The sequence below is a fragment of the Sinorhizobium sp. FG01 genome (assembly GCF_002531875.1).
Lineage (GTDB): Bacteria > Pseudomonadota > Alphaproteobacteria > Rhizobiales > Rhizobiaceae > Sinorhizobium > Sinorhizobium fredii_C.
Window position 1 is genome coordinate 1 of record NZ_NWTB01000005.1, and the last position, 56,262, is coordinate 56,262.

At 64.4% G+C, this 56,262-nt stretch carries 48 protein-coding genes and 1 pseudogene (1 of these 49 only partly in view); 24 read left to right on the plus strand and 25 right to left on the minus strand.

What is annotated here, in order from left to right; translation table 11 throughout:
* A pseudogene (locus CO656_RS08110) lies at positions 1-359 on the minus strand (ABC transporter substrate-binding protein); the annotation flags it as partial.
* 204 nt (positions 360-563) lie between these two features.
* On the opposite strand from CO656_RS08110, the gene mepA reads away from it, so the two are divergent.
* The 6 genes from mepA (at position 564) to CO656_RS08140 (ending at position 6,616) form a co-directional block, all read left to right on the plus strand.
* On the plus strand, positions 564-1,631 hold the full coding sequence (gene mepA, locus CO656_RS08115; RefSeq protein WP_097525410.1) for a penicillin-insensitive murein endopeptidase: 1,068 nt from the start codon (positions 564-566) through the stop codon (positions 1,629-1,631).
* A 132-nt stretch (positions 1,632-1,763) separates the two neighbouring features.
* The gene (locus CO656_RS08120; RefSeq protein WP_037422647.1) at positions 1,764-2,144 is read left to right on the plus strand and encodes a methylglyoxal synthase; all 381 of its coding nucleotides are present in this window, start codon (positions 1,764-1,766) and stop codon (positions 2,142-2,144) included.
* A 43-nt stretch (positions 2,145-2,187) separates the two neighbouring features.
* On the plus strand, positions 2,188-3,207 hold the full coding sequence (locus CO656_RS08125) for a glucokinase (RefSeq protein WP_097525411.1): 1,020 nt from the start codon (positions 2,188-2,190) through the stop codon (positions 3,205-3,207).
* Positions 3,208-3,309: 102 nt separating this feature from the next.
* Positions 3,310-5,115: an ABC transporter ATP-binding protein gene (locus CO656_RS08130; RefSeq protein ID WP_097525412.1), complete on the plus strand. Its 1,806-nt coding sequence runs from the start codon at positions 3,310-3,312 to the stop codon at positions 5,113-5,115.
* Between the two features lie 18 nt (positions 5,116-5,133).
* A complete protein-coding gene (gene dapB / locus CO656_RS08135) occupies positions 5,134-5,952 on the plus strand; it encodes a 4-hydroxy-tetrahydrodipicolinate reductase (protein ID WP_037422638.1) in 819 nt (272 codons plus the stop codon).
* A 28-nt stretch (positions 5,953-5,980) separates the two neighbouring features.
* Positions 5,981-6,616: a 2,3-bisphosphoglycerate-dependent phosphoglycerate mutase gene (locus tag CO656_RS08140; RefSeq protein WP_037422635.1), complete on the plus strand. Its 636-nt coding sequence runs from the start codon at positions 5,981-5,983 to the stop codon at positions 6,614-6,616.
* A gap of 53 nt (positions 6,617-6,669) precedes the next feature.
* Here CO656_RS08140 and CO656_RS08145 read toward each other — a convergent pair whose 3' ends face one another.
* Positions 6,670-7,542, minus strand: coding sequence for a bifunctional helix-turn-helix domain-containing protein/methylated-DNA--[protein]-cysteine S-methyltransferase (locus CO656_RS08145; protein ID WP_097525413.1), 873 nt, complete (start codon positions 7,540-7,542; stop codon positions 6,670-6,672).
* A 64-nt stretch (positions 7,543-7,606) separates the two neighbouring features.
* Positions 7,607-8,104, minus strand: coding sequence for a DUF2244 domain-containing protein (locus CO656_RS08150; protein ID WP_037422631.1), 498 nt, complete (start codon positions 8,102-8,104; stop codon positions 7,607-7,609).
* A 22-nt stretch (positions 8,105-8,126) separates the two neighbouring features.
* On the opposite strand from CO656_RS08150, the gene nth reads away from it, so the two are divergent.
* Positions 8,127-8,903 (plus strand): endonuclease III, encoded by a 777-nt coding sequence (gene nth / locus CO656_RS08155; RefSeq protein WP_097525414.1) that lies wholly within the window; start codon positions 8,127-8,129, stop codon positions 8,901-8,903.
* Positions 8,904-8,915: 12 nt separating this feature from the next.
* Here nth and CO656_RS08160 read toward each other — a convergent pair whose 3' ends face one another.
* On the minus strand, positions 8,916-9,509 hold the full coding sequence (locus tag CO656_RS08160; RefSeq protein WP_097525415.1) for a TetR/AcrR family transcriptional regulator: 594 nt from the start codon (positions 9,507-9,509) through the stop codon (positions 8,916-8,918).
* Positions 9,510-9,574: 65 nt separating this feature from the next.
* Between CO656_RS08160 and CO656_RS08165 the strand changes: the two genes are divergently transcribed.
* Together CO656_RS08165 and CO656_RS08170 are read left to right on the plus strand one after the other, a co-directional pair.
* Positions 9,575-10,000 carry a VOC family protein gene (locus tag CO656_RS08165; protein ID WP_097525416.1) on the plus strand — a complete coding sequence of 142 codons (426 nt, stop codon included), beginning with the start codon at positions 9,575-9,577 and terminating at the stop codon, positions 9,998-10,000.
* A 129-nt stretch (positions 10,001-10,129) separates the two neighbouring features.
* On the plus strand, positions 10,130-11,122 hold the full coding sequence (locus tag CO656_RS08170) for an adenosine kinase (RefSeq protein ID WP_037422586.1): 993 nt from the start codon (positions 10,130-10,132) through the stop codon (positions 11,120-11,122).
* A 10-nt stretch (positions 11,123-11,132) separates the two neighbouring features.
* Here the strand turns inward: CO656_RS08170 and CO656_RS08175 are convergent, their stop codons facing one another.
* Positions 11,133-11,672: an SH3 domain-containing protein gene (locus tag CO656_RS08175; RefSeq protein WP_037422623.1), complete on the minus strand. Its 540-nt coding sequence runs from the start codon at positions 11,670-11,672 to the stop codon at positions 11,133-11,135.
* A 300-nt stretch (positions 11,673-11,972) separates the two neighbouring features.
* On the opposite strand from CO656_RS08175, the gene CO656_RS08180 reads away from it, so the two are divergent.
* Complete coding sequence (locus tag CO656_RS08180) at positions 11,973-12,977, plus strand: D-glycerate dehydrogenase (RefSeq protein WP_097525417.1); 1,005 nt, start codon at positions 11,973-11,975, stop codon at positions 12,975-12,977.
* 89 nt (positions 12,978-13,066) lie between these two features.
* Here the strand turns inward: CO656_RS08180 and CO656_RS08185 are convergent, their stop codons facing one another.
* From CO656_RS08185 to recF, 3 genes are all read right to left on the minus strand, one after another.
* Positions 13,067-13,537: a GNAT family N-acetyltransferase gene (locus CO656_RS08185; protein WP_179864730.1), complete on the minus strand. Its 471-nt coding sequence runs from the start codon at positions 13,535-13,537 to the stop codon at positions 13,067-13,069.
* A gap of 8 nt (positions 13,538-13,545) precedes the next feature.
* On the minus strand, positions 13,546-14,307 hold the full coding sequence (gene moeB / locus CO656_RS08190) for a molybdopterin-synthase adenylyltransferase MoeB (protein WP_097525418.1): 762 nt from the start codon (positions 14,305-14,307) through the stop codon (positions 13,546-13,548).
* Positions 14,308-14,368: 61 nt separating this feature from the next.
* Positions 14,369-15,493: a DNA replication/repair protein RecF gene (gene recF, locus CO656_RS08195; protein WP_097525419.1), complete on the minus strand. Its 1,125-nt coding sequence runs from the start codon at positions 15,491-15,493 to the stop codon at positions 14,369-14,371.
* Between the two features lie 215 nt (positions 15,494-15,708).
* Here recF and CO656_RS08200 point away from each other — a divergent pair, with 215 nt between their 5' ends.
* From CO656_RS08200 to CO656_RS08215, 4 genes are all read left to right on the plus strand, one after another.
* On the plus strand, positions 15,709-16,353 hold the full coding sequence (locus tag CO656_RS08200) for a DUF47 domain-containing protein (protein ID WP_037422571.1): 645 nt from the start codon (positions 15,709-15,711) through the stop codon (positions 16,351-16,353).
* On the plus strand, positions 16,353-17,357 hold the full coding sequence (locus tag CO656_RS08205; RefSeq protein WP_037422568.1) for an inorganic phosphate transporter: 1,005 nt from the start codon (positions 16,353-16,355) through the stop codon (positions 17,355-17,357). The genes CO656_RS08200 and CO656_RS08205 overlap by 1 nt, the downstream gene beginning before the upstream one ends.
* A gap of 139 nt (positions 17,358-17,496) precedes the next feature.
* Complete coding sequence (locus CO656_RS08210) at positions 17,497-18,132, plus strand: DUF1326 domain-containing protein (protein ID WP_097525420.1); 636 nt, start codon at positions 17,497-17,499, stop codon at positions 18,130-18,132.
* A gap of 4 nt (positions 18,133-18,136) precedes the next feature.
* The gene (locus tag CO656_RS08215; protein WP_097525421.1) at positions 18,137-19,036 is read left to right on the plus strand and encodes a DUF2182 domain-containing protein; all 900 of its coding nucleotides are present in this window, start codon (positions 18,137-18,139) and stop codon (positions 19,034-19,036) included.
* A 169-nt stretch (positions 19,037-19,205) separates the two neighbouring features.
* Here CO656_RS08215 and dnaJ read toward each other — a convergent pair whose 3' ends face one another.
* The 3 genes from dnaJ to CO656_RS08230 form a co-directional block, all read right to left on the minus strand.
* Complete coding sequence (gene dnaJ, locus CO656_RS08220) at positions 19,206-20,345, minus strand: molecular chaperone DnaJ (RefSeq protein ID WP_037422559.1); 1,140 nt, start codon at positions 20,343-20,345, stop codon at positions 19,206-19,208.
* Between the two features lie 288 nt (positions 20,346-20,633).
* Positions 20,634-22,559, minus strand: coding sequence for a molecular chaperone DnaK (gene dnaK, locus CO656_RS08225; protein WP_064241760.1), 1,926 nt, complete (start codon positions 22,557-22,559; stop codon positions 20,634-20,636).
* Between the two features lie 264 nt (positions 22,560-22,823).
* Complete coding sequence (locus tag CO656_RS08230; RefSeq protein ID WP_097525422.1) at positions 22,824-25,046, minus strand: transglycosylase domain-containing protein; 2,223 nt, start codon at positions 25,044-25,046, stop codon at positions 22,824-22,826.
* 316 nt (positions 25,047-25,362) lie between these two features.
* Between CO656_RS08230 and CO656_RS08235 the strand changes: the two genes are divergently transcribed.
* The 3 genes from CO656_RS08235 (at position 25,363) to CO656_RS08245 (ending at position 27,551) form a co-directional block, all read left to right on the plus strand.
* Positions 25,363-25,839, plus strand: coding sequence for a pyrimidine dimer DNA glycosylase/endonuclease V (locus CO656_RS08235; RefSeq protein WP_097525423.1), 477 nt, complete (start codon positions 25,363-25,365; stop codon positions 25,837-25,839).
* Between the two features lie 224 nt (positions 25,840-26,063).
* Positions 26,064-26,951 (plus strand): DMT family transporter, encoded by an 888-nt coding sequence (locus tag CO656_RS08240; RefSeq protein ID WP_097525424.1) that lies wholly within the window; start codon positions 26,064-26,066, stop codon positions 26,949-26,951.
* 105 nt (positions 26,952-27,056) lie between these two features.
* A complete protein-coding gene (locus CO656_RS08245; RefSeq protein WP_097525425.1) occupies positions 27,057-27,551 on the plus strand; it encodes a hypothetical protein in 495 nt (164 codons plus the stop codon).
* A gap of 134 nt (positions 27,552-27,685) precedes the next feature.
* On the opposite strand, the gene CO656_RS08250 is transcribed toward CO656_RS08245, so the two are convergent.
* The 3 genes from CO656_RS08250 to CO656_RS08260 all read right to left on the minus strand — a co-directional run bounded on the left by CO656_RS08250 (position 27,686) and on the right by CO656_RS08260 (position 30,837).
* A complete protein-coding gene (locus CO656_RS08250; RefSeq protein WP_037422550.1) occupies positions 27,686-28,636 on the minus strand; it encodes a YbhN family protein in 951 nt (316 codons plus the stop codon).
* A 268-nt stretch (positions 28,637-28,904) separates the two neighbouring features.
* Positions 28,905-30,296: a M20/M25/M40 family metallo-hydrolase gene (locus CO656_RS08255; RefSeq protein ID WP_097525426.1), complete on the minus strand. Its 1,392-nt coding sequence runs from the start codon at positions 30,294-30,296 to the stop codon at positions 28,905-28,907.
* A 97-nt stretch (positions 30,297-30,393) separates the two neighbouring features.
* Entirely contained in the window at positions 30,394-30,837 is a 444-nt protein-coding gene (locus tag CO656_RS08260) for a MarR family transcriptional regulator (RefSeq protein WP_097525647.1), read from the minus strand.
* Positions 30,838-31,293: 456 nt separating this feature from the next.
* Between CO656_RS08260 and polA the strand changes: the two genes are divergently transcribed.
* Positions 31,294-34,308, plus strand: coding sequence for a DNA polymerase I (polA, locus tag CO656_RS08265; protein ID WP_097525427.1), 3,015 nt, complete (start codon positions 31,294-31,296; stop codon positions 34,306-34,308).
* A 165-nt stretch (positions 34,309-34,473) separates the two neighbouring features.
* On the opposite strand, the gene CO656_RS08270 is transcribed toward polA, so the two are convergent.
* Positions 34,474-35,484: a chemotaxis protein CheB gene (locus CO656_RS08270; RefSeq protein ID WP_097525648.1), complete on the minus strand. Its 1,011-nt coding sequence runs from the start codon at positions 35,482-35,484 to the stop codon at positions 34,474-34,476.
* A 251-nt stretch (positions 35,485-35,735) separates the two neighbouring features.
* Here CO656_RS08270 and CO656_RS08275 point away from each other — a divergent pair, with 251 nt between their 5' ends.
* Complete coding sequence (locus tag CO656_RS08275) at positions 35,736-39,224, plus strand: chemotaxis protein CheB (RefSeq protein WP_097525428.1); 3,489 nt, start codon at positions 35,736-35,738, stop codon at positions 39,222-39,224.
* Positions 39,208-39,594: a response regulator gene (locus CO656_RS08280; RefSeq protein ID WP_037422544.1), complete on the plus strand. Its 387-nt coding sequence runs from the start codon at positions 39,208-39,210 to the stop codon at positions 39,592-39,594. Before CO656_RS08275 ends, CO656_RS08280 begins: the two co-directional genes overlap by 17 nt.
* Before the next feature lie 14 nt (positions 39,595-39,608).
* On the opposite strand, the gene CO656_RS08285 is transcribed toward CO656_RS08280, so the two are convergent.
* From CO656_RS08285 to CO656_RS08325, 9 genes are all read right to left on the minus strand, one after another.
* Positions 39,609-40,241 carry a TetR family transcriptional regulator gene (locus CO656_RS08285; protein WP_037422541.1) on the minus strand — a complete coding sequence of 211 codons (633 nt, stop codon included), beginning with the start codon at positions 40,239-40,241 and terminating at the stop codon, positions 39,609-39,611.
* 51 nt (positions 40,242-40,292) lie between these two features.
* Positions 40,293-43,439, minus strand: a complete 3,147-nt coding sequence (locus tag CO656_RS08290) for an efflux RND transporter permease subunit (protein WP_097525429.1) — start codon at positions 43,437-43,439, stop codon at positions 40,293-40,295.
* A 10-nt stretch (positions 43,440-43,449) separates the two neighbouring features.
* Positions 43,450-44,655: an efflux RND transporter periplasmic adaptor subunit gene (locus CO656_RS08295; protein ID WP_097525649.1), complete on the minus strand. Its 1,206-nt coding sequence runs from the start codon at positions 44,653-44,655 to the stop codon at positions 43,450-43,452.
* Positions 44,656-45,052: 397 nt separating this feature from the next.
* A complete protein-coding gene (locus CO656_RS08300) occupies positions 45,053-46,063 on the minus strand; it encodes an ATP-binding cassette domain-containing protein (protein WP_037422535.1) in 1,011 nt (336 codons plus the stop codon).
* Positions 46,064-46,080: 17 nt separating this feature from the next.
* Positions 46,081-47,145 (minus strand): Gfo/Idh/MocA family oxidoreductase, encoded by a 1,065-nt coding sequence (locus CO656_RS08305; RefSeq protein WP_097525430.1) that lies wholly within the window; start codon positions 47,143-47,145, stop codon positions 46,081-46,083.
* Positions 47,142-47,981 carry a carbohydrate ABC transporter permease gene (locus tag CO656_RS08310; protein ID WP_097525431.1) on the minus strand — a complete coding sequence of 280 codons (840 nt, stop codon included), beginning with the start codon at positions 47,979-47,981 and terminating at the stop codon, positions 47,142-47,144. Before CO656_RS08310 ends, CO656_RS08305 begins: the two co-directional genes overlap by 4 nt.
* A 12-nt stretch (positions 47,982-47,993) precedes the next feature.
* Positions 47,994-48,941: a sugar ABC transporter permease gene (locus tag CO656_RS08315; RefSeq protein WP_097525432.1), complete on the minus strand. Its 948-nt coding sequence runs from the start codon at positions 48,939-48,941 to the stop codon at positions 47,994-47,996.
* A gap of 239 nt (positions 48,942-49,180) precedes the next feature.
* The gene (locus tag CO656_RS08320) at positions 49,181-50,440 is read right to left on the minus strand and encodes an ABC transporter substrate-binding protein (RefSeq protein ID WP_097525433.1); all 1,260 of its coding nucleotides are present in this window, start codon (positions 50,438-50,440) and stop codon (positions 49,181-49,183) included.
* Between the two features lie 57 nt (positions 50,441-50,497).
* Positions 50,498-51,394: an N-acetylmuramic acid 6-phosphate etherase gene (locus CO656_RS08325; RefSeq protein WP_097525434.1), complete on the minus strand. Its 897-nt coding sequence runs from the start codon at positions 51,392-51,394 to the stop codon at positions 50,498-50,500.
* Between the two features lie 198 nt (positions 51,395-51,592).
* Between CO656_RS08325 and CO656_RS08330 the strand changes: the two genes are divergently transcribed.
* The 4 genes from CO656_RS08330 (at position 51,593) to nagA (ending at position 55,487) form a co-directional block, all read left to right on the plus strand.
* Positions 51,593-52,477: an N-acetylglucosamine kinase gene (locus CO656_RS08330; protein ID WP_037422518.1), complete on the plus strand. Its 885-nt coding sequence runs from the start codon at positions 51,593-51,595 to the stop codon at positions 52,475-52,477.
* Positions 52,474-53,238, plus strand: coding sequence for a GntR family transcriptional regulator (locus CO656_RS08335; RefSeq protein ID WP_037422515.1), 765 nt, complete (start codon positions 52,474-52,476; stop codon positions 53,236-53,238). Before CO656_RS08330 ends, CO656_RS08335 begins: the two co-directional genes overlap by 4 nt.
* A 69-nt stretch (positions 53,239-53,307) precedes the next feature.
* Positions 53,308-54,330, plus strand: coding sequence for an SIS domain-containing protein (locus CO656_RS08340; RefSeq protein WP_097525650.1), 1,023 nt, complete (start codon positions 53,308-53,310; stop codon positions 54,328-54,330).
* Positions 54,327-55,487 (plus strand): N-acetylglucosamine-6-phosphate deacetylase, encoded by a 1,161-nt coding sequence (gene nagA, locus CO656_RS08345; RefSeq protein WP_097525435.1) that lies wholly within the window; start codon positions 54,327-54,329, stop codon positions 55,485-55,487. Before CO656_RS08340 ends, nagA begins: the two co-directional genes overlap by 4 nt.
* A 204-nt stretch (positions 55,488-55,691) precedes the next feature.
* On the opposite strand, the gene CO656_RS08350 is transcribed toward nagA, so the two are convergent.
* Positions 55,692-56,262, minus strand: the 3' portion of a protein-coding gene (locus CO656_RS08350) for a copper homeostasis protein CutC (RefSeq protein WP_097525436.1). The gene runs 167 nt beyond the window's last position; only the last 571 of its 738 coding nucleotides appear in the window; its start codon lies beyond the right edge, outside the window; its stop codon occupies positions 55,692-55,694.

Here is a 56,262-nt window from a genome sequence, read left to right on the forward strand (position 1 = left end):
AAGGAGACGCTCTCGGCGAGTAAGCCATAGGCTGTTGAAATTTCATCATCGGCCGGCTTCAACAGCGTATCGAAGACGAGCGACAGTCCGACGGCCGGCTCCCCCTTTGTCGCCAGGAGCGGATTGAAGCTGTCGAAGGTGCCGGTCTGCGAGAGTCTGATATCTCCCCCCTTCGGGGCATCGGGATTTGCATAGTCGAAATGCTTGAAACCGGGCGGATATTTGAGTTCGCCGATGAGCGATAGACCATGATGCCAAACGGGCTCTTCTTGAGCCTCTGCCAAGGGCACTGTGAACAGGGATATCGCCAGGAAAGCGGCTGCCAGCTTCATTCGTCCAAAACCGCCACAGTCCAGCATCCCGTCGTCTCTCCTCGTATTTTCAGTAATCCTTGAAACCAGAATAGGCCAAATCTGGGCAATTGACAGGACTTGCCCAAAATCAGGCGAAATTATTCAGTCACATCCGGGTGAGTCGCAAGGCTGATGCAACCGCGGCGAATCAGGATAGTATCGGCGGGATCGAGCCCGCCTGTTGCGCGTCGCTGCCGATGGGGGAATGGAATGGGATTTGACACGCGTGCCGCGCTTCGACGCTGCGGCTCCGCACTGCTGGCGCTGATGACGAGCACGGGTCTTCTCGCGACCGATGCCGCCTCGGCCGACGGCACGCCTGCCAAGGAGCTCTTCGGTGCCAGGGCCTTGCCGACCGCGGCGGCGCCGACGTCCTACGGCTTCTATTCCAAGGGCTGCCTTGCCGGCGGCATCGCCATTCCGACCGACGGCCCCACATGGCAGGCCATGCGTCTGTCGCGCAACCGCCGCTGGGGGCACCCCGAGATGATCGCTCTGATCGAGCGCTTCTCCAACGACGCGGCCGAAAAAATCGGCTGGCCAGGGCTGCTGCTCGGCGACATCTCGCAGCCGCGCGGCGGCCCGATGCTGTCCGGCCATGCCTCGCACCAGATCGGCCTCGACGCCGACATCTGGCTGACGCCGATGCCGCAGAAGACGCTCAGCTATGAGGAGCGCGAATCGATTTCCGCGACCTCGATGCTCGACAAGAGCAAGTTCCTGACGATCGACCGCTCCGTCTGGACGCCGTCCCATGCGCGGCTGATCATGCTGGCGGCGAGCTACCCCGAAGTCGAGCGCGTCTTCGTCAATCCGGCGATCAAGAAGAAACTCTGCGACACCTGGCGCGGCGATCGCGCAGCACTCGGCAAGGTGCGACCGATCTACGGCCACGACTACCATTTCCATATCCGCATTAAATGCCCGGCCGGCTCGCAAGGCTGCAAGGACCAGGCCGCAGTGCCCGCCGGCGACGGCTGCGACAAGTCGCTCGCCTGGTGGTTTACCGAGGCACCCTGGGCGAAGCCGAAGAAAAAACCCGGCGAGAAGCCGCCGAAGCCGAGGTTTGCGACGCTTGCCGACCTGCCGAAGGCCTGCGCGCTGGTGCTGAACGGCCCGGCTCCAGCCTCCGAGCAGCAGGCGACCTTCGGCACGGCCTACCATGCTCCGGCCGCCATTCCCGCCGCCGCGACGAGCATCGAAGCCGTCATTGGGGCCGCGGCCGAGACGCCGTTTGCCGAGATCCCCGTGCCGCTGCCGCGTCCGGCGCTGCAATAAGGAAACATGCAGCAGTGTCTTTGCAATTTCACGGCACTCCTGTATAGCCGTTCAAATCGATTTAAATCGGGATCGAAGTGGGATTGCGCCGTGCTCTCCGCTCTGGCCCCGTGAGCTTGCCGGGGACGCCGCATGGCCGATCGCAGATGTCTCGCCCTGATCGCCCACGATCAGAAGAAGGATGATCTCGCCGCCTTCGCTAAGACGCACGAGGCCACGCTTTCTAGTTGGAAGATCGTCGCCACCGGCACGACCGGCGGCCGCGTTCTCGACGCCTGCCCCGGCCTCGACGTGACGCGGCTGAAAAGCGGGCCGCTCGGCGGCGACCAGCAGATCGGTGCCTTGATCGCGACCGGCGACATCGACTGCCTGATCTTCTTCGTCGACCCGCTGACCGCCATGCCGCACGACGTCGACGTCAAGGCGCTGATGCGTCTAGCCATCGTCTACGACATTCCGATGGCGCTCAACCGGGCGACCGCCGAGCAGTTGATCGACTTCAGGCGCAACTGATACATCTTCGGAAATTGTACGCGCGAGCCGGGACGAATCTGCCATGCTGACTGCGAATGACCAGAGCTTCTCCTTTCCGATCTTGATCGGCGATATCGGTGGCACGAACGCCCGCTTCGCACTGCTCGCCGACCCGTTCGCCGAGCCGCTGCAGCTGCCGCCGATCAAGACGGGAGACTTCGAGACGATTGAGGAGGCGCTCAAGAAGAGCATTCTCGATCATGTCTCCGAAAGACCCCGTTCGGCGATCCTCGCCGTGGCGGGGCCGATCAAGAGCGACGAGATCCCGCTGACCAATGCCGGCTGGGTGATCCGGCCGAAGGACATGCTGGCGAAGCTCGGGCTGCAGGACGTGCTGGTCATCAACGACTTCGAGGCGCAGGCGCTCGCGATCGCCGCTCCGGCCGAAGAGGATGTCGTGCAGATCGGCGGCGGCAGCGCCCGGCCGCGGAGTTCCCGCGCGGTGCTCGGCCCCGGCACTGGCCTCGGCGTCGCCGGTCTCGTCTTCGCCCAGGACACCTGGATCCCCGTACCGGGCGAAGGCGGGCATGTGGATATCGGTCCGCGCAGCGAGCGCGATTTCCACATATGGCCGTTCCTCGAGCCGATCGGAGGCCGCATGGCGGGGGAGCAGATCCTTTGCGGACGCGGCATCATGAATCTCTACCGCGCCGTCTGCGCGGCCGATGGCCTGGAGCCGTCGCTCAAGGATCAGGCGGAAGTGACGACCAGCGCGCTTTCCGGGCAGGATCCGGCGGCGGTCGAGACGGTGTCGCTGTTCTGCACCTATCTCGGCCGCGTCGCCGGCGACATGGCGCTGGTCTTCATGGCGCGCGGCGGCGTCTATCTCGCCGGCGGCATTTCGCAGAAGATCTTGCCGGCGCTGATGAAGCCGGAATTCCGCGCCGCCTTCGAGAATAAGGCACCGCATTCGGCGCTGATGCAAACCATACCGACCTTTGCGGTCGTCCATCCGATGGCGGCGCTTTCCGGGCTTGCCGCCTTCGCACGCGCGTCAAGAGACTTCGGTGTTGCAATGGAGGGACGGCGCTGGCGAAGCTGAGCGGCGGACCGATGCAAGGACTCGCCAAAGCAGCTTCAAACCACTATAGACCCCCGACACGTGGCGCCGACGTGCCACAGCAGGCCAGGGAAAACGGGCTTCTTGAACGCCACGAACAGAAAACAGCGCGCGATGGATTCCGAGACGATCACCGGAATTCTGCGGCGCGTCATCGCTGAGAACGGTCGCGACCACATCCGGGGCTATGCCTTCGCCATTTCCTGCCTGATCGTCGTCGCGGCAACGACCGGTTTCACCGCCTGGATCATGGAAACGGTCGTCAACGAGGCCTTCGCCAACAGGCGGGCGGATATCGTCCTGGTGATCTGCGCGGCCATTTTCGCCGCCTTCGTCCTGCGCGGCCTGGCGACCTACGGTCAAGCCGTCGCGCTGTCGAAGATCGGCAACAACATCGTGGCGCGCTATCAGCGCCGGCTTTACTCCCACATCATGGCGCTCAGCGTCGGCTATTTTCACGAGCATCGCTCGGCGCAGCTTGCGGCGAAGATCAGCCAGAACGTCAGTGGCATACGTGACGTGCTCAACATGACGGTCACGTCGATCGCCCGGGACTTCCTGACTCTGATCGGCCTGATCGGCGTCATGTTCAGCAAGGACTGGCTGCTGTCGCTGATCGTCTTCTTCGTCGCGCCGCCGCTGTTTCTCGGCCTGCGCTACATATCCAGACGTCTGCGTCTGGCGACACGCGAGGCCATCGAGGTCAACAGCCGGGTTCTCGGGGCGATGCAGGAAACGATCCAGGGCATCACCATCATCAAGGCCTTCACGATGGAGAACGAGCTCCGCCGCAAGGTCGAGACGATCATCGATCGGGCCGAGAACCGCGCCAACCGCATCGCACGCCTGAGCGAACGCACGGCGCCGATGACCGAAACCTTCGCGGGCCTCGCCATCTCCAGCGTGCTTGCCTATGCCGCCTTCCGGACGATCTACGGCAACGTGCCCCCGGGTGCTTTCTTCGCCTTCGTCACGGCGCTCTTGATGGCCTATGATCCGGCCCGCCGCCTCGCGCGGCTGCAGGTGTCGATGGAGCGCGCCGCCGTAAATGCCCGCATGATCTACGAGATCCTCGACACGATACCGCATCAGCGCGATCGCCCCGATGCGACCGAGCTCAAGCTCGGTGGGGCGACCGTCGAACTGCGCGATGTCCGCTTTTCCTATGCCAATGGCGACGAGATCCTTAAGGGTGTGAGCTTCCGCGCCGAGGGCGGTAAGACGACGGCGCTCGTCGGACCCTCCGGTGCCGGCAAGTCGACCATCATCAGCCTCATTCCGCGCTTCTACGATCCGCAGTCGGGCGAGATCCTGATCGACCGCCAGAACATCGCCGGCGTTACCAAGCAGTCGCTGCGCAACGGCCTCGCCTATGTCTCGCAGCAGCCATATCTTTTCGAAGGCTCGATCCGCGACAATATCCGTTACGGCCGTCCCGATGCCACGGATCAGGAAGTCGAGGAGGCCGCACGGCTTGCCTACGCGCACGATTTCATTCTGGCGCAGCCGCAGGGCTACGACACGCCGGTCGGCGAGCATGGCGTGACGCTCTCCGGCGGCCAGCGGCAGCGCCTGTCGATCGCCCGGGCGCTGGTGCGCAACGCGCCCATCCTGCTTCTCGACGAGGCCACCTCGGCGCTCGACACCGAGTCCGAGGCCGCCGTGCAGAAGGCGCTCGATCAGGCGATGAGCGGGCGTACCGTGATCGTCATCGCCCACCGGCTCTCGACCGTCGTCAATGCCGACAAGATCGTCGTGATGAAGGACGGCAAGGTCGTCGAGGAGGGATCGCATGAGGAGCTTGCGCGGCGGCCGGACGGTCTCTACGCTCGCCTCCACAACCTCCAGGGCAACGGCGCGGACCTGCCTGACGAAGCGAAAATCCTGTAGATACGAGGAAATCTGGCGATGAGCGAAACGGACATGAAGCTCGTGGTGGTCGGCGCGGCCGGTCGAATGGGCCAGACGCTGATCCGGATCGTTCACGAGACGGCCGGCGTGCGGCTGCATGCCGCGATCGAGCGCTCGAATTCGCCTTTCATCGGCCGGGACGCCGGCGAGCTTGCCGGCCTCGGACCGATCGGCGTCCCCGTCACCGACAAGCCGCTCGAAGCCTTTGTCGAGGCGGAGGGAGTGCTCGATTTCACCGCGCCGGCGGCTAGCGTCGAATTCGCCGGCCTCGCGGCACAGGCGCGCATCGTTCATATCGTTGGCACGACCGGATGCTCCGCAGACGACGAGGCGAAGATCCGCGCGGCCGCCCGCCATGCACGCATCGTCAAGTCGGGCAATATGAGCCTCGGCGTCAATCTCCTGGGCGTGCTCACGGAGAAGGCGGCGCGCGCGCTAGGCCCTGCCGATTGGGACATCGAGATTGTCGAGATGCACCACAAGCACAAGGTCGACGCGCCTTCGGGCACGGCGCTCCTCATCGGTGAGGCAGCGGCGAAGGGACGCGGCATCGATCTTGCGGACCATTCCGTCCGTGTGCGCGACGGCCATACCGGCCCCCGCGCGCAAGGTACGATCGGCTTTGCGACCCTGCGCGGCGGCTCGGTCATCGGCGAGCATTCCGTGATTCTTGCGGGCGAAGGTGAACTGGTGACGCTGTCGCACAGCGCCACGGACCGCTCGATTTTCGCGCGTGGCGCCGTCACGGCGGCTCTTTGGGCGCGCAGCCAGAAGCCCGGCTTCTACTCCATGCTCGATGTTCTCGGGCTCAACTGACACGTCAAACTGCTGAAGGGAAATCGAAATGAGCGGCACTCTCGTCCTCGTCCGGCACGGCCAGAGCGAATGGAACCTGAAGAACCTTTTCACCGGCTGGCGCGATCCGGACCTGACCGAGCTTGGCGTCGAGGAAGCAAAGGCAGGCGGCAAGGCGCTCGCCGAATACGGCATCAAGTTCGACATCGCCTTCACCTCCGATCTCGTCCGCGCCCAGCGCACCTGCCAGATGGTGCTCGACGCCGTCGGCCAGTCGTCGCTGGAAACGATCCGCGACCAGGCGCTCAACGAGCGCGACTACGGCGATCTCTCCGGCCTTAACAAGGACGATGCCCGCGCCAAATGGGGCGAGGAGCAGGTGCATATCTGGCGCCGCTCCTATGACGTGCCGCCGCCCGGCGGCGAAAGCCTGCGCGACACCGGCGCCCGCGTCTGGCCGTACTACCTGACCGAAATCCTGCCGCGCGTGCTCGCCGGCGAGAAGGTGCTGGTCGCCGCCCACGGCAACTCGCTGCGCTCGCTCGTCATGGTGCTCGATCGCCTGACCAAGGAACAGGTCCTGAACCTCAACCTCGCGACCGGCGTGCCGATGGTCTACAAGCTGAAGGCGGATTCCACCGTCGCCTCCAAGGAAGTGCTCGGCGACATGTCGGCCGCGCATTGAGCGCCCACATCCTCGATCGAAGCAAAAGGGGCGCCGCGGCGCCCCATTTTGTTTCATGCCTTTCCCGCTTCCCAGCCGAGGATCGCCCGCTTTCGCGTCAGCCCCCAATGATAGCCGGTGAGTTCGCCGCCCTTGCCGAGCGCCCGGTGGCAGGGCACGACGAAGGAGATCGGGTTGCGGCCGACGGCCGCTCCGACGGCGCGCGACGCGGTCGGTTGGCCGATTTCGCCGGCGATCTTCGAATAGGTCGTCGCCTTGCCGAGCGGAATGTTCAACAGCGCCTGCCAGACCCGGATCTGGAAGTCCGAGCCGATCAGCACGATGTTGAGCGGCTCGTCGGCGCACCAGCGCTCCGGGTTGAAGATGCGGGCGGCATAGCGTGCCGTTGCCGCGCTGTCCTCGAAGTAATTGGCGTTCGGCCAGCGCCGGGCCATGTCCTCGAAGCTCGCCCGCTCCTCGCCGGCGTCGGCAAAGGCAAGGCCTGCGAGGCCGCGCTCGGTCACCATCACCAGCGCCGTGCCGAAAGGGGAAGGGTGGAAGCCGTAGCGGATCGTCAGCCCCGCGCCGCGCGCCTTCCACTCGCCGGGCGACATCGCCTCATGGGTGACGAAGAGATCGTGCAGCCGGCCGGGGCCGGAGAGCCCGACCTCGATGCTGGTCTCGAGCAGCGGCATCTCCTCCTGGCGCAGAAGGCGCTTGGCATGGTCGAGCGTCACCGCTTGCAGGAAGGCCTTTGGCGAAAGACCGGCCCACCGGGTAAAGACCTTCTGGAGCTGCGTCGGCGACTGGCTGAGGCGGCGGGCGATCGTTTCCAGCGACGGCTGGTCGCGGTAATCCTCGGTCAGCATCTCGATGACGTGGCGCACCGTGTCGTAATCGGTGCCGTCCGGGGTGATGTCGATGGGAATGGTTGTGACGACGTTCATGGATCATCTCCTGTCATGCCGCAGGAAACCATGCCGGAGACCGGATAACCACCCGATTCTTGATTCATCTCGACCGCGCCGTGGCGAGCGCCCGGGAGAAGGCGACGGCGAAGGTTTCGCGATCGTCGCGGTTGAGAAACGAACCGACGTCCGTCTGCCGGCCGTCGCCGCTGATCCTCATCGAGACGATGCCGATCTCCTGGTGGCGCTTGATGCTGAAGCGCGCCCAGAAGGGGTTGAAGCGATGCTCGATCATGTTTCCCGATGGCGCGAACTTCCTCACCGACACGTCGGTGCGCGAGACGCTGACCTCCTCGCGGGCGCGCGCCGAATGGTAGTTGAGCCAAAAGGCGCCGAAGAGCAGCACGAAATCGAGGCCGAAGAAGAACACGATCGGCCAGGCGCCGATGACCAGGAACACCAGGACATGCACGGCGCTCATCGCAGCCGCGATCATCAGCAGGATCTTGAACCCTTTGAGGCCGAGCGAGCGGTAGGGGGTGAGTTCCGCCGAAAAGATCGGCGCGTCGTTGATGCTTGTCTCGGCGTTGCCTTCGGTCATAACCAATGACTATAGATGCAGCATGAAAAACGTGAAACGCAAATTGTCGCCGGGACCCGCGAAACCGCGCGCGGCAACGGCTGCCCGCCGATCCACGCGGCAGCGCAGTGTCTATAGCAAGGCGGAGATCGAGGAAATCTTTCGCCGCTTCTCGGTCCAGCGGCCGGAGCCGAAGGGCGAGCTCGAACATGTCAACGCCTTCACGCTGCTGGTGGCGGTGGCGCTTTCGGCGCAGGCGACGGATGCCGGCGTCAACAAGGCGACGCGGCCGCTCTTTGTCGTCGCCGAGACGCCCGAAAAGATGATGGCGCTCGGCGAAGACAAACTGCGCGACTATATCAAGACTATTGGCCTTTACCGCAACAAGGCAAAGAATATCATCGCTCTCAGCCAAAAGCTGATCGCCGATTTCGGCGGCGAGGTGCCGAAGACGCGCGAGGAGCTCATGACGCTGCCGGGCGTCGGCCGCAAGACCGCCAATGTGGTGCTGCAGATGGCCTTCGGCCAATCGACCATTGCCGTCGACACGCATCTCTTCCGCATCGCCAACCGCATTCGCCTCGCACCCGGCAAGACGCCGGACGAGGTTGAGGCCAATCTGATGCGGGTCATCCCGGAGACATATCTCTACCACGCCCATCATTGGCTCATCCTGCACGGCCGCTATGTGTGCAAGGCGCGCCGGCCGGAATGCGAGCGCTGCATCATCGCCGACATCTGCAAGTCGCCCGAAAAGAGTTGCGACATTCCGGCGCCGCTTGTCGAATTGCCGCCACAGGTCCTTCCGGTCGCCGGCTGACGACCCAGCTCTTCATGGGTCGATCAAGCGATCGATCAGCCTGTCGATCGCATAGGCATAGTCGGCCCGCGCCGCACCGGCATCGATCTCGAGCGCTGCCCGGTCGAAGGCGGCGGACAAGAGGAAGGCCATCGCCTTGACCGCCTTCTCCTCGAGGCGGTGGGGAGCCATGGCCGCGCTCAATCCTTCTTCGAGAGTTCTGCCGCCATGCGCGGCGTCGATCGCCGCCATCTCGGTGACGCCGAGGACGGCCGGGCCGTCGAGCAGCAGCAGGCGCACCCGGCCGGGAACCGCCATCGCGTCGAAATAGGCGGCTGCCCCGGCGAGCAGCGCCTCGCGCGGCGCGAGGCCGTCGGGAGCGAACTGCTCGATCGTTGCGGCGACTTCGCGCGCCTCCCTTTCTATCACCGCCCGAAACAGCGACTTCTTGTCCTCGAAATGGTGATAGAGCGCGCCGCGCGTAAGCCCCGCCGCGGCGACGATCTCCGGCGTCGCCGTGTCGGCATAGCCCTTGTCGACGAAGAGTGCGTGTGCCGCGTCGATGATGGCGGCGCGGGTCGTGTCCGAGCGTTCGCGATTCGACCGGCGGCTTCTTTCTTGTTGCATACATGCAGCCTGTATGTTAATGAGATACATACAGATTGTATGATAATGATCGATGGAGGAAAAGCATGAAAACCACGAGCTACTATCCGGTGATCATGACCGCCGATGTGCGGGCTACAGCCGATTTCTATGTGAAGCATTTTCGCTTCGAGGCGCTTTTCGAGAGCGACTGGTACATGCATCTGCAGTCGAGCGAGGACGAACATGTCACGCTTGCCGTCCTCGACTACCGCCACGAGACCGTTCCGGAGCAACGTCGCGCCCCGGTTCAGGGTCTGCTTTTGAACTTCGAAGTCGAGGATCCCGACCGGCTCTATGCCGAGATGCGAGACGCTGGGCTTCCCATTCTCAAGGCCCTCTGTGACGAAGACTTCGGCCAGCGGCATTTCATCACCGCCGATCCGAACGGCGTGATGATCGATGTGATCAAGCCGATCCCGCCGAGCGCCGCCTTCGCAGACGCCTATGATGAAAGGGCGCTGCCGGCGTGATGGCGGCATTTTCGCAGCATTGTTAGAGCTCCGGCGCTACTCGCGCGCCTCAAAGGCGGTACGGCTCTTCCAAATGGTCGGAAAACCGCTATTAACGAACACCGGCCATTCAGGAACCGGACGGAGCTCATGACGAAATTCGATGTACTGACGATCGGCAATGCGATCGTCGATATCATTGCGCGCTGCGATGACAGCTTTCTCGTGCACAACGGCATCATCAAGGGCGCGATGAACCTCATCGATGCGGAGCGGGCGGAACTCCTTTATTCGCGCATGGGCCCGGCTGTCGAAGCCTCCGGCGGCAGCGCCGGCAACACCGCCGCGGGTGTGGCGAGCCTCGGCGGCCGCGCCGCCTATTTCGGCAAGATCGCCAGCGACCAGCTCGGCCAGATCTTTACCCACGACATCCGCGCACAAGGGGTGCATTTCCAAACCAGGCCGCTCGACAGCCTGCCGCCGACCGCGCGCTCTATGATCTTCGTCACCGAGGACGGGGAGCGCTCGATGAACACCTATCTTGGCGCCTGTGTCGAACTCGGTCCGGAAGACGTCGAGCCCGACGTCGTCGCTCAATCGACGGTCACCTATTTCGAGGGCTATCTCTGGGACCCGCCGCGGGCCAAGGACGCGATCCGCGAGGCGGCAAAAATTGCCCATGCGCACGGGCGCGAAACGGCGATGACTCTGTCGGACAGCTTCTGCGTGCACCGCTATCGGGACGAGTTCCTCGACCTGATGCGTTCCGGCACCGTCGATATCGTTTTCGCCAACAAGCAGGAGGCGCTGGCGCTCTACGAGACGGAGGATTTCGATGAGGCGCTTCGAATGCTCGCCGGGGACTGCAAGCTCGCCGCCGTGACCCTCAGCGAGGAAGGCTCGATCGTCGTTCGCGGCGAGGAAAGGGTGCGGGTCGGCGCGACGGCCGTCGCGCAGGTGGTCGACACGACCGGCGCCGGCGACCTCTATGCGGCCGGCTTCCTCTACGGCTACACGACCGGCAGATCGCTCGAAGACTGCAGCAAGCTCGGCAACCTGGCTGCCGGCATCGTCATCGGCCAGATCGGCCCGCGCCCAATGGTCTCGCTTGCCGGTGCCGCAAGGGAAGCCGCTCTTCTCTAGGGTTGGACAGCTACTTGAAGGCCTCGCCCGGATAGGCGCCCCAGATTTCGCTCTGGGCGATCCAGCCTTCCACCCCTTGCGTCTCGGCATGGCACCAGTCGCCATTGCACTCGCCGATATGCAAAAGCACGCCCGGCTGCATGCGGGCGACGATCGGTGCGGTGCTCTGCGGGTCGCGTCGCAGATTGACGAAGACGCCTTCGCCCTTGCCGCGCATCCACGGTGCGGCAACGGCGGTGCGATCGCCGGAAAGCAGCGCCTGGTTGACCCAGCCCTCCGTGCCGTCGGCGTCCCGGATGCGGCGCCAGTTGTCATATTCCTGGATGATCTCGACGGGAACGCCGTTCTTCAGATAGCGGAAGGCGACGGCGTAGTCGAGGCTCGGCCCGATCCTGAGATTGACGCTCTTGGACTTGAGGCTGACGAAGCGGGGGAGCGGCAGACCGCTCGGACCCTTGGCCGCCTGGGCGAAGGCGGCGGAATTCATGCTGGCCGTTGCGAGGACCGTGGCCAGCAGCAATAGAGAGGCTTTGGAAATGAAGTGACGCATGACGAAGCCCATGTTCCGATCCTAAGCGAAGCCTTGCGGTGTCTCAGCGGAGCCGTTCGCCTTCTCAGACGCACAAGGCTCGCCGTGGCACGTTGAATTGCCGCATATTCCAAACCTCGGGTCGGTTCCGATCCGAAGAAGCACCCAGAGACGCGCCTCGCCGGGCGCGCGCCGCGAATCCTTTACCCGGACAGCGACTTTCAATTGTCTTCCCCACCGGGTCTGGTAGAAATTGCGGCTATAGGGGAGAACTATCACCCAACTTGGTTAAGGACCCGTCAACGAGGGCCGCTCGCAGGAATGACAAGCAAGAAGAAGCCAACCGTCTACATCACCCGGAAACTGCCGGAAGTCGTCGAAACGCGCATGCGCGAGCTGTTCGACGCGGAACTCAACATCGACGATACGCCGCGCAGCCAGCCGGAGCTGGTTGCTGCGGTGAAGAGGGTCGATGTGCTGGTTCCGACGCTGACGGACCGGATCGATGCGGCGCTGATCGAGCAGGCGGGCCCGCAACTGAAGCTCATCGCGGCCTTCTCGAACGGCGTCGACAATATCGATGTCGATGCCGCCGCCCGCCGGGGAATAACCGTCACCAACACGCCGAACGTGCTGACGGAAGACACCGCCGACATGACCATGGCCTTGATCCTAGCGGTGCCGCGCCGGCTTGCCGAGGGCGCGCAGGTGCTGACCGACCGCAAGGGCGAATGGGCCGGCTGGTCGCCGACCTGGATGCTCGGCCGGCGCATCGCCGGCAAGCGCATCGGCATCGTCGGCATGGGGCGGATCGGCACGGCGGTCGCCCGCCGCGCCAAGGCCTTCGGGCTGTCGATCCACTATCACAACCGCCATCGCGTCAAGCGGGAGACCGAGGAGATGCTGGAGGCGACCTATTGGGACAGCCTCGACCAGATGCTCGCCCGCGTCGATATCGTCTCGGTCAATTGCCCGTCGACGCCCGCCACCTATCATCTGCTCTCGGCGCGCCGGCTGGCGCTGATGCGCCCAGACAGCTACATCGTCAACACCGCCCGCGGCGATGTGATCGACGAGACGGCGATGATCAAGAGCCTGCGGGAGGGCAAGATCGCAGGGGCCGGCCTCGATGTCTTCGAGAACGAACCGGCCGTCAATCCCAAGCTCATCCGGCTTGCCGGCGAGGGCAAGGTCGTTCTCTTGCCGCATATGAGCTCGGCGACGCTCGAAGGCCGCATCGACATGGGCGACAAGGTGGCGATCAACATCCGCACCTTCTTCGACGGCCACCGCCCGCCGGACCGGGTGCTGCCGGGGCGGGATTGAGGCGGCTACCGGGTGTTTTCGGGTGCAGCCGCCGCGCAACGCCCCCACAAGAGGATCGTTGTGGGGAGCGGCAATGCGGGACGCCGCCCTTATCGCAGCATCTTCCGCATCTCGATCGATGTCGGGCGGGTGAAGCCCGGATGGGCGGAGCGGCCGGTCTCGACGAAGCCCCAGGCCGCGAAGGTGGCGTGATTTTCGGTGAGTTCGATCCGCGTCTGGAGCCTCAGCGCCGGCAGTCCGAGGCTTCGGGCGGTCTCCTCCGCGGCGGTAAGCAGCTGTCGGCCGAGACCTTTGCCCTGATGGCCGGGATCGATGGCGAGCTTGCCGATATAGAGGCAGTCCGGTTCGGGCTTCAAGAACACGCAGCCAAGAAGATCGGCGCCGTTGGCGACGACGAAACCGACCTCGTCCCTCGATTTTTGGCGCAGGGACTCGACCGTCAGCGCATGGGCGGAGGAGGGCGGGTCGATCCGCCCGTCCATGGAGGCAAAGGATTTCAGGATCAGCGCCAGGAGCTCATCGTAGCGATCGAAGCCCGGGTCGAGGCGGAGCGTTTCCATTCCGTCGCTCAAGCCCGGCCGCGCCGGTAGCGGATCGTGTTGAAAGTGGCGGCGAGGCCGTCATAGAGCAGCAGCCGGCCGATAAGCGGCTCGCCGATGCCGGTGATGAGCTTGATCGCTTCCATCGCCTGAAGCGTGCCGATGACGCCGGTCAGCGCTCCGACCACGCCGGCTTCGGCGCAGGCCGGCACCGCGCCCGGCGGAGGCGGCGTCGGGAAGAGATCGCGATAAGACGGATTGGGGTGCCCGCCGGCATCCGCCTCGTAAGGCTTCAACACGGTGACGGAACCGTCGAACCGCCCGACCGCGCCGGTGACGAGCGGAAGGCGCGCCGCCTCCGCCGCATCGGCCGCGAGGTAGCGCGTATCGAAATTGTCCGAACCGTCGACGACGAGGTCGTATTGCTGGAAGATCGCCTCTGCATTTTCGGATGCGAGGCGCAACGCGTGCGGCGCGACTTCCACATGCGGGTTGAGATTGGCAATTGCGGCGGCGGCGCTTTCGACCTTCGGCCGGCCGACATCGCCGGTGGCGTGGATGACCTGGCGCTGCAGGTTGGACAGCGACACGGCGTCATCGTCGACGATGCCGAGCCGGCCGACGCCAGCCGCGGCGAGATATTGCAGCACCGGGGCGCCGAGCCCGCCGGCGCCGATGACCAGCACGCGCGCGGCCTTCAGCTTCTGCTGTCCGGCGCCGCCGATCTCAGGGAGCACGATATGGCGCGCGTAACGGTCGATTTCCGATGAGTCGAGTGCTGCTGCGGTCATGTCCGTCTCCGTGGATGCCTGTCGGCGCCTTTTTTAAAGCACGCCATGGAGCAGGCGGATGTCACTCCGAAACGCGGCCGTTTGCAACCGTCAGATGGCAGGCCCGTCCGCCGAGCGCCTCGAACATCGCCCGGTCCGTCCCGGTCATGAAGGCCTGACCGCCGAGCTCGTCGACGCGGTCGAAGAGAGCCGCCCGCCGCCCCTGATCGAGATGGGCGGCGATCTCGTCGAGCAGCAGCACCGGCGCGTGCCCGGTCATGTCGCCGACGAGCCGCGCATGGGCGAGCACGAGCCCGACGAGCAGCGCCTTCTGCTCGCCGGTCGAGCAGCGTTCTGCCTCCATGTCCTTTTCCCGGTGGCGAATCAGGAGATCGCTGCGGTGCGGCCCTTCGAGCGTTCGCCCCGCCGCCGCATCGCGGATGCGGCCGTCGCTGAGCATCGAGAGATAGCGTTCTTCGAGGTCGTAGGCGGGCAGGCCGTGACAATCGTCGAGAAAGCCGGCAAGCGAAAGACCGGCGGACGGGAAGCTGCCGCCGCCTTGGCTGCGTTCCACAAGTGCCGTCAAAAGCCCAAGCATTTCCAGCCGCGCAAGCGCCATCGAGACGCCCAAGCCCGCCATTTCGCGCTCGATCGCGGTCAGCCAGGCGGGATCCGGCCGGAATTCCGAGAGCAGCCGGTTGCGGCTGCGCATCGCTCGGTCGAACTCGCTGGCGCGCCGGCCATGCTCGGGATCGAGCGACAGCACCAGCCGGTCGAGAAACCGCCGCCGATCCGAGGATGGACCGGTGAACAGCCCGTCCATCGCCGGCGTCAGCCACAACACGCGCAGATGGTCGGTGAGTTCGTCGACGGTGCGGGCCGGCGTGCCGTTGAGCCTCAGGCGGCGCGACTGCCCTTCCTCCGCACCCGCCGTGCCCGTGCCGATCTCCACCGGCCCGTCCATGCCCTCGACCGCCGCGAAAACCGAAAAACCGTCCGCCGCGCCCACCCGGGCGACATCCGCATAAGCCGCGCGACGCAGCCCCCGCCCCGGCGAGAGAAAGGAGATCGCCTCCATAAGGTTGGTCTTGCCCGCGCCGTTCTCGCCGGTCAGCACCACATGGCGCTGGTCGAGCTCGAGCGACAGCGCCGCGTAGTTGCGAAAATCACTGAGTTTCAGGCGGCTGAGATAGACCTTATGGGGCATTGCGGGTCCGCGTTCGACGTGCCTGTCAGGTAGGACGAAAGCCCGGCCGAGGCAAGCCGAAAGGCTCTCGCCCGAGGCGTGGACCGGTCACGTGGCCGGGCCCTGCGCCAAACCGCTGTGGGAAAGCCCCGTTTTTCCGCTGCTTCGGAACTTTTCACGGGCGTGCAGGTACAATATGACAGCGGCATGACAATCGACAACCGTATGGATCGCTGATGCTCGGCCTGTTTCGCAAGCTCCTCCCCCGTGAAGACCGGTTCTTCGATCTCTTCGAGCAGCACTCGCGCACCGTCTTGGAGGCGGCGGAGGCGCTGAAGGCGTTGCTCGCCGGCGGACCGGACATCGAACGTCATTGCGACCGCATCGTCCAGCTCGAGGACGAGGCCGACGGGATCACCCGGGAGGTCCTGCTCGCTGTGCGCCGCAGCTTCATCACACCCTTCGACCGCGGCGACATCAAGGATCTCATCCAGTCGATGGACGATGCGATCGACATGATGCACAAGACGGTGAAGACCATCCGGCTCTACGAGCAGCAGAGCTTCGATCCCGGCATGCAGGCGATGGGCGCCGCAGTCGTCGAGGCTGCCCACCTTGTCGCCGAGGCCATTCCGCTCCTCAACCGGATCGGCGTCAATGCGCATCGCCTGAGCACGATCGCAGAAGAGGTCACCCGCGTCGAAGGCCGTTCCGACGAGCTGCATGAGCAGGGCCTGAAGGACCTCTTCAAGCGCCATGGCAGCACCAATCCCATGGCCTATATCATCGGCAGCGAAATCTTTGGCGAGCTGGAGAAGGTCGTCGACCGCTTCGAGGATGTTGCCAACGAGATCAGCGGCATCGTGATCGAGAACGTCTGATGGACGCCACACTCGCCTTCCCGCTGCTTGTGGGCCTCATCGGAGTCGCCCTGTTCTTCGACTTTCTGAACGGATTGCACGATGCGGCGAATTCGATCGCAACGATCGTGTCGACGCGGGTGCTGCGGCCGCAATATGCCGTCATGTGGGCGGCATTCTTCAACTTCATCGCCTTTTTGTTTTTCGGCCTGCACGTGGCCGAGACGCTCGGGAAGGGGATCATCAATCCCGGCATCGTTACGCCGCAGGTCATCTTTGCGGCATTGATCGGCGCCATCGCCTGGAACATCCTGACATGGGTCTTCGGCATCCCATCGAGTTCCTCGCATGCCCTCGTCGGCGGCCTTGTCGGCGCGGGCCTCGCAAAGGCCGGCTTCAGCTCCATCGTCTGGTCCGGCCTCCTGAAGACCGCCGGCGCCATCGTCATGTCGCCCGGCATCGGCTTCGTGCTCGCTCTCCTGCTGGTGCTGATCGTCTCCTGGCTGTTCGTGCGCCAGACGCCGTTTGCCGTCGACAGCACGTTCCGCGGCCTGCAATTCGTTTCGGCCTCGCTCTATTCGCTCGGCCATGGCGGCAATGATGCCCAGAAGACGATGGGCATCATCGCCGTGCTCCTGTTTTCGCAGGGCTATCTCGGGCCGGAATTCCATGTGCCCTTTTGGGTGGTCATCACCTGCCAGGCGGCGATCGCGCTCGGTACGCTGTTCGGCGGCTGGAGGATCGTCCACACCATGGGATCGAAGATCACAAAGCTCAATCCGATGCAGGGTTTCTGTGCCGAGACCGGTGGCGCCATCACGCTGTTTGCAGCGACCTGGCTCGGCATTCCGGTCTCGACAACGCACACGATCACCGGCGCCATCATCGGCGTCGGGTCGGCCCGGCGCGTCTCGGCCGTGCGCTGGGGGATTGCCGGAAACATCGTCGTCGCCTGGGTGATAACAATGCCCGCCGCCGCGCTGATTTCGGCCCTCTCCTATTACGCGGTCGACCTCGTCGGCTAGAGAGCGCGCGCAGCCGCCAGCACATGGACTGACCGACTCGCCCCGAAATGGTCGGCGCTCAGGGGCCGCCGCGACATTGGCAGTATTTCCGGCGGGGTGTATATATTCGTAGCCTGAGGAATTGTCTCTGGAGGGGACGATGACGGACGTCAAATGGACGATCAAGGGCCGCGAATTCATTCATTGCAATTGCGCCTATGGCTGCCCCTGCCAGTTCAATGCCCTGCCGACGCAAGGGCATTGCAGCGCCGTGGGGGTGATCGAGATCGAGGAAGGCCATCACGGCGATACGCGACTCGACGGCCTGAGGTGCGGGATGATCGTCGCCTGGCCGGGTGCCATCCACGAGGGCAGGGGCGAAGTCGTGCCGATCGTCGACGAGCGCGCCTCGGACGCCCAGCGCGAGGCGCTGCTGCGCATCATGAGCGGCCAGGACACCGAACCCGGTGCGACCTTCTTCCAGGTGTTCTCGACGACCTTCGAGACGTTCCACGATCCGGTCTTCGCGCCGATCGACTTCGAGGTCGACATCGAGAAGCGGACGGCGCGCGTCCGCGTACCGGGATGGATGGAGGCGCTCGGCGAGCCGATCCTCAATCCGGTGACCGGCGATTCGCATCGCGCCCGCCTCAACCTGCCGAACGGGTTCGAGTACGACACCTGCGAGATGGGGCGGGGCTGGGCCGACACGACCGGTGTCCTGCCGCTCTCGCTAGCGGACTCGCACGCCCATTTCGCCAGGATCCATATGACCGAACGCGGCGTGGTGCATTGACACCATGACCGACACCACGCTCGAAGCCCTGTTGCGCCGCGACCGGGCGATCGTCGCGGCGGCGATCGCCGCTCTGGCAGCGATCGCCTGGATCTACATCCTGTGGCTGGCCGCCGGGATGGACGGCATGCCGATGCCGGCGGCGGGTGGCGACGGAGCCATGCCCATGGAACCCGGCATGGACATGGATATGGACATGGACATGGGAGGCGGGACGAGCGCCGGTCCGCTCGACTCGGTGCTGGGGATGTCGCCACGTCCCTGGGGCACCGTCGAGGCCGGCATCACCTTGACCATGTGGGTGGTGATGATGGTCGGCATGATGCTTCCTTCGGCGTCGCCGATGATCCTTCTCTATGCCCGTGTCGGACGGCAGAGCCTACGCGACGGCAAGCCTTTCGCTTCGGCTGGCTACTTCACCGGCGGCTATCTCGCCGCCTGGGCCGGCTTTGCGCTGGTCGCTACGCTCGGGCAATGGCTGATCGAAGGCATCCTGCTGACCCCGGCGCTCGCAAGCGCCAGTCGTCTCTTTAGCGGCATTGTGCTGGTCGTCGCGGGCCTTTACCAATGGACGCCGCTCAAGGACGCCTGCCTGACCCAATGCCAGGCGCCGATCGTTTTCCTGCAGCGGCACGGCGGCTTCCGAAGCGATCCGGGCGGCGCCGTGAAGCTGGGCTTCCGCCACGGTCTCTATTGCGTCGGCTGCTGCTGGGCGCTGATGGGCCTCCTGTTCGTCGGCGGCGTCATGAATGTCTTATGGATCGCCGCGATCGCTGTCTTCGTGCTGGCCGAAAAGCTGCTGCTGGCCGGGCGCATCCTGTCGCGGATTGCCGGTTCGGCGCTTGTGATCTCTGGTATCTGGCAATTGGCTGCGGTGCTGGGCTGGCCTGCCGCTGCCATGTGAGAGTGGGTGTGTGTTGTGTGTGGCGCCCCTCATCCCGCTGCCGCGACCTTCTCCCATTTTGATGGGGAGAAGGGGTAAACCGCGCCCTCCAGTCCCCTCTCCCCGTCATGACGGGAGAGGGCTAGTCCCCGGGTTAAACCCGAGGAGAGGGGCAAATGTGAGAGGCGAACTAATCGCTCAGCGTATCGAAGAAATCCTTCATGCGAGAGAAGAAGCCCGCCGATTGCGGATTATTTTCCTTCGACGAGATCTGCTCGAACTCCTGCAGCAATTCGCGCTGGCGCTTGGTGAGCTTCTGCGGCGTCTCGATCTGGATCTGGATATAAAGGTCGCCCGTCTGGTTGGAGCGCAGCACCGGCATGCCCTTGCCCTTCAGGCGGAACTGCTTGCCGGCCTGGGTTCCCTCCGGCACGGTGACGCGCGATTTCGTGCCGTCGAGAGTGGTGACGTCGAACTTGCCGCCGAGGGCGGCCGTCGTCATCGAGATCGGCACGCTGCAGTAGAGATCCGCCCCGTCCCGTTGATAGAACTCATGCGGCTTGACCGACAGGAAAATATAGAGGTCGCCGGACGGGCCGCCGCGCAGGCCGGCTTCGCCCTCGCCGGAAAGGCGGATGCGGGTGCCGTCCTCGATGCCGGTCGGAATGTTGACCGACAGCGTGCGCTCCTCGGTGACCCGGCCCTGGCCATGGCATTTCGTGCAGGGATCGGTGATCGTCTGGCCGCGGCCGCCGCAGGTCGGGCAGGTGCGTTCGATCGAGAAGAAGCCCTGGGCGGCGCGGATGCGGCCTGAGCCCTGACAAGTGGCGCAGGTCTTCGGGCTGGTGCCCGGCTTCGCACCGGAACCGGTGCAGACGTCGCAGGTGACCGAAGTCGGCACGCGGATCTGCGCCGTCTTGCCGGAAAACGCCTCCTCGAGGGTGATCTCCATATTGTAGCGGAGATCGGCACCGCGTTCGCGGCCTCCTGAAGAGCGACGCTGCCGGCCACCCATCATCTCGCCGAAGATGTCTTCGAAAATGTCCGAGAAGCCGCCGGCGCCGCCGCCGGCAAAGCCATTGCCGAATCCGGCTCCCATGCCCCCCTGCTCGAAGGCGGCGTGGCCGTATCGGTCGTAGGCGGCCCGCTTCTGCGGGTCCTTCAGCGTCTCATAGGCCTCGTTGATTTCCTTGAAGGATTTTTCCGCTTCCTGGTCCCCGGGATTGCGGTCCGGGTGATATTTCATCGCCAGTTTACGGAAAGCGCTTTTCAGCTCCTTCTCGTCCGCGTTTTTTTGAACGCCAAGCGTTTCGTAAAGATCACGTTTCATGCTTCAACGGTTGTCCAGTTGACAAGGCTTGCCAGCGCGAAGGGTCCGACCCTGATTATCTTGCCACAGGATTTAGTAAACCTTGAAGCGCGATACCATAGCCCAAACGTCGTCCGCGTGGTTTTTTGACGGGAATAATGGTGTTCCCGCACCATTTCCCGTCCTTATCGCCTCGTGATGCCTTCGCCTACCCGCCTCATCGGCCGGCTTTTCATGTCACGGCGAGGTCTCGGTATACAGAAAAGCCCGGGATCGCTCCCGGGCCCTGTTCGTCCGAGGACGCGAACCTTATGCCGACCGCTTGCGGTCGTCCTCGTCCTTGACTTCCTCGTAATCGGCATCGACGACATCGTCGCCGTCGCGCTTGGCGTCGGCGGCCGCATCCGCGTGCGCCGCTTCGGCCTGCTGGGCTTCATAGATCGCCTGGCCGAGCTTCATGGAGACTTCCATGAGCGTGTTGGTCTTCGCCTTGATGTCCTCGGCGTCCGGCTCGGACGCTTCGACGGCGGTCTTCAGCGCCGCGATCGCGTCGCTGATCGCCTTGCGATCCGTCTCCGAAACCTTGTCGCCATATTCCTTCAGCGACTTCTCGGAAGAATGGATCAGGCTTTCGGCCTGGTTCTTGGCTTCGACCGCTTCGCGGCGCTTCTTGTCGGCCTCGGCATTGGCCTCGGCGTCCTTGACCATCTTCTCAATGTCGGCGTCGGAAAGGCCGCCCGAGGCCTGGATGCGGATCTGGTGCTCCTTGCCGGTGCCCTTGTCCTTGGCCGAAACCTGGACGATGCCGTTGGCGTCGATGTCGAAGGTCACTTCGATCTGCGGCATGCCGCGCGGTGCCGGCGGAATGCCGACGAGGTCGAACTGGCCGAGCAGCTTGTTGTCGGCCGCCATCTCACGCTCGCCCTGCGAGACGCGGATCGTCACGGCGGACTGGTTGTCGTCGGCGGTCGAGAAGACCTGGCTCTTCTTGGTCGGGATCGTCGTGTTGCGCTCGATCAGGCGGGTGAAGACGCCGCCGAGCGTTTCGATGCCGAGCGACAGCGGCGTCACGTCGAGGAGCAGCACGTCCTTGACGTCGCCCTGCAGCACGCCGGCCTGGATGGCAGCGCCCATGGCGACCACCTCATCCGGGTTGACGCCCTTGTGCGGCTCCTTGCCGAAGAGCTGCTTCACGGTTTCCTGGACCTTCGGCATGCGGGTCATGCCGCCGACGAGAACGACTTCGTCGATCTCGGCAGCCGACACACCGGCATCCTTGAGGGCCGCCTTGCACGGCGCGATGGTCTTCTGGATCAGGTCCTCGACCAGGCTCTCGAACTTGGAGCGCGACAGCTTCATCGTCAGGTGCTTCGGACCGGACGCATCGGCGGTGATGAACGGCAGGTTGATCTCGGTCTGCTGCGAGGACGACAGCTCGATCTTCGCCTTTTCGGCAGCTTCCTTGAGGCGCTGCAGTGCGAGCTTGTCGTTCTTGAGGTCGATGCCCTGTTCCTTCTTGAACTCGGCAGCCAGGTACTCGACGAGACGCATGTCGAAGTCTTCACCGCCGAGGAAGGTGTCGCCGTTGGTGGACTTCACCTCGAAGACGCCGTCGCCGATTTCAAGCACGGAAATATCGAAGGTGCCGCCGCCGAGGTCGTAGACGGCGATCGTCTTGCCTTCCTTCTTGTCGAGGCCGTAGGCGAGTGCTGCCGCGGTCGGCTCGTTGATGATGCGCAGCACGTCGAGGCCGGCGATCTTGCCGGCGTCCTTGGTGGCCTGGCGCTGGGCGTCGTTGAAATAGGCCGGGACGGTGATGACGGCCTTCTCGACCTTCTCGCCAAGATAGGATTCGGCGGTTTCCTTCATCTTCTGAAGGATCATCGCGGAGATCTGCGACGGGGAATAGCTCTTGCCGTGCGCCTCGACCCAGGCGTCGCCATTGTCGGCCTTGACGATCTTGTAGGGGACCATCCCCTTGTCCTTCTGGGTGGTCGGATCCTCGAAGGTGCGGCCGATCAGGCGCTTGATCGCAAAAAGGGTGTTTTCGGGGTTGGTGACCGCCTGGCGCTTGGCCGGCTGGCCGACGAGACGTTCGCCGTCGTCGGAAAAAGCCACCATAGACGGGGTTGTGCGTGCGCCTTCGGCGTTTTCGATTACCTTCGCGTCCTTGCCGTCCATCACGGCGACGCAGGAGTTGGTCGTTCCGAGGTCGATACCAATAACTTTAGCCATGTCGTTCTCTCCTTGCAGCGGACTGTCGGAACCCGGTCAGGCATTCATGGGACAGCCCCTAACGGGATGGTCATTTGCATTTCATCGCAGCCGCGGCTGCGCCGATGCGGCGTATATAAGGACCGGCGTTTCGGACTGCAAGGCATTCTGCGGGCGGATCAGGGGCAAAAGCAAGCCGCCTCTCCGCGGTCCTGAACAGGGCACCGGCGCGCGCGATAGGTGCGCCAGCGATCCGTCAGGCTGGCCTTGCGGTGTGCGCCGCGCTCAACCCCCGGTCAGGAGCTCGAAAAGCGTGGTACGCCGGGTCGCGCCGGTCGTCTCTCCGACGCCTGCCGGCGGGATGGGGCCGCCCGCCGGCTCTTCCATCGGGCGGGACTGATCGGCGGCGACTGCACCGTCCATTGTCGCTGGCCGTTCCGGAAAGGCTGCGGGATCACCAAAGCGGTCAGGCAGGGCCTCGCCGCCGGCGACGGGGCCGGTCTCGTCGAAGACCGGCTGGACACCGGTCGTGCCGAACAGCGGCGAAGGCGAAAGTCCCTGATGGGCGGCGACCATGAAATCGTGCCAGGCCTTGGCCGGCAGCCCGCCGCCGGTCACCTTCTTCATCGACTTGCCGTCGTCATTGCCGAACCAGACGCCGGTGGTCAAATTCGACGTATAGCCGACGAAGAGCGCGTCGCGGAAGGATTGCGTCGTGCCGGTCTTGCCGGCCGCCTCCCAGTCGGGCAGCCGCGCCTTCTTGCCGGTGCCGTCGGTCAGCACCCGCACCATCATCCGGTTCATCTCGCTGACGATCGCCGGGTCGAGCACGCGCGGCGGGTTGTCATAGGTGTTTTCGTAGAGCACCGTGCCGTCGGCGGTGGAGATGCGGCGGATGACATGCGGGGTCGCCTTGAAGCCGCCATTCATGAAGGGTGCGTAGGAGGAAGTGAGCTCGACGAGCGTGACCTCGGACGTGCCAAGCGCGATCGATGCATTGGCTTGCATTTCGGAATCGATCCCGAGGCGATGCGCGAGCTTGACGACGTTCGGCGGTCCCACCTCCATGACGAGCTGGGCGGCGATGGTGTTCAGCGAATTGGCCAGCGCATCGGCAAGGGTCACCTCGCCGCGATATTTCTGGTCGTAGTTCTCCGGCGTCCAATTGCCGATCCTGACCGGCGCGTCGTTCCTGACCGACATGGGGCTGCGGCCGATTTCGAGCGCCGCCGCATAGACGAAGGGCTTGAAGGCCGAGCCCGGCTGGCGCTTGGCCTTGGAAGCCCGGTCGAACTGGCTCTCCGCATAGTCCCGGCCACCGACCAGCGCCCGGATCGCGCCGGTGCCGTCGATCGACACGAGTGCCGCCTGCGAGGCGTTGAGCTTGCCGCCCTCCCCGTCGAGGGTGGCGGCGATCACCTCCTCGGCCTTCTTCTCGAGCGTCAGATCGATGGTGGTATCGACGATCAGGTCCTGCTTGATCTCGCCGATCATGCCGGGAAGCTGGTCCATCACCATGTCGGCGACATAATGCTCGGCGCCCGACCAGAAGCTCTTCGCCCGGGTCGGCGTCTGCGACATCGCCGTCTTGATCTCGGCATCGCTGATGAAGCCTTCCTCGCGCATGGCGCCGAGCACCACCTGGGCGCGCGCTTCGGCGGCTTGAGGGTCGCGCGCCGGCGAAAGCCGCGACGGCGCCTTCAAGAGGCCGGCCAGCACCGCCGCCTCGCCGAGATTGACGTCGCGCGCCGACTTGTTGAAGTAGCGCCGCGACGCTGCCTCGACGCCATAGGCGTTGGAGCCGAAGAAGACGCGGTTGAGATACATCGCCAGGATCTGGTCCTTGGTGTATTTCTGCTCCAGCCAGAAGGCGAGCAGCACCTCCTGCACCTTTCGCTCGAGCGTCCGCTCCGGCGAGAGGAACAGGTTCTTGGCAAGCTGCTGCGTCAGCGTCGAGCCGCCTTGAACCATGCGGCCGCTCGTCAGATTGGTCAGCATGGCGCGCGCCAGCCCGAGCGGGTCGACGCCGAAATGCGAATAGAAGCGGCGGTCCTCGATGGCGATCACCGCCTGCGGGATGTAAGGCGACATGTCCTCGAGCGCCAGCGCCTCGCCGCCGGTGGCGCCGCGATTGGCGACGATGTCGCCGTTGACGGCAAGGATCTTGACGTTCGGCGGCCGTTCCGGGATCGACCAGCTCGTCGCGCTCGGCATGCGCGCGCCGTAATAGAGCACCAGCCCGCCGACGCCGATCGCCCCCCAGATGCCGAGCACGACGCACCAATAGGCAAGCCGCCGCAGCGGGGCGAAAAAGCCGCCGCCGGACCCGCCGCCGCGGCTGCGCCGGCTGCGCGTTTCGCGGCCGCCCTTGCCGCTCGGCCGTGCACGCGTGGCCTTGCGTCCGCTGCCGCTGACGCGATCGCTCGCATCGACCCGCAGATCGTCGTCGTCATCGTAGTCGCCGCCGAAGGAAGGCTCGATCCGCTGCCCTGAGTTTCTGCTCGCCATGCCGGAAGGATTGTCCCCTGAAGCCGAACCGGTTGATCGTCGCTCCAGGCGACACCGGCGGCGCGATTGTCGTGCGGCGCCGGTCCTGCCGCTCCGCTCCATGCCGATCCCTCGACTGTAAATGCGGCAATTTAAGGGGGAGTTAAGAATTGACGCTGGGAAAAACCCAACGCCTTCAAAACCTTGGCGGCGCCGGCCGCGCTTCCTGCCATTGGCAATGCCGCTGCGGCGGCCTTGTGCCCGACAGGCATAACACTAGATATGGAATGCGAGGACCGGCCGCGGCCCGGCGTTCCAGGAAAACGGATCGGCGCCAGTGACCAGAATAAACTGCATTCCACCTTCGGAACTGAGTGGCCCGCATCTGCTCGCCGAATATCGCGAACTGCCGCGCGTCTTTGCGCTCGTGCGGGCGGCCATCGCGCGCGGCGAGACCCCGGGCGATCCACGAAATCCGCCCGCCTATACGCTCGGCAAGGGCCATGTCCGGTTCTTCTACAGCCGGCTTTCCTACCTCGCCAAGCGGCAGGCGAGCCTGATCGCGGAAATGCAGCGGCGTGGCTATCGGCCGACCTATCGCGAGGCCGAAGACCTGCTCAGCGGTTTCCCCTCGGAATGGTGCAATGACTGGAATCCGACCTCCGAGGCCATGACAGTCAATCGCGAGCGTATCCGGGAGCGGCTGGCTGGAACAGCGCGCCGAGACGCCGGTCACGCGGCCGATGATTCGCCCGCCTTGCATTCACTGCAATGCTGCGATGCAACATTGTCGCTATTAAATCAGCCGGAATGACTTATGATCATCCTCATCGAAGCGCTGCACCTCCTCCCGCGGCGCCCGATGCGGGTCGGTTTCACTCCTCCTCCCAGGAACCGGCCAAGTTTGAAAGACCCCGACGCCACCTCCTCCCGGCTCGGGGTCTTTTTCTGTCAACGCACCCGCTTCTCGCAGCGACTGTGGCGCGCGCCCCGAGAAAGTCGTGGTTTAAGCTGCTGGACGCGTGTATCGACGAGCCCATGGGACCCAAGGCTAACGGCTACGTCTTCGCGCTGCTGGCGATCGTCATCTTCTCGATCCAGGACGGGCTTTCCAAACATCTCGGCTCCAACTATCCGCCGGTCTTCGTGGCGATGATCCGCTACTGGGCCTTTGCCGCCTTTGCCGTCACGCTGGCGTGGCGGTCGCCGGCAGGGCTCCGCGCCACCGCGGTGACGAAGAGGCCGCTGCTGCAAATATCGCGCGGCGTGCTGCTGCCGGCGCAGATCGTCGTGGTGATCACCGCCTTCACGGTAGTGGGCCTTGCCCATTCGCAGGCAATCCTGGCGGCCACGCCGATCTTCGTCGCCTTGCTGTCGATGCCGCTTCTCGGCGAGCGCGTCGGCTGGCGCCGCTGGTCGGCGATCACGGCCGGCCTCGTCGGCGTACTCTTGATCCTGAAGCCGGGAGAGGGAACGTTCGACGTCGATTTCCTCTTGCCGCTCGCCGGCGCGCTGATGTTCGCGGTCTATGCGATCACGACGCGGCTCGTCAGCCGCGAGGATTCGGCGATGACCAGCTTCTTCTACACCGGCGTCGTCGGCGCCGCGGCGATCAGCCTCGTCGGCCCGTTCTTCTGGGCGACGCTGTCCGGTCCGGACTGGGTGTGGATGATCCTCCTCTGCGTCACCGGCAGCCTGAGCCACTATTTCCTCATCCGCGCCTACGACCTGCTCGATGCGGTGGCGGTGCAGCCGCTCACCTATCTTCAGCTCGTCTTCGCCTCGATCATGGGTGTGACGATCTTCGGAGAGACCCTGACGGCGAACATGATCCTCGGATCGCTGCTGGTAGTGGCGGCCGGCATCTTCACCGTCTGGCGCGAGCGGGTGGTCGCAAGGCGCAAGGCGGGACTGCCGCCGGCATAGGACGGTTCGGTCGCCTCAACTCAAAATCGTCGTGATCATGACCAATCCTACGGGCCTTTGGTCGGCGATTCGGCCGGCCATGTTCATCCTTGTGAAAGGAAGACGATGAGGCTTCGTTCGATCATGCTGCCATTATTGGCAGCAGCCCTGGCGGCGTTGAACGCCGAGGTCAGGGCGCAAGAATCCATCCCTTATGTCGACGACCGTTCCGACGGGGCGGCGCTCGTTCGCTCGCTCTATAACGCCATCAACCGCAAGGAATATGCCAGGGCCTATGCCTATTTCGGCGATTCGAAGCCGGTCGGCGAGTTCAAGGCCTTCGCCGATGGTTACGCCAAGACCGAATCGGTTGACATCCGGATCGGAAAGGTGACGACCGAGGGTGCCGCCGGCAGCATCTACTCGGCCGTGCCGGTGGCGATCAAGTCGGTCGAGCAGCAAGGCAAGATCCGCTTCTTCTCCGGCTGCTATGTCGCACGGATCATCAATCCCTCGCCGCAGGTCCCGCCGTTCACACCCTACCAGATCGAGACGGCGCGCCTCGAGGCGGCAGAGGGACCGATCGACGAGGCGATTCCGGGAGAGTGCAACGCGCCTTGAGGGCGCTTGCATTTGCCGCTCACCCGTAATGACGGGAGAGGGAACGGAAGCCGGCGCGGCATACCCCTTCGACCCGCATGCAGGGAGAAGATCGCGGCAGCGGGATGAGGGGCAAGGCTCCCGATCCGGCGATCTCAGCTACGACCCTTCGCGTCCCGCTGCTCCAGAAAGCGCGAATGCTCGAAGACGAAGATGATGACAAGCGCCAAGACGAACGGGATCAAAAGATAAAGCAGCCGAAAGATTGCCAGCGCCGCCAGCACGTCGGCCGGATCCATCTCGGGCAGTGCGGCGATGAAGACGAGTTCGAGCACGCCGAGCCCCCCCGGCGCGTGGGAGAGCAGCGCCGCCGAGAAGGAGGCGAGGAAGATGCCGAGAACGACGACATAGCCGGGATTGCCGGCTTCCGGCAGCGCGAAGTAAATGATGCCGGCGGCGCCCAGCAGTTCGACCGGGGCGATCACCAGTTGCCGGAGCACGATCGCCGGCCGCGGGTAGTGAAGCTGGAACCATCGGGTGCGCAGCGGCCGAAGCCCTACCAGGCTCCCGAGGATGTAAAGACCGATAAACGTCAGGAGCAGGCCGCCCGTCGTCAGCGACATCTCGATCGGCAGCACCTCGGCAAAGCGTTCGATGATGTCCGGCTTGGCGAGCAGCACGATTGCCGACAGCATCAGCGTGCCGAGGGTGAACGTGAAGGAGCAGAAGGCGACGAGAATGCCGATCTCGCCGGGCGTCAGCCCCTTGGAACGGTAGGCGCGATAGCGCACCACGGCGCCGGAGAACACCGAGGCGCCGAGATTGTGCGACAGCGCATAGGTCGTGAACGAGCAGAGCGTGATGAACCAGATCGAGATGCGGTGGCCGAGATGGTCGAGCGCCAGCTTGTCATAGGCGGCAAGGGCCGCATAGGCGACGAGGGTCGAGCCTATGGCCAGCGACCAGCTTCCGATCGAGATCGCTTGGAAACTGACAATGAACTCGTTCAGTGAAAGTCCACGCAGTTCATGGACCAGCGCACGCACCGAAAAAACGATTGCCGCCAGCCCCACGGCGGGCCAGAAATATGCCTTTAGCCGTGTCATGCTGGCGCCAGGGCGATGGATCGACCGCGGCTTGTGCAGGCATGAAGGGCGTTGCCAGAACGGGCATATCCGCCGTCGCAGAAAGAATCGCGCTGGAGACGCGATGCCTCGATACTCACCCTTGCCAACAGCCCATTCCCATTCTGTGCTTTCCAAAAGGGAAGCATTCCGGCGCGGTGAGGTCAAGCAGCGCTGGCCGGATATCTGATTGGATGTCCTTTCATTGAGGGTCAGCCGCCGCGAACGCCTTCGCAGCGGCTAACGAGAGTCATGCCGCAAGCGCATCAAGGATGCGGATCCAGGAGCGAATGCCTTTGTGGAAGGATGTCAGCTCGTACTTCTCGTTGGGCGAGTGGATGCGGTCGTCGGCGAGGCCGAAGCCGACGAGCAGCGATTCCATGCCGAGCATCTTCTGGAAGTCGCCGACGATCGGGATGGAGCCGCCCATGCCGACGACGATCGCCGGCTTCGGCCATTCGGCGGAGAGCGCCGTCTTGGCGGTGGTGAGAAGCGCCGAGTCGTAGGGAAGATGGATAGCCGGCGAAGCACCATGGCCGTGGAACTCGACCGAGCAGTCCGCAGGAATCTTCGAGCGGACATAGGCGCGGAAGCTCTCGCGAATCTTTGCCGGATCCTGGTCGCCGACGAGGCGGAAGGAGACCTTGGCGGAGGCTTGCGCGGCGATCACCGTCTTGAAGCCTTCGCCGGTATATCCGCCGGTGATGCCGTTGACCTCCGCAGTCGGGCGCGCCCAGGTCAGTTCCAGCACCGAGCGCCCGTTCTCGCCGGAGGGAATGGAAAGACCGACATCGCCAAGAAATTTCTCCGCCGTGCGGCCGAGCATTTCCCAGCTCGCCTTGATCTCGGCCGGCGTCTCCTCGACGCCGTCATAGAAATTGTCGAGTGTCACGCGGCCGGTTTTGTCGTGCAATCCGGCCAAGATGTCGGTGAGAATGTGGATCGGGTTGGCCGCGGCCCCGCCGAAAAGGCCCGAGTGCAGGTCGCGGTCCGCCGCCTTGACGATGATCTCTTCGCCCACGAGACCGCGCAGGCCCGCCGAGATCGCCGGCGTCTCGCGGTCCCACATGCCGGTGTCGCAGATCAGCGCATAGTCGGCCTTGAGCTCGGCGGCATTCGCCTCGAGGAAGGGTTTCAGCGAGGGCGAGCCGGATTCCTCTTCGCCTTCGAAGAGAATGGTGATGCGGCAGGGAAGCGCCCCCTGCGTCTCCTTGTAGGCTCGCACTGCCTCGACGAAGGTCATAAGCTGCCCCTTGTCGTCGGAGGTGCCGCGACCGGTGATCACTTTCCGGCCGGGCTCGAGTTCCTTGATCCCCGGCTCGAAGGGAGGAGCCTCCCAGAGGTTGAGCGGATCGACCGGCTGGACGTCGTAGTGGCCGTAGAAGAGCAGATGCGGGGCGCTCGCTTTCGCGGCGGCATGATGGGCGACCACCATCGGATGGCCGGGCGTGTCGCGCACCGCGGCTTCGAAGCCGAGAGCTTGGAGTTCGGCCACCAGCCATTCGGCCGCCCTGCGGCACTCGGCCTTGAAGGCGGGGTCGGTCGAGATGGACTGGATGCGGACGAGATCGAATAGCCGCTCAAGGCTCTCAGGAAGGTTTGCGTCGGCGCGCTCGAGCACGGGGGTGATGTCTGCCATCATGCGAATCCTTTGTGGGTTTCGCGGGCGAACCTAGAATCGAATGGAGGCGGCTTTAAGCGAAATCTTTTGATGCAACGACAAATTGTCCGGATGGCAGTCAGGAGGCGTCGCCGCTGCGCGCCGCATTGGCGAGCGCCATGCGCATATATTCGAGCATGAGCTCCTTCTCGAAGCGCCGGAAACCGGAGAGCAGGGATTGCTCCGCCGCCAGTGCCGCCTCCTTCGCCGCCGCCTCCATGCCCCGGGCCTGCTCCGTCAGGAAGATCTGCTGCGAGCGCCGGTCGTTCGGATGCTTGCGGCGGATGACGAGTCCGTCGCGCTCCATCCGGGCGAGCGTATTGGCCATGGTCGCCTGTTCGATGTCGAGGCGGTCGAGAAGCTGCTTCTGAGTCAGCCCGTCTACGGCCCACAGTTCCAGCAGAATGGGAAACTGCCCCGGGGCGAAACCGAGCTTCTGTGCCCGCTGCTGCAGCGCGCGCGAGAAGCTCCTTGCCAGCAGGCTGGCCAGATATGTCGCGGAGTCCATACGATCGAAGGCCATGCCCATGCGTAGGCCCGAATCGGCATGAAGACAAGTTACAAAGCAGGCGATGGAGTGGGATCTACAGCGGCGCGCGTCTTATCAGCCGCGCAAAGGTCGCTGTAGCACTTTGGATTGCTGCATGTCTTTCTCCTCGGTCGATCCAAGGAGACATGCAGTAGCCCCAAACAAAAACCGCCACGGCGCGGAGGCGGCGCCGTAGCGGCTTCGTGAAAGCGGGACAAAGGCCCGGAGAGGGGGATGAGGCCTTTGTCCACATCTGGTGCGGGCGGGGGACAGGCCAATCACCAGACGACGGCATCGTTTCAGTGCCGCTCACCTTGATTTGAGGATTCAAATGTGGCTTTTCAAGGATTGTCCGGCCCGCCCGCACATTACAAATGCGTAACGTTTCCGTGAGGCTTCGGGCGAAAACCGCAATGGACCTTTGCCTCCCCCCGCGCTATCCATGGCCGCATGAAAAACGGTGATCATCTCTTCCTCGTCGACGGCTCGGGCTTCATCTTCCGGGCGTTCCACGCCATCCCGCCGCTCAACCGCAAGTCGGACGGGCTTCCGGTCAATGCGGTGGCAGGCTTCTGCAACATGCTCTGGAAGTTGCTGACCGATGCGCGCGACACGTCGGTCGGCGTGACGCCGACCCATTTCGCAGTGATCTTCGATTATTCCTCCAAGACCTTCCGAAACACGCTTTACGACCAGTACAAAGCGAACCGCACGGCGCCGCCGGAGGACCTGATCCCGCAATTCGGGCTGATCCGCCACGCCACCCGCGCCTTCAACCTGCCCTGCATCGAGAAGGAAGGCTACGAGGCCGACGACCTGATCGCCACCTATGCGCGGCTCGCCGAGGAAGCGGGCGCCGGCGTCACCATCGTTTCCTCCGACAAGGACCTCATGCAATTGGTGACCGCCAATGTGTCGATGTACGACAGCATGAAGGACAAGCAGATCACCATTCCTGACGTCATCGAGAAATGGGGCGTGCCGCCCGAGAAGATGATCGACCTCCAGGCGATGACCGGCGATTCCACCGACAATGTTCCGGGCATTCCCGGCATCGGCCCGAAGACGGCGGCCCAGCTCCTCGAAGAATATGGCGACCTCGACACGCTGCTTTCGCGGGCCGGCGAGATCAAGCAGCAGAAGCGGCGCGAGGCGATCATCGCCAATGCCGAGAAGGCGCGCCTGTCGCGCGAGCTCGTCACCCTGAAGAAGGACACGCCGCTCGACGTGCCGCTCGAGGATCTGCGGCTCGATTCGCAGGACGGACCGAGGCTGATCGCCTTCCTGAAGACGATGGAATTCAACACTTTGACGCGCCGCGTCGCCGCGGCGACCGAGACGGATGCGGAGGCGATCGAACCGGCGCATGTGCCGGTCGAATGGGGCGCCGAGGCGCACGGGCCCGATCTCGACGTCGGCGAGGCGGCCGGTCCGCCGCCGACGCCGGCATCGTCGAGCGCTTCGCCGCCGCGCGGCACTGCCGCCAAGGCTGCGGTTTCCTTCCTCACGGGCAAGGGTGACGCCTATGTCACCGGAGCGACGCCCCAGGAGCTGGCGCAGGCGCGCGCCGACTATTTCGCCAAGGCGCCTTTCGACCATTCGGCCTATGTGACGATCCGCGATCTCGCAACCCTCGACCGCTGGATCTCCGATGCCCGTGAGGCGGGCGTCCTCGGTTTCGATGCGGAAACCAACTCGCTCGACCCGATGCGGGCGGAGCTCGTCGGCCTTTCGATGGCGTTTGCCGATTACGGCAACAATCCCCTGGGCGGTACCATCCGCGCCGCCTATGTGCCGCTGATCCACAGGAACGGCGTAAGCGATCTTCTGGGCGGGGGCATGGTGGAAAACCAGGTGCCGGCGCGCGAGGCGTTGAGCCGGCTAAAGGTCCTGCTGGAAGACCCGTCGGTGCTCAAGGTCGCCCAGAACCTGAAATACGCCTATCTGGTCATGAAGCGGCACGGCATCGTCCTGCAGAGCTTCGACGACACCATGCTGATGTCCTATGTGGTCGATGCCGGCAATGGCGGGCACGGCATGGATTCGCTTTCCGAGCGTTGGCTCGGCCACGTGCCTATTCCCTACAAGGACGTCACCGGCACCGGCAAGGCGTCGGTGAGCTTCGATTTCGTCGACATCGACAAGGCGACCGCCTATGCCGCCGAGGACGCGGAGGTGACGCTTCGTCTCTGGCATGTATTGAAGCCGCGGCTGGCCGCCAAGGGCCTGACGCGCGTCTATGAACGCCTCGAAAGGCCGCTGGTCGCTGTCTTGGCTCAGATGGAGGAGCGCGGCATCACCGTCGACCGCCAGATCCTCTCGCGCCTTTCGGGCGAACTGGCGCAGGGCGCCGCAGCGCTCGAAGACGAGATCTACCGGCTGGCCGGCGAAACCTTCACCATCGGCTCGCCGAAGCAGCTCGGCGACATCCTGTTCGGCAAGATGGGCTTGCCGGGCGGCTCGAAGACGAAGACCGGTCAATGGTCGACCTCCGCTTCGGTGCTCGAAGAGCTTGCCGCCGTCGGACACGAACTGCCGCGCAAGATCGTCGACTGGCGCCAGCTCACCAAGCTGAAATCGACCTACACCGACGCCTTGCCCGGCTTCGTGCATCCGGAGACGAAGCGCGTCCACACCTGCTACGCGCTCGCCGCCACCACGACGGGGCGGCTTTCCTCCTCCGAGCCGAACCTCCAGAATATTCCGGTGAGGACCACCGAGGGCCGCAAGATCCGGACTGCCTTCATCGCGACCCCGGGCCACAGGCTGGTGTCGGCCGATTACAGCCAAATCGAGCTGCGGGTCTTGGCGCATGTGGCCGAGATTCCGCAGCTTCGCCAAGCCTTTGCCGATGGCGTCGACATCCATGCGATGACCGCATCGGAGATGTTCGGCGTGCCGGTGGAGGGGATGCCGAGCGAGATCCGCCGCCGCGCCAAGGCGATCAATTTCGGCATCATCTACGGCATCTCGGCCTTCGGGCTCGCCAACCAGCTTTCGATCGAGCGCTCGGAAGCGGGCGAGTACATCAAGAGATATTTCGAGCGCTTCCCCGGCATTCGCGACTATATGGAGAACACCAAGGCTTTTGCCCGCGAGCACGGCTATGTCGAAACGATCTTCGGCCGCCGCGCCCACTACCCGGACATCCGCTCCTCCAATCCCTCGCACCGCGCTTTCAACGAGCGCGCGGCGATCAACGCGCCGATCCAGGGCTCGGCCGCCGACGTCATTCGCCGGGCGATGGTGAAGATGGGACCGGCGCTGGAAGCGGCGAAGCTTTCCGCCCGCATGCTGCTCCAGGTCCACGACGAATTGATCTTCGAGGTCGAGGAGAGCGAAATCGAGCGCACGCTTCCGGTGATCGTGTCGGTGATGGAGAATGCCGCGATGCCGGCGCTCGACATGAAGGTGCCGCTGAAGGTCGACGCGCGCGCCGCGCAGAATTGGGACGAGGCGCATTAGGAGCCTTTGACAGCCGCTGCCGGGTCGCCCTCCGCACAAGGGCCCCTCACCCTAACCCTCTCCCCGCTTGCGGGAGAGGGGATTGAGGCGGTGCCGCTTATCCCTTCTCCCCGCCTGCGGGGAGAAGGTGCCGGCAGGCGGATGAGGGGCAGCCTCGTGGCAGTGCTACGCATCCTCGACCTCGCCGGCCGCGCCGGCGGTCTTGCCGAGAATGGCACGGCGCAAGGTTTCCGCATGCTCGCGGCCCTCGTCGGCCCGCCGGGTGTTGGCGGCGGCTGCGGCGTCTCGACCGCTGCGCCGCGCATCGTCGGCCATCTTTTCGCAGAGTGTCACCCTTTCCTCGATGATCCGCAGCGCCACCCGCATCGCCTCGTCGACGGAACCCTCCGACTCGGCCGCCAGCGTATCTGACGTATAGGCATGACCGACCTGACAACGGAAGCGGAGCGGCGGCCAGCTCTTCATCTGTGAAAGAACGCCTCCGCAAGCGGGGCAGGACAGGGGAACGGCGTCGGCAATGGTGGCGATCGCTTCAGGGTCGATCTGCCGGCCCAGCGCAATATCGACCTCGAGTCTGAGGTCATCCGGTATAGCAACCGGCGGCCCGGCCGCCTCGCTCGTGAGCTGGACGAGCAGCTGAGGCAGATCCGCAAGCGAAGCGCGATAGTCGACGTCGCTCGCCTTCAGGGCTCCGAGCGGCATGTCGGGTGCAGCCGCATCCTGCGGGTTCTGCACCACGGTTACGCCGCCGCAGCGCTTGAGATCGGCAAGACCCGCCGCGCCGTCGTTCAACATCCCCGTCAGGACCACTCCGACGGCTCGGGTGCCGTAAGTCATGCCAACCGATCTGAAGAGCGGGTCGACCGCCGGTCGAGCCAGATTCTCGCGCGGTCCTCGGCCGAGCCTGACGATACCGTCTACGGCGAGAAGATGATGGTCAGCGGGCGCGACATAGACATGACCGGCTTCGATCCGCTCGCCGTCGCTCGCCGTCGTCACTGGAACGGCGATGTGTTCCTTGAAGATCTCTGAGAGCAGGTTCTTTCCGCGCGCGCCGACATGAATGACGATGAATAGGGTGGCGGCGAATTCGGGAGGAAGCGCGCGAAGCAGCTGCTTGACGGCGCCAATTGCCCCCGTCGACCCTCCAATAGCAATTACGTCGCGGCTGCCCATGGCATGCTCCATTCTTCCCACAACGTTCCACGTGCGGATAGGTTCGACGGTCGGATTGTGCCGTGCCCCATGGCAAGAGTAAGGGGGAAGATTTTCCCAACACCTCTGTTGGGCCGCTTGATCCGCTGTCATAACAAATTACACTGGAGTCGCCTTTCGAAGTAGAATGGCCGCAAAATCCGAATCCGGAGTGGAAGACACGTCGAGCCAAGAGCGTGGCTGATCGGGCAACGTTGTCGGGGAGATTGAGCATGGATCAGAAATTCGATCCGCCGATAGTTGGCATCGGAGCCTCGGCAGGGGGCGTGCAGGCACTTCAGACGTTCTTCGAACACATGTCGACCGATACCGGTGCGGCCTTCGTTGTCATCATCCACCTTGATCCGCGCTCCCGGAGCGAACTGGCCAGCATCCTGGCGTCTCGCACGCAGATGCCTGTGACGCAGATCGAGGACCAGGCGGAACTGGAAAGCAACCACGTCTATGTCATCCCGCCAAATCGGCGGCTGAAGATCGCCGACGGCTCCATCTCCGCGCTTCCATTCGAGCAGCCCCGTGCAGCCCGCGCTCCGATCGACGTTTTCTTTCGGTCGCTTGCCGAGCAGCACGGAACCGGTTTCGCCGTCGTTCTCACCGGCGCAGGGGCGGATGGTTCGATCGGCGTCAAGGCCATCAAGGAGGCCGGCGGCATCGTGCTCGTGCAGGATCCGCGCGAGGCGGAATATGCTTCGATGCCTCGCAATGCCATCGCCACGGAAGTCGCCGACTTCGTCCTTCCCATCCGCGAACTTCCCGAGAGGCTCAGCGAACTGCTGGCCAGCCGCGACCACCTTCCTCCCGGCCATGTGCTATCCGGCGATGAAGACCTCCTCGGGCGGATCCTGGCGCATGTGCGCGTGCGGACCGGACATGATTTCTCGCAGTACAAGCGCGCCACCATTCTTCGGCGCATCGGACGGCGGGCGCAGGTGACCAGGAAGGAGACGCTCGCCGATTACTACGCCTATATGCGCGAGAACGTGGAGGAAGCGCAGGCGCTGTTCAGCGACTTTCTAATATCGGTTACGACATTTTTTCGCGATCCGGAGGCCTTCAAATCGCTTGCGAATAAAGTCATTCCGCAATTGTTTGACGGAAAGGAGGCCGGTGACAGCATCCGGGTCTGGGTTCCCGGCTGCGCGACGGGGGAGGAGACCTATACGATTGGCATCCTCCTCCTCGAGGAGGCGGCGCGTCGCGAGCTCGCGCCGGAGATTCAGGTTTTCGGCTCGGATCTCGATGCAGGCGCTCTCGCGATCGCCCGTGAAGGGCGCTTTCCCGTGACGATCGAAACCGACCTTAGCGAGGAAAGATTGCGGCGGTTCTTCCAGCGTGAAGGCGATCACTACCGGGTGCGCCGCGAACTGCGCGATGTCGTTCTGTTTGCCAGCCACAGTCTGCTCCGAGACCCGCCCTTTTCCCATCTCGACATGATTTCCTGCCGCAACCTCATGATCTATCTCGATCGACAGCTCCAGCAGCAGGCATGCACCATCTTTCACTACGCCCTCAATCCGGGAGGCTTCCTTTTCCTCGGATCGTCGGAAAGCGCCGACAACCCGAACGGGCTCTTCCGCATGGTCGATCGCGAGGCACGCATCTACAGGTCGGTGCCAGGCGCCGGCGACCGGCGTCCGGTTCTACCCGTGCTGGTCGGTCCCCACCATGGGCTGGAGCGAGCGCCGAGTAGCGCGCGGCCGCCGATGCCGACCGGCAGTATCGGCGACGTCGCTTTGCACAGGCAGATGCTCGAGAAGATCGCTCCGCCGAGCATGCTCGTGGATGAAAGCCATCGCGCCATACATCTTTCCGAGAACGCCGGTCGCTTTCTACGGCCATCGGGCGGGCCGGTCAGTACCGATGCGACGGACCTCGTGCGCGAGGAGTTCCGATTCGACCTTCGGGCAGCGCTCCACCGCGCCTTCGAGCGGAACGAAGCGACCCTGAGCATGCCGATCCTCGCCCAACTCGACGGGCAGCCGCATCGTGTCTACGTTCAGGTGAAGCCGGTCCTCCACGGAAGCGACCCGACCCGGCATGCCCTGGTGCTGTTCATCGAAGGCGATGTGATCGACCCATCCGCAGGTCCCGCCGAGAGGGTGGACGGCCATCCTCCGTCCACGCAGGCCGTGCGGCAACTGCAGGAAGAACTGCAACTTGCGCAAAGTCGGCTTCGCGCGACGAGGGAAGAATCGGAGGCGGCCACGGAGGAACTGCGTGCCGCCAACGAAGAACTTCAGTCGATGAATGAGGAGTATCGGTCGACGGCGGAAGAGCTCGAGACGAGCAAGGAGGAACTGCAGTCGATCAACGAAGAGCTGCAGACCGCCAACAACGAGCTCAAGCTGAAGCTCGAAAGCGTTTCGCGAGCCCATAGCGACCTGCAGAACCTGATGTCGGCAACAGACGTCGCGACGCTCTTCCTCAACCCGTCGCTCCGTATCAAGCGTTTCACGCCGCGCCTGATGGAGATTTTCAACGTCACCCAGAATGACGAAGGACGGCCGATCACCGACTTTACCCATCATCTGAAATATGACGGCCTGGCCGAGGATGCGCGCTCGGTCTTAGAGAACCTTGCGCCGATCGAACGCGAGATCAAGAGCAACGACAACGGCTGGTATCTTGTGCGAATGCGTCCCTATCGCACGATCGACGACAAGATTGATGGCGTCGTCGCGACCGTTGTCGACATTTCCGAGCGCCGTCATGCCGAAGCGGCAGTGAGGGAAAGCGAACAGCGCCTCGACCAGGAAATGCGCCTGGTCGAGCTGTCTCGCTCGCCAATATTCGTCTGGGACTTCGACGACGGCATCAAGCAGTGGAACCGCGGCAGCGAAGAGCTCTACGGCTATTCGCGCGAGGAAGCCCTCGGCAAGCAGAAAGAACAGCTCCTCAAGACTGCCGTTCCGGGCTCATCCTTCGACAAGCTGAGGAAAACCCTGCTCGAAACCGGCCGCTGGAGCGGCGAATTGCATCACACGACGAAAGACGGCCAGGTGCTGACGGTGGAAAGCCAGATCGAGCTCGTTCCCCTCGGCGACCGTCGGCTTGTCCTGGAAAGCACCCGCGACATCACCGATCGCAAGCGCTGGGAACGGCGCCGGCAGCTGTTGCTGAACGAATTGAGCCATCGCGTGAAGAACACGCTCGCCGTCGTGCAATCTTTGGCGCGCCAGACCTTGCGCACCACTCATTCGAGCGAGGACTTCGTCGAGCGTTTTGAAGGGCGCCTCGACGCCTTGGCGAGCGCTCACAAGCTTCTCGTCGATTCGGAATGGAGCGGGGCCGAGCTCGGCGCCCTGGCGCTCAGCCAGCTCGAGGCCCACACGGGCACCGACGGGCGCAGGCTGCAGATAGAGGGAGAGCCGGTCATGCTGACGCCGGATATCGCCACGCCCTTCGGTCTCGTCCTTCACGAGCTTGCCACCAACGCTGCCAAATACGGCGCTTTCGCCACGGCAGACGGGCAGGTCAGCCTCCGCTGGAAGGTGGGGAACAAGGACCGGCGGCTGGCGGTTACTTGGGAGGAACGCGGTGGTCCGCCGGTCGAATCGCCGGCCGAACAGGGTTTCGGCGGCGTGTTGATCGAAAAGAGCTTGCCAGGAGCGACGGTGCACCGTGATTTCCGGCCAGACGGCGTCGTCTGCACAATCGAGATCAAGCTCCCGGAGAGCCCGCAAAATGGAGCGGAAAGCTGATCATAACCTGCCTCTTGCCGGCGCCAGAATTCTGGTCGCCGAAGACGAGCTTCTGATCGCGCTCGACATGGAGGCCGCATTCCGCGACGCCGGCGCCGACATTGTCGGGCCATGCATGACGCTGGAAGCCGCCTTGGATGCGGCCAGAAACGAGCCGCTTTCTCTCGCCGTGCTTGATATACGCCTCGGGAATGCGACGACTGAGAATGTCAGCGATCTGCTGGCCGAACGCGGCATCCCCTTCCTGTTCTACAGCGGACAAGCGCTGCCCGACGCGATGCAACGGAAATGCGACGGCGCGGTGGTGGTCGACAAGCCGGCTACCCAGCAGGACCTCGTTGGCGCCGCCGCAAGCATGCTGACGGCCTGAGGTTTCTGTTCGCTTCAGGCGGCGGACTGGGCGGGAAGAGTCTGCCGGAAGCTGGCGAAGAGGCGCTTGAGGGCGTCGCGCCCCTCGGCTGCGAGATCGAAACGGCGGCCGAAGAGCAGCCATTCGGTACAGAGGCCCGTCATCATCCAGTGCAACGTGCGGACGGCGGAAGTCGGCGTCCAGTTGTCGCGCAATTGCCCGCGCTCGAGCGCGCGGGCGAAGGCGAGTTCGAGCATGGCGGTGTGGCGCTCCTTCATCTCCTTCTGGCGGTCGAGCACGGCGGACATTTCATTGTCGTAGTCGCACCGGAGCATGATTGCGAGAACGCGCTGCCGCTGCTCGTCTACCGCAAGCATTTCGAGCCAGTCGCCGGTCGCTGCCTCGACGATCGCCAGCGTGTCGGAGGCCTCGGTCTCGATCTCGCGGGCGATCATGTCTTCCTGCGGCAAAGGCACCGCATCGTAGAGCGCCAGGAAAAGATCGGTCTTGTTGGCGAAATGCCAGTAGATGGCGCCGCGGGTCACGCCCGCTTCGCTGGCAACCTTGTCGAGGGTCGTGCCCGAAACACCCTTCTTGTAAAAGACGCGCTCGGCGGCGCTCAGGATCTTCTTTCGGGTTTCCTCGGCATCGGCCTTGGTTCGGCGCATGTCATTCTCCTTGCTGGACGGCCCGCCGGTGAGGGCGGGCCGTTGATACGCTTACTCGGCGGGTGTGGCACTCTCGGATGCGGCCACAGGTGCCGCGCCCCTTGCTTTTCTCCACCCGAAGATCTTCATGACGAACACGAAGAACACCGGCACGAAGAAGATCGCCAGCACCGTTGCCGAGATCATCCCGCCCATGACGCCGGTGCCGATGGCGCGTTGGCTGCCGGAGCTCGCGCCCGTCGCGATCGCGAGCGGCAAGACGCCGAGGGTGAAGGCGAGCGAGGTCATCAGGATCGGGCGGAAGCGCAGATGCACGGCTTCGAGCGTCGCCTCGATCAGCGGCTTGCCCTGTTCGCGCAGCTCCTTGGCGAACTCGATGATCAGGATGGCGTTCTTCGCCGAAAGCCCGATGATCGCGATCAGGCCGACCTTGAAGTAGACGTCGTTCGGCATGTCGCGCATCATCACCGCCAGCACCGCGCCGATGACGCCGAGCGGCACGACCATGATGACCGAGACGGGGATCGACCAGCTCTCGTAGAGCGCCGCAAGGCACAGGAAGACGAGCAGGCAGGAGAGCGCGATCAGCAGCGGCGCCTGTGTGCCCGACTGGATCTCCTGCAGCGATTGTCCGGTCCATTCATAGCCGAAGCCTGGCGGAAGCTCAGCCACCAGCCGCTCCATCTCGGTGATCGCATCGCCGGAGGAGTAGCCCGGAGCCGCCTCGCCGCTGATGCGGACCGCCGGATAGCCATTGTAGCCGACCGTCTGCGTCGGTGCCTTGACCCATTCGATATTGGCGAAGGCCGACAGCGGCACCATGCCGCCGTTCGAGTTGCGGACATTGAGGTTCAGGAGATCGGCCGTCTGCATGCGCTCGTTCTCGTCCGCCTGCACCGTCACGCGCTGCATGCGGCCGGCATTCGGGAAGTCGTTGACATAGGACGAGCCGAGATTGGTCGATATCGTCGAGTTGATGTCGGCAAAGGTCACGCCGAAGGTGTTGGCCTTCTCGCGGTCGATGTTGACGCTGACCTGGGCCGCGTCCGGCATGCCCTCGAAGCGAACGCCCGTCACCACCTTGCTCTGGGCGGCAAGACCGAGAAGCTGGTCGCGTGCCTCAGCCAGCGCCGCTTCGCCGAGCCCGGCGCGGTCCTGCAGCCGGAAGGAGAAGCCGCCGGTCGTGCCGAGGCCCTGGATTGCCGGCGGCGACAACGCGAAGCTGATCGCGTCCTTGATCTGGCTCATCGCCATTGTTGCGCGGCCGGCGATCGACTGGGCCGCGTTGTTGGCGTCGCGCTCGCTCCAGTCCTTGAGCGTCACGAAGGCTAGCCCCGCGTTCTGGCCGGTGCCGAAGAAGGAGAAGCCGTTGATGGCGACGATCGTGTCGACCGCCGGCTCCTGGCCGAAGATATGCTCCGCCTGTTCAATGACCTCCGTCGTGCGGTTTCCGGTCGCTTCCGACGGCAGCTGCATCATGACGATGACGAAGCCCTGGTCCTCGTCCGGCAGGAAGGACGAAGGGAGCTGCATGAAGGCCCAGGCGAGGCCGCCGAGCAGTGCGAGGTAGATAATCATGAAGCGGCCGGTGCGCGTCACCAGGCGTCCGACCATGCCGGTATAGCCGCGCGAGGTCCGGTCGAAGCTGCGGTTGAACCAGCCGAAGAAGCCGCGCTTGGCGTGATGATGGCCCTTAGGGACCTGCTTCAGGAAGCTCGCGCAGAGCGCCGGCGTCAGCGACAGGGCAAGGAAGGCCGAGAATAGGATCGAAACCACCATGGTCAGCGAGAACTGGCGATAGATCACGCCGACGGCACCCGGGAAGAAGGCCATCGGAATGAACACCGAGGCGAGCACCAGGGTGATGCCGATCACCGCGCCGGTGATCTGCTTCATCGCCTTGCGGGTCGCCTCCTTCGGCGTCAGCCCTTCCTCCGACATGATGCGCTCGACGTTCTCGACGACGATGATCGCATCGTCGACGAGAATGCCGATCGCCAGCACCATGCCGAACATGGTCAAGACGTTGATCGAGAACCCCATCGCCAGCATGACCGCGCAGGTGCCGAGCAGGGCGACCGGCACGACCAGCGTCGGGATGATCGTGTAGCGGATGTTCTGCAGGAACAGGAACATCACCAGGAAGACGAGCACCATGGCTTCGACGAGCGTCTCCACCACCTTCTGGATCGAGACGGCGACGAAGGGCGAGGTGTCGTAGGGGATTGAATATTCGAGGCCCGGCGGGAAGAACTCGGCGAGCTCGTCCATGCGCGCCTTGATCGCCTGCGAGGTCGAGATCGCATTGCCGCTCGGCGAGAGCTGCACGGCGATGGCGGCCGAGGGCTTGCCGTTGAGGCGGGTCGAGAAGGAATAGTTCTCGCCGCCGATTTCGATGCGGGCGACGTCGCGCAGCCGGACGGCCGAGCCGTCGGCGTTCGCCCGAAGCACGATGGCGCCGAATTCCTCCGGCGACGAAAGCTGGCCCTTGATCACCACTGGGGCGCTGATCTGCTGGGTGATCGGGTTCGGCTGGGCGCCGATCGAGCCCGAGGCGATCTGGGCGTTCTGCGCCTGGATGGCCGCCGTCACGTCGGCGGCGGTCAGGTTGAGGCCGAGCATCTTGTCCGGATCGAGCCAGACGCGCATCGAGCGCTCGGTCGCGAACATCTGGGCGCGGCCGACGCCCTGAACGCGCTGGATTTCACTCAAGACGTTGCGGCTCAGATAGTCGCCGAGACCGATCGCGTCCATCGATCCGTCGGTCGAGGTCAGCGAGATGATCAGAAGGAAGCCGGAGCCGGCCTCGTCCACCTGGACGCCCTGCTGCTTCACCGAATCGGGCAGCCGCGGTTCGACGCGTTGCACCCGGTTCTGGATGTCGACCGAGGCCTGGCTGGGGTCGGTGCCCGGCTCGAAGGTCGCATTGATCTCGACGGAGCCCGACGCGCTCGAGGTCGATTCGAAGTACAGCAGGCCCTCGACGCCGTTCAGTTCATCCTCGATCAGCCGCGTGACGCTCTGATAGGTGTCCTGCGACGAGGCGCCGGGATAGGTGGTGTTGATCGAGATCTGCGGCGGCGCGACGTCCGGATATTGCGACACGGGCAGGAGCGGGATCGCAATGATGCCGGCGACCATGATGAAGATCGCCACCACCCAGGCAAAGATCGGCCTGTCGATGAAAAAGCTGGGCATGGGTAGGCTCTCACTTCACTGCGGTGGCGGACTTGTCGCCGGCGGCCGCCGCACTCTGCTGTTCGGTTCCGGGCTTGGCGCCCGGCTTCCAATCGGTGGGTTCGACGGGAGCGCCGGGGCCGATCTTCTGGAAGCCTTCGACGATGACCTTCTCACCGGCCCTGAGGCCCGCGGTAACCTGCCAGCGCTCGCCGACGGTTCGCCCGAGCGTGACGTTGCGGAACTCGACCTTCTTGTCGGCGGTCACGACATAGACCTGGGACTGGCCGGCATTGTTGCGCTGCACCGCCTGCTGCGGGACAGTAATCGCGTCCTTTTCCAGCCCCTGCTGGATCTGCACGCGCACATACATGCCCGGCAGCAGATCGTTGTTGGGGTTGGGAAATTCGCCGCGCAGCGTCACCTGGCCGGTGGTCGCGTCGACCGCCGCCTCGGAGAAGAGCAGCCGGCCCTTCAACCCATAGGGCGTGCCGTCGTCGAGGATGAGCTGCACCTCCGCCTCGTTCTTGCCGCTGATCAGCTGGCCGTCCTGAAGCGCCTTGCGCAGACGGATGAGGTCGGTCGCCGACTGGGTGAAGTCGGCATAGACGGGATCGAGCTGCTGAATGGTTGCGAGGTTCTGTGTGTCGCTCGCGCTGACCAGCGCACCTTCGGTGATCAACGCCCGGCCGATGCGGCCGCTGATCGGCGCAGTCACATTGGCGTATTGGAGGTTGAGCTTCGCCTCCGCGAGGCCCGCCTCGGCAATGCCGATGTCGGCCTCGGCCTGCGCGAGCGTCGCGATCGCGTCGTCATATTGCTGGACGGCCGCGACCTGCGCCTCCTTCAGCCGCGACTGCCGGTCGGCGGTCTGCTTGGCCTGGTCGCGCACGGCAATTGCCCGCTGCAGCGTCGCCTCGGCGCTGTCGACCTTGACCTGGAACGGCGCCGGGTCGATCCGGTAGAGCACGTCGCCTTCCTTGACCATCGTGCCCTGCTCGAACACCCGTTCGACGACGATGCCGGTAACGCGCGGCCGAACCTCGGCGATCCGCGTCGGCGTGATGCGGCCGGGCAGCTCGTTGGTGATCGGCAAAGGCTCCGCCGCGGTCGTGAAAACGGCGACCGCCGCCGGAGGAAAAGCCGGGGCCGCGGCCTGCTCGTCGTTCTTCTGGCAGCCGGCGAGAAGCAGCACGGCTGTCAGCGAGGCGGCCAGTATCGGTCGGGTCATATGCATCGCAATGTCCAATATGCAAAGGGACCGTCTCGCGGCGCCTGCCGCGCGGTCCGTCAGGGAGATGAAGCGGAGCCGGAATCGAAGGAAGATACCGGAAAGCTAATATACAAACAGGAATGTATGTTAATTTCGGGCGCAGTGCAACCGCCTGGGGCGACAGGCGGGGAACCGCAGAAAAGCCAATTGCCCCAGGCTCTTCGTCGCTTCGGCCCTTGGTTGATCACGCATGTGTGATTGCTTCAGAGCGACCCTCCCCAGGAGGGGCACGCATCTGCTGCCACGCCAATGTCGTCTTAGGCCCCCGAGAATGCGGACCCGCATGAACGGGGCGAGCGCGGTATCGCATGCCCCTCCCTCTTGAACCCCGAGCCGCTTTCGAGCGTAACTTGGATTGCGCCTACTGCCCGGAATTGATCACCCGCCCCTCGCTGTCGAAGCGGTGCATGCCGCCGATCACCGGGGTGGCATGGACGATGTCGTCGGCCGCGTAGCGGTGTTCGCCGAAGAGCCGCACCGTCAGCGGCCCGACCTCGTCGGATTCGAGATAGACGATGGTGTCGGCGCCGAGATGCTCGACATGGATCACCTTCGCCTTCCATTTGCCGCTCTCGCGCGACAGGCCGATATGTTCGGGGCGAATGCCGACGGTCTTGGCCTCGCCGTCGCCGAACCGCTCGCCGTCGATGAAGTTCATCTGCGGCGAGCCGATGAAGCCGGCGACGAAGAGATTGGCGGGCCGGTTATAGAGCTCCATCGGCGAGCCGACCTGCTCGATGCGTCCGCCGTTCAGCACCACTATCTTGTCGGCGAGCGTCATCGCCTCGACCTGGTCGTGGGTGACATAGATCATCGTCGCCTTAAGGCTGCGGTGCAGCCGGGCGATTTCGAGGCGCGTGTTGACGCGCAGCGCCGCATCGAGGTTCGACAGCGGCTCGTCGAAGAGGAACAGCTTCGGCTCGCGCACGATGGCCCGGCCGATCGCGACGCGCTGGCGCTGGCCGCCTGAAAGCTCCGCCGGACGGCGGGCGAGATAGGGCTCTAGCGACAGCATGCCGGCCGCCTTGCCGACCTTCTCCTCGATCTCGGGTTTCGGCACGCCGGCCTGCTTTAAGCCCAGGCCCATATTGTCCTTCACCGTCAGGTGCGGGTAAAGCGCGTAGGACTGGAAGACCATGGCGATGCCGCGTTTGGCCGGCGCCACATGGCCGACCTCGACGCCGTCGATCTGCACGCTGCCGGAGGTCGCGTCCTCGAGACCGGCGATGGTGCGGAGCAGGGTCGACTTTCCGCAGCCCGACGGGCCGACGAAGATGACGAATTCGCCGTCCTTCACCTCGAGGTCGATGCCCTTCAGCACCTCATGGCCGCCATAGGCCTTGCGGATGGATTGGAGTTGCAGTGATCCCACGTGTCGCCCTCTTCAAATTAAAGCTTGACCGGCCTGCCGCTGCGAACGCTTTCGTCCGCCGCCAGGCAGATCTTCAGCGATTGCACCGCATCGTCCATGTGCCGGTCGAGATTGATGTTTTCGCGAATGGCCTTGAGCACGAAGGCCTGCTCGCTGTCGCAGAGCTCCTGATGGCCTGGTTCGCCCTCCATAACGAGGTCCTCGTCGGCCTTGACAAAACGTCCGTCCGGCCCGGTCGCCGCACTGTGCAGGCGGATGACCGCGGTCTTGGTGTGGACGTCGATGTCGTCCGACTTGGCGGCCTGATCCATGACAATCGACACCGACCCGTTCGGCGAGATCACGTCCTTCACGAAAAAAGCAGTCTCCGAGATCATCGGTCCCCAGCCGGCCTCGTACCAGCCGACCGAACCGTCCTCGAAGATCACCTGCAGGTGGCCGTAATTGTACATGTCGGCGGCGATCTCATTGGAGAGCCGCAGGCCCATGCCGCGTACCTCGACGGGTTTCGCGTCGGTGATCTGGCACATGACGTCGACATAGTGAACGCCGCAATCGACGATCGGCGCCGTCGTCTGCATCAGCGACTTGTGCGTCGCCCAGGTCGCCCCGCTCGACTGCTGGTTCAGGTTCATGCGGAAAACATAGGGAGGCCCGAGCTTGCGCGCCTCGGCGATCAGCCGCATCCAGGAGGGATGGTGGCGCAGGATGTAGCCGACGATGAGCTTGCGGCCGTTCGCCCGGGCGCAGGCGACGACCCGCTCCGCATCGGCGACCGTCGTCGCCAGCGGCTTCTCCATGAAGACGTGGCAGCCGGCCTCCATGGCGGTGACCGCATAGGCCGCGTGGCTGTCCGAATAGGTGTTGATCGAGCAGAGCTCCGGCCGGAGTTCGAGCAGCGCCTCGTTGAACGAGGGCAGGATCTCGTAACCGGCAAGCGCTTCCGGCAACTCCACCTTCGAGCGGTTGACCAGGCCGGCGATCTCGAAGCCGGGATTCTCGTGATACGCCAGCGCATGGCTGCGGCCCATATTACCGAGGCCCGCGACGAGCACGCGGATCGGATTTGCGGAAGAACTCATTTGACCGCTCCTGCCGTGATGCCGCGGATCAACTGCCGCGAGAAGATGACGTAGAGGACGAGGACAGGGAAGATCGCCAGCGACAGCGCCGAGAGGACCGCGTTCCAGTTGGTGACGAACTGGCCGATGAAGATCTGCGAGCCGAGCGTGACGGTTTTGGTGGTTTCGGCCGGTGCCAGGATCAGCGGGAACCACAGGTCGTTCCAGATCGGGATCATGGTGAAGACGGCGACCGTTGCCATGGCCGGCCGCACCAGCGGCAGCACCAGCCGGAAGAAGATCGCATATTCCGATAGCCCGTCGACCCGGCCGGCATTCTTCAGATCGTCCGAGACGGTGCGCATGAATTCCGACAGGATGAAGACGGCGAGCGGCAGGCCCTGGGCCGTATAGACGAGAATCAGCGCCGTCAGCGTGTTGACAAGGTTCGCCGCCACCATGCCCTGCAGGATCGCCACCGTGCCGAGCCGGATCGGAATCATGATGCCGAGCGCCAGATAGAGGCCCATCAGCGTATTGCCGCGGAAGCGGTATTCGGACAGCGCGAAGGCGGCCATGGCGCCGAACAGCAGCACCAGCGCGATCGACACGACGGTGACGACGACGCTGTTCTGGAAGTAGCCGATGAAATCGCCCTGCTTCAGCACCGTCTCGTAGCCGATCAGGCTGAAGGTCTCCGGTGTCGGCACCGCCAGCGGTTCGCGGAAGATCGCATTTCGGCTCTTGAACGAGTTGGCGATCGTCAGGAACACCGGGAACAGCGCCACCAGCGTATAGGCGATCAGCGCTACATGGACGGCGCCGGTCCGGGCTATGGAGCTACGTGCTTTCGACATCGTTGATCTCCCTCAGAACTGATAGCGGCGCATGCGGCGCTGGATGACGAAGAGGTAGAGCGAGACGCCGGCCAGGATGATCAGGAACATGATCGCCGCGATCGTCGCGCCCATCGAGCGGTCGCCAAGCTGGAGCTGGAAGCCGAAGAAGGTGCGGTAGAGCAGCGTGCCGAGGATGTCCGTCGAGCCGTCCGGGCCTGCAAGCGCGCCCTGAACCGTGTAGATCAGGTCGAAGGCATTGAAGTTGCCGACAAAGGTTAGGATCGAGACGATACCGATTGCCGGCAGGATCAAGGGCAGCTTGATCTTCCAAAACTGGCTCCAGCCGGTGACGCCGTCGAGCTCCGCCGCCTCGATCACCTCGTCGGGAATGTTGAGGAGGGCCGCATAGATCAGCATCATCGGGATGCCGACATATTGCCAGACCGAGATCAGCGACACGGCGATGAGCGCCGAGTCCGGCCGGCCGAGCCAGGGCGCGAACAGCCATTTGAGGCCGACGAGATCCATGAGAAAGGGCGCCACGCCCCAGATCGGCGAAAGGATCAGCTTCCAGATGAAGCCGACGATGACGAAGGAGAGCAGCGTCGGCAGGAAGATCGCCGTGCGGTAGAAGGCGCTGAAGCGCAGCTTCGGGATCGACAGCATGGCGGCGAGCGCAATGCCGATCGGATTCTGCACCGCCATGTGGATCAGGAAGAAGACGAAATTGTTGCGGAGCGCGTTCCAGAAATCCGCCGCCCAGCGCGGGTCGCCGAACAGCACCTTGAAATTGCGCAGGCCGACGAAGGTATATTGGCCGTCGACGGTGTTATAGAAGGATTGCCGCAGCGTCTCGATCAGCGGCAGGATCATCACCGCCGTGTAGACGATGAGCGCCGGCAGCAGAAAGACGAGGATGTGCCAGCGCCGCGGACGCTTGAGCTCGCCGACTTCCATTGGGGTTTCGCGTGGTTTCATCGGCCTCTGGCCCGTTCTCAATGGCTGGCTCCATGAGCGCAGCCCCATTTCGCTCGAAATGCCGCATTCCATACCGCCACGGGCTTCATCAAAAGCTCTTGTGGTCTCCGGCAAGCCGGCTGTCGGTCACGTCCCGGCCTGGCGCCGGTATCAACAAAACTGCGGCGTCGTCTGCCGCGCGGTTCGCGCGGGGCATAGGGAGCGCACGGGCCGGCAGGGCCGCGCGCTCCTTTTCGATCTTACTTGGCCGGCTTATACCAGCTGTCGAGACCTTCCTGCAGCTTCTTGGCAGCATCTTCCGGCGTGCTGGTGCCGTTGATGACGTTGGCCGATGCCACCCAGGTCTCGTTTTCGAGGTTCGGCGTGCCGCGCGACAGGATCTGATAGGTCGAGCGGATCGTCGACTTGCACTTCTCGCGCCAGGCGACGAATTCCTGCGCCAACGGGTCGGTCATCTTCACCGCCGTCGAGTTCAGGCTGAAGAAGCCGGGAAGCGCATTGGCGTAAATTTCCGCGAATTCCGGCGAGGCGACCCAGGTCAGGAAGGTCTTGGCGGCATCCGCATTCGGGCTCTTGGCATTGAGGCCGATGCCGATGTCGTTGTGGTCGGAGATATAGCAGCTGTCCCCGGCCTTCTTCACCGGGGGCGGGAAGGCGCCCATCTTGAACTGCGCCTGAGTGTTGAAGCCGGCGATTTCCCAGGAGCCGGCCGGATAGATCGCGGCGCGGCCGAGCGTGAAGAGATTCTGGCTGTCCGGATAGGTCTGGGCCTCGAAGCCGTCACCGAGATAGTCTTTCCACTTGGCGAGCACGCGGTAGGGTTCGACCCAAGCGTCATCGGTCAGCTTCTGCTCTCCCTTGATCAGCGCCAGGCGGCCTTCCTCACCCTTCCAATAGTTGGGGCCGATGTTCTGGTAGCCCATGGTCGCAGCTTCCCAGAGGTCCTTAGTCCCCATCGCCATCGGGATGTAGTTGCCGTCCGTCTTGATCTTGTCGAGGGCAGCGAAAAACTCCTCTTCGGTCGTCGGAACGGCAAGCTTGAGCTGGTCGAAGGCATCCTTGTTGTAGATGAAGCCGTGGATAACCGAGGCCATCGGCACGCAGAAGCTCGTCTTGCCGTCATCGGTCGTCCAGGCCGACTTGGCGACGTCGGAGAAGTTCTCCATGCCCGCCAGGCCGGTGAGGTCGGCGAGGTGCTTCTTGTTGTAGAGTTCGAGCGAGGCGTCGAACGGGCGGCAGGTGATGAGGTCGCCGGCCGAGCCTGCGTCGAGCTTGGCGTTGAGAGCGGCGTTGTATTCCGTCGGCGCGGACGGCGAGAACACCACCTTGATGCCGGGGTTCTTGGCCTCGAAGGCGGGGATCAGCTTTTCCTGCCAGATCGCCAGGTCGTCATTGCGCCAGCTCTCGATCGTCAGCGTCACGTCCTGCGCCTGCGCAAGTCCGGCCGAGCCGAGAATGCTCGATGCGAGCAGCAAGCCTTTGATTGTCGTGCGGGTCATTCAGGTTCTCCCTCTTATAGGCGCCGCCACGGCGCGGTTTGGATCCCAGTTTATCGTTCAGGCCGAGACGATGGCGATCGCCCGGCGCAAATTCTGATTGGCACTGGCAAGCGCCGCTTCGGCTGCCGGCAGGTCCTGCGCGCCCGAAGCGAGCAGGATCGCCAGCTTGACCGATCCGGCGGCGGCACCAATCAGCCTTTCGGCTTCGCCGGCAGAAACGCCGGTGATGTCGGAGACGATCCGTGTGGCCCGACCGTGCAGCTTGATATTGTCTGCCCTAAGATTGACCATGTGGCCGTCGAGCACATGGCCGAGATGGATGCCGATCAGCGTCGAGAACATGTTGAAGGCGATCTTCTGGGCCGTGCCGGCGCCCATGCGCGTCGAGCCGGAGATGACCTCCGGCGGCGTCTTGAGCAGGATGGCGACATCGGCGCGCTCGAAAAGCGGCGCGTCGGGATTGTTGGCCATCCCGATGACCTTGGCGCCAAACTTCCTGGCTTCCTCGGCGGCGGCGAGTGCATAGGGCGTCGAGCCGCTGGCGGAAACCGAGACCAGGCAGTCGCCGGCTGTAATCCCGGCCTCGCGAACGTCGGCACGCGCGAGTTCCGTGTCGTCCTCGTAGCCGCCGGCAAGATCGCCGAGGCTCGCGGCACCGCCGGCAAGAAGAATGACGATCTGCTGCTGCGAGATTCCATAGGTGCCCGGCAGTTCGAGTGCGTCCGCCATGGCCATCAGGCCGGAACTGCCGGCGCCCGCATAGGCAAGCTTGCCACCGGCCGAAAGGATGCTTGCGGCAAGTGCCGCCGCGCATGCGATCGGTTCGATCGCCGCATCGACGGCCTTGGCTGCGGCCTGCTGACCGGAGGCGAGCACGCGCAGCGCGAGTGCCGGATCCATCAGGTCCAGGCCTTTGGCTTCGTCGTGGCGCTCCTCGGTCTTCATTGCCGGCATCGCGTCGTTCTCCTCTTTTCCAAATTAATGCCAAAAAAATACCAATTGTCTAGAAGAAATTTAACGTCTGCCTAAATAAAAAACGCCTCGCCAAAAATATCTCCATAAAATCAAACATATAACATAAATGGCGGCGTGCTCATGGAATCGCGCTTGGTTAATGGTATTTTTTTGGTATGTTAGACGGCGGAGGTGCCAATGACATCCTATCTGATCGGAATCGATGGCGGCGGGACGAGCTGCCGGGCGGCCGTCGCCGGTTCGGACGGTCGTATCCTGGGCCGCGGCAAATCCGGTGCCGCCAATATTCTGAGTGATCCGGAAACGGCGCTGCAGAATATTGCCGATGCCGCCCGCGCGGCATTCGAGGATGCGCGCCTGGACCCCGGCGGCATTATCTCGGCGCGTGCGATTGTCGGCGTCGCGGGGCATAATGTCGGCGATGCCGTCCACTATGTGAAGCGGCGCTTGCCCTTCGCCGCGGCCGATATCGAATCGGATGGACTGATCGCGCTTCAGGGCGCGCTCGGCGACAAGGACGGGGCCGTCGCCATTCTCGGAACCGGGACGATCTATATCGCCCGCCAGGGTGAAGTGGTCAGCTATATCGGCGGCTGGGGCTTTACCATCGGCGATCACGGCAGTGGTGCCCGCATCGGCCATGCCCTGCTGCAGGAGAGCCTGCTTGCCTATGACCGGATCCACGAAGCCTCACCGGTGACCGATTCCGTCCTCTCCGAATTCAACAACGATCCGCGCGACGTCGTCGATTTTGCGCGGCTGGCGAAGCCCGGCGAGTTCGGCCGCTTCGCCCCGCGTGTCTTCGACCATGCCGGGCGCGGCGATCCCGTGGCGACACGCCTGTTGATGGCGGCCGCGACGACCGTGGACGAGGCGCTCGACGCCGTTGTCTCCAGGGGCAGCCGGACGATCTGCCTGCTCGGCGGATTGGCGCCGCTTTACCGGCCCTGGCTGGCCGAACGGCATCAGCCGCTCTTCGTCGAGGCGGAAGCCGACGCGCTGACCGGAGCTGTTGCCCTTGCCGCCGCCCGCTTTGGAACTGGGCCGGAGGCGGTTCTATGAACCAGCAGCTTGCCGCCATCCTGCCGCTCGAAAGCCTCCAGTCGGGCGGTGCCGGCCCGCTTTACCTCAAGCTCCGGCAATCGCTGGAAGAGGCGATCCTGTCGGGCAAGCTCAATCATGGCGATGCGCTGCCCGCCGAGCGCGACCTTGCCGACTACGCCAATGTCAGCCGCGTGACCGTCCGCAAGGCCGTCGACGACCTGGTGCGCGACGGGCTGCTCGTGCGTCGCCACGGCTCCGGCACCTTCGTCGTCCGGCCGGTCTCCCGCGTCGAGCAGTCGCTGTCGCGGCTCACCTCCTTTACCGAGGACATGGCTCGGCGTGGCCTCAACACCCGCGCGGAATGGCTGGAGCGGGGGCTTTTCCATCCGTCACCCGACGAGATGATGACGCTCGGCCTTCCCGCCGATGCGCTGGTTGCCCGCCTCGGGCGGCTGCGCCTTGCCGACGATATGCCGCTTGCCATCGAGCGCGCCTGCGTTTCGGCCGAGTTCGTCCCCGATCCGCTGGCGGTGACCTCGTCGCTGTACGCCGCGCTAGAAAAATCGCATGCCCGGCCGGTGCGGGCGGTGCAGCGCATCTCAGCCTGCAACATCAAGAACCCCGATGCGACTATGCTCGGCGTCGCCGTCGGCGCGGCCGGCTTGTCGATCGAGCGTGTCTCCTATCTTGCTTCGGGACGCGTCGTGGAATTCACCCGCTCGCTCTACCGGGGCGACACCTATGACTTTGTCGCGGAGCTGACGATCCCTGAAAGCTGAGCCGACTTATCGGCGAAAGTGTAAGCGGCTCGCTCTTCGCTCTGAACCTATTCAGGAAAGGACCTGATGATGCAGACCAACATGCGGCGAGAAATCGACGAGATTCCTGAGGCCGTCGCACGATTGCTCGACCGCTCGGCCGCCGCCGTCGCCGCCGCCGGTACCGCACTGCGCGCCAAGGATCCGGCCTTTCTGGTGACGATCGCCCGCGGCTCATCCGATCACGCGGCCCTGTTCCTGAAATATGCGATCGAGCTCACGGCCGGACGCCCGGTTGCCTCGCTCGGGCCCTCGCTTGCCTCGATCTACGGCGCCGAACTGAAGCTCGGCGGTGCGGCGGCGATCGCCATCTCGCAGTCCGGCAAAAGTCCGGATATCGTCGCAATGGCCGAGGCCGCAACGCAGGCCGGTGCCGTCTCGATCGCGCTGACGAACACGCTGCCTTCGCCGATCGCCGACGCCTGCAGCCATCCGCTCGATATTCTCGCCGGCCCCGAACTCGCCGTGGCAGCGACCAAATCCTATGTTAACTCTATTGTCGCGGGCCTCGCCGTTCTCGGCGAATGGAGCGGGGATGCAGGCCTGAAACGCGCCGTCGCCGACCTGCCGAACCAGTTCGCCAAGGCGGTGAAGCTCGACTGGCAGGATTTTGCCGGCGATCTCGGCGAGGCCGAATCGCTCTATGTGCTTGGCCGCGGCCCGGCATTGGCGATCGCCAGCGAAGCGGCGCTGAAGTTCAAGGAGACGTCCGGCATGCATGCCGAAGCCTATTCCGCGGCGGAAGTGCTGCACGGTCCGGTGGCGCTCGTCGGCGCCCGCTTCCCGGTTCTGGTGCTTGCCGCCCGCGACGCCGCCGAGGGCTCGGTCGCCGAGATCGCCGACGGCATGAGCGCCAAGGGAGCGGTGGTGCATGTCACCTCGGCCCGGGCCAAAAAGGCAAAGCGCCTGCCCTTCGCCGAGACCGGCCACCCGCTCACCGACGCACTGGCGCTGATCCTGCCGTTCTACGGCTTCGTCGAAGCCTGGTCGCGCTCTCGCGGCTTGAACCCGGATGCACCGGCGAGCCTGAAGAAGGTAACAGAGACACGATGACTGGCAAAAGGAAGATCACCGGAGCGCGGATTTTCGACGGCATCGACTGGCACGACGGATGCGCGCTTCTCATCGAGGCCGGGCACGTCAAGGGTATCGTCGCGAGCGGCGCCGCTCCCGGCGATGCCGAGACGATCGACGCCCGCGGCCTGCTGCTGGTGCCGGGCTTCATCGACCTGCAGGTGAACGGCGGCGGCGGCGCGCTGCTCAACGAAGTGCCGACCCTCGACGGCATCCGGCAAATCTGTGCGGCGCATGCGAAATTCGGCACGACGGCGCTGCTGCCGACGCTGATCACCGACACGCGCGAGATGCGCACCAAGGCGATCGAGGCCGGCGTCGCGGCCAGGGCCGCGGCGATGCCCGGCTTCCTCGGACTGCATCTGGAGGGCCCGCATCTCTCTGTTGCCCGCAAGGGCGCGCACGATCCGGCGCTGATCCGCCCGATGGAGGATGCCGATCTCGCCGAGATGCTTGCCTGCGTCAACGCGCTCGGCTCATTGATGGTCACCGTCGCCCCGGAGAACACCACGAAGGAACAGGTGCGCGCCCTTGCCGGAGCCGGCATCGTCGTCAGCCTCGGCCACACCGATGTCGGCTTCGATACAGCCTGCGCCTATGCGAAGGCGGGTGCCCGAACCGTCACGCATCTCTTCAACGCCATGAGCGGCCTCGGCCACCGCGAGCCCGGCGTCGTCGGCGCCGCGCTTGCGACCGGCACGCTGCATGCCGGGATGATCGCCGACGGCTTCCATGTCGACCCGGCATCGATGGGCATCGCGCTGCGCGGCAAACGGGGACCGGGGCAGATCTTCCTGGTGACCGACGCCATGTCGCCGATCGGCACCGCCATGACGAGCTTCCAATTGAACGGCCGCGAGATCCTGCGCAAGGATGGGCGCCTGACGCTCGCCGACGGCACCCTTGCCGGCGCCGATATCGACATGCTCTCCTCCGTCCGCTTCGTGCACGAAAAGCTCGGCCTGCCGATCGAGGAAGCGATCCGCATGGCCTCTGCCTACCCTGCCGACGTCATGGGCATCGCCTCACACAAGGGCCGTCTCCTGCCCGGCACCGACGCCGACTTCGTGCTGCTGACGCCGGAGCTCGGCATGAAGTCGACCTGGATTGGGGGAGAGGTAGTCTTTACTGCTTAACGCGTGTCGTCGGGATGCAGCGGGTTCCGTCAATCCACCAGTGGCAGAGTGCCCCTCACCCTAGCCCTCTCCCCGCGCGGGGAGAGGGGACCGGAGGGCGCGGCATGTCCCTTCTCCCCGTTAGAACGGGGAGAAGGTGCCGGCAGGCGGATGAGGGGCGGACGCTAGAGAACGGCCTCTCTTGACCCTTACATTCAATGCGTTTCAGCGTCTCGCCAGGATGGCGTCCAGCCGCGCCTTCATCGCGCTGACTGTCGTCGCATCCGTGTGGCGACGTTCCGGCGGCGCGAAGCCCAGCTCCACTAACCCCTTGTCAGTAGCTGGCTCACGAATAGAGCAGGACGAGTGAACCTCGGCGACGCCAAGCCTCGGCAGGAGCCGATCGATCGTATCGATGGTGACGCCGGATCCTGGCATGATCGAGAGCCGGCCGTCTGACAGTTCCACGAGCTCTGCCAGCGTGTCGACCGCCTCCGGCGCGGTCCTGGCGCCACCCGAGGTCAGGATGCGCTCGAAGCCGAGCGCGACGGCGATCGAGATCGCCTCGGCGAAATCCGGCACCAGATCGAAGGCCCGGTGCAGGGTCAGCCCGAGGCCGGAGGCATGGCGCGTCAGGTCGGCGAGTGTTGGCACGTCGAGCCGCCCGCCCGGCAGCGATGCACCGAGCACGACGCCGGCGAGGCCCGCATTGCGCGCCGCATCGACGTCGCGCCGCATGATGTCGAGTTCGGCGGCGTCGAAGACGAAGTCGCCGGGACGCGGCCGGATCATCACG

Excerpts from the sequence above, each read along its gene's own strand:
- mepA (WP_097525410.1), top strand. The coding sequence starts at position 564 with ATGGGATTTGACACGCGTGCCGCGCTTCGACGCTGCGGCTCCGCACTG.
- CO656_RS08120 (WP_037422647.1), top strand. The coding sequence starts at position 1,764 with ATGGCCGATCGCAGATGTCTCGCCCTGATCGCCCACGATCAGAAGAAG.
- CO656_RS08125 (WP_097525411.1), top strand. The coding sequence starts at position 2,188 with ATGCTGACTGCGAATGACCAGAGCTTCTCCTTTCCGATCTTGATCGGC.
- dapB (WP_037422638.1), top strand. The coding sequence starts at position 5,134 with ATGAGCGAAACGGACATGAAGCTCGTGGTGGTCGGCGCGGCCGGTCGA.
- CO656_RS08140 (WP_037422635.1), top strand. The coding sequence starts at position 5,981 with ATGAGCGGCACTCTCGTCCTCGTCCGGCACGGCCAGAGCGAATGGAAC.
- CO656_RS08145 (WP_097525413.1), bottom strand. The coding sequence starts at position 7,542 with ATGAACGTCGTCACAACCATTCCCATCGACATCACCCCGGACGGCACC.
- CO656_RS08150 (WP_037422631.1), bottom strand. The coding sequence starts at position 8,104 with ATGACCGAAGGCAACGCCGAGACAAGCATCAACGACGCGCCGATCTTT.
- nth (WP_097525414.1), top strand. The coding sequence starts at position 8,127 with ATGAAAAACGTGAAACGCAAATTGTCGCCGGGACCCGCGAAACCGCGC.
- CO656_RS08160 (WP_097525415.1), bottom strand. The coding sequence starts at position 9,509 with ATGCAACAAGAAAGAAGCCGCCGGTCGAATCGCGAACGCTCGGACACG.
- CO656_RS08165 (WP_097525416.1), top strand. The coding sequence starts at position 9,575 with ATGAAAACCACGAGCTACTATCCGGTGATCATGACCGCCGATGTGCGG.
- CO656_RS08170 (WP_037422586.1), top strand. The coding sequence starts at position 10,130 with ATGACGAAATTCGATGTACTGACGATCGGCAATGCGATCGTCGATATC.
- CO656_RS08175 (WP_037422623.1), bottom strand. The coding sequence starts at position 11,672 with ATGCGTCACTTCATTTCCAAAGCCTCTCTATTGCTGCTGGCCACGGTC.
- CO656_RS08180 (WP_097525417.1), top strand. The coding sequence starts at position 11,973 with ATGACAAGCAAGAAGAAGCCAACCGTCTACATCACCCGGAAACTGCCG.
- CO656_RS08185 (WP_179864730.1), bottom strand. The coding sequence starts at position 13,537 with ATGGAAACGCTCCGCCTCGACCCGGGCTTCGATCGCTACGATGAGCTC.
- moeB (WP_097525418.1), bottom strand. The coding sequence starts at position 14,307 with ATGACCGCAGCAGCACTCGACTCATCGGAAATCGACCGTTACGCGCGC.
- recF (WP_097525419.1), bottom strand. The coding sequence starts at position 15,493 with ATGCCCCATAAGGTCTATCTCAGCCGCCTGAAACTCAGTGATTTTCGC.
- CO656_RS08200 (WP_037422571.1), top strand. The coding sequence starts at position 15,709 with ATGCTCGGCCTGTTTCGCAAGCTCCTCCCCCGTGAAGACCGGTTCTTC.
- CO656_RS08205 (WP_037422568.1), top strand. The coding sequence starts at position 16,353 with ATGGACGCCACACTCGCCTTCCCGCTGCTTGTGGGCCTCATCGGAGTC.
- CO656_RS08210 (WP_097525420.1), top strand. The coding sequence starts at position 17,497 with ATGACGGACGTCAAATGGACGATCAAGGGCCGCGAATTCATTCATTGC.
- CO656_RS08215 (WP_097525421.1), top strand. The coding sequence starts at position 18,137 with ATGACCGACACCACGCTCGAAGCCCTGTTGCGCCGCGACCGGGCGATC.
- dnaJ (WP_037422559.1), bottom strand. The coding sequence starts at position 20,345 with ATGAAACGTGATCTTTACGAAACGCTTGGCGTTCAAAAAAACGCGGAC.
- dnaK (WP_064241760.1), bottom strand. The coding sequence starts at position 22,559 with ATGGCTAAAGTTATTGGTATCGACCTCGGAACGACCAACTCCTGCGTC.
- CO656_RS08230 (WP_097525422.1), bottom strand. The coding sequence starts at position 25,046 with ATGGCGAGCAGAAACTCAGGGCAGCGGATCGAGCCTTCCTTCGGCGGC.
- CO656_RS08240 (WP_097525424.1), top strand. The coding sequence starts at position 26,064 with ATGGGACCCAAGGCTAACGGCTACGTCTTCGCGCTGCTGGCGATCGTC.
- CO656_RS08245 (WP_097525425.1), top strand. The coding sequence starts at position 27,057 with ATGAGGCTTCGTTCGATCATGCTGCCATTATTGGCAGCAGCCCTGGCG.
- CO656_RS08250 (WP_037422550.1), bottom strand. The coding sequence starts at position 28,636 with ATGACACGGCTAAAGGCATATTTCTGGCCCGCCGTGGGGCTGGCGGCA.
- CO656_RS08255 (WP_097525426.1), bottom strand. The coding sequence starts at position 30,296 with ATGATGGCAGACATCACCCCCGTGCTCGAGCGCGCCGACGCAAACCTT.
- CO656_RS08260 (WP_097525647.1), bottom strand. The coding sequence starts at position 30,837 with ATGGCCTTCGATCGTATGGACTCCGCGACATATCTGGCCAGCCTGCTG.
- polA (WP_097525427.1), top strand. The coding sequence starts at position 31,294 with ATGAAAAACGGTGATCATCTCTTCCTCGTCGACGGCTCGGGCTTCATC.
- CO656_RS08270 (WP_097525648.1), bottom strand. The coding sequence starts at position 35,484 with ATGGGCAGCCGCGACGTAATTGCTATTGGAGGGTCGACGGGGGCAATT.
- CO656_RS08275 (WP_097525428.1), top strand. The coding sequence starts at position 35,736 with ATGGATCAGAAATTCGATCCGCCGATAGTTGGCATCGGAGCCTCGGCA.
- CO656_RS08280 (WP_037422544.1), top strand. The coding sequence starts at position 39,208 with ATGGAGCGGAAAGCTGATCATAACCTGCCTCTTGCCGGCGCCAGAATT.
- CO656_RS08285 (WP_037422541.1), bottom strand. The coding sequence starts at position 40,241 with ATGCGCCGAACCAAGGCCGATGCCGAGGAAACCCGAAAGAAGATCCTG.
- CO656_RS08290 (WP_097525429.1), bottom strand. The coding sequence starts at position 43,439 with ATGCCCAGCTTTTTCATCGACAGGCCGATCTTTGCCTGGGTGGTGGCG.
- CO656_RS08295 (WP_097525649.1), bottom strand. The coding sequence starts at position 44,655 with ATGCATATGACCCGACCGATACTGGCCGCCTCGCTGACAGCCGTGCTG.
- CO656_RS08305 (WP_097525430.1), bottom strand. The coding sequence starts at position 47,145 with ATGAGTTCTTCCGCAAATCCGATCCGCGTGCTCGTCGCGGGCCTCGGT.
- CO656_RS08310 (WP_097525431.1), bottom strand. The coding sequence starts at position 47,981 with ATGTCGAAAGCACGTAGCTCCATAGCCCGGACCGGCGCCGTCCATGTA.
- CO656_RS08315 (WP_097525432.1), bottom strand. The coding sequence starts at position 48,941 with ATGAAACCACGCGAAACCCCAATGGAAGTCGGCGAGCTCAAGCGTCCG.
- CO656_RS08320 (WP_097525433.1), bottom strand. The coding sequence starts at position 50,440 with ATGACCCGCACGACAATCAAAGGCTTGCTGCTCGCATCGAGCATTCTC.
- CO656_RS08325 (WP_097525434.1), bottom strand. The coding sequence starts at position 51,394 with ATGCCGGCAATGAAGACCGAGGAGCGCCACGACGAAGCCAAAGGCCTG.
- CO656_RS08330 (WP_037422518.1), top strand. The coding sequence starts at position 51,593 with ATGACATCCTATCTGATCGGAATCGATGGCGGCGGGACGAGCTGCCGG.
- CO656_RS08335 (WP_037422515.1), top strand. The coding sequence starts at position 52,474 with ATGAACCAGCAGCTTGCCGCCATCCTGCCGCTCGAAAGCCTCCAGTCG.
- CO656_RS08340 (WP_097525650.1), top strand. The coding sequence starts at position 53,308 with ATGCAGACCAACATGCGGCGAGAAATCGACGAGATTCCTGAGGCCGTC.
- nagA (WP_097525435.1), top strand. The coding sequence starts at position 54,327 with ATGACTGGCAAAAGGAAGATCACCGGAGCGCGGATTTTCGACGGCATC.